Below are 57,671 nucleotides of genomic sequence, written 5' to 3'. Positions count from 1 at the left end.
CGGCATTGAAAATGTACCGAAGAGGGCTATTACCATGGGAATAGGGACCATTCTCAAAGCAAGGCGTATAGTATTGCTCGCGTGGGGGCATAAAAAGGCGGAGATTATTAAGGAGACTATAGAAGAAGAGATTACTGCCAATGTTCCCGCCACGTACCTGCAACAACATAAGAACACCACATTTATACTGGATTATGAAGCTGCTTCGGAGTTGACAAGGTTCAAAACGCCATGGCTGGTAGGACAATGTGTGTGGACGGATGAACTGAAACGCAAGGCTATGGTTTGGCTGAGTTTAAAAACCAATAAACCGATCCTGAAGCTTACGGACAGGGATTATAACGATAACGGGATGTCCGGCTTACTGGCACAGGAAGGCTCCGCTTATGAGTTGAACATACAGATGTTCAATGTGCTGCAACATACCATCACAGGATGGCCCGGAGGAAAACCCAATGCGGATGATACCAAACGTCCGGAAAGGGCGGAACCTGCCAAAAAGCGGGTTATTATATTCAGTCCGCACCCCGATGACGATGTGATCTCTATGGGAGGTACCTTCTGCCGTCTTATAGATCAGGGACACGATGTACATGTAGTATACCAGACTTCCGGCAATATTGCCGTAACCGATGCAGAAGCACTCAAATTTGCTGAGGTAGCCAAAGATATTACCGGGGATGCAACCCCTTCCGTATTTAAGGAAACTATAGATTTTCTGAACAACAAAAGGGAAGACCAGACAGACTCCCTGGATGTAAGGAAACTGAAAGGACTTATACGAAGAAGGGAATCTTACGGGGCTACACGTTACGTTGGCCTGGGAGATAAAAACATACACTTCCTGGACCTGCCCTTTTATGAGACCGGTGAGGTGAAGAAAAATCCGATCGGAGAGGAAGATATACAGATGATCGTAGATATCATAGCGCAAATAAAACCGCACCAGATATATGCTGCCGGAGATCTGGCCGATCCGCATGGTACACATAAAGTGTGTCTGGACGGTATTTTTGAAGCGTTAAAGCGATTAAAATCCGAGTCTTACATGGAAAACTGCTGGGTGTGGCTGTATCGCGGAGCATGGCACGAATGGGGACTGGACGAAATAGAAATGGCCGTGCCTATGAGTCCGGACCAGGTGATCCGCAAACGAAATGCTATCCTGTTTCACCAGTCGCAAAAAGACCGGGTGATGTTCCAGGGAGACGATTCCAGGGAATTCTGGGTCCGGGCAGAAGAGAGGAACAAGGCCACCGCAAGATTATACGATGCCCTGGGGCTTGCCGAATACGAAGCCATAGAAGCATTTAAGAGATATTATTTTTAGTGTTTTTCAATTATTAATCATTACGTTCGGATCCGCCTGTTTCTCAGCAGGCGGATTTTGAATTATAACAAACAGGGCAATCGCATTATTATGGAGTAAATCCATTTAAGCTTAAAAATTTAAGGTTCCAGGTTTCAGGTTACAAGTTTGGGCATGGCCTTCGATAAACTCAGGATGCCCGCCTGCCGGAGGCAGGAACTAAGGCCGAAGGGAAGGGTAGATTACAGGTTTATAGTTTAATTTACAGATTAGAGGTTGGAGGTGTGAACTATAAATACCGGTGACTGGAAAACCGGCAACTGACAGCTGCAACCTGTAACTTGCAACCTGAAATTTTAAACCTTGCAATTATAGTTTTTTTAATGCGTTTGCCTTGTTATAACAAGCAGCGTATTTCTGTTTTTTACAGGAATGTTGCATTTTGATATGGAGTTAAGATGGTTTTCATTTGCCTCTGATAGTGATAATAAAATTGTAGAAATTGCATTTATTGGTCGGTGAATGGCTTTTCGTGTTAAATAATACAGGATTAAAGTTAAAAGTTTTTAACGAAAACGTTAGAAATGCTCAAACATCCGCAATTAGATTTTCAAGTAAAAAATTATTAAATATCTTTGGTAGCTTTTAAAACAAAAATCATGTCAAACATTATAAAAAAGGTCGCTGTTTTAACTTCCGGAGGGGATTCTCCCGGTATGAATGCGGCAATCCGTTCTGTAGTTCGTACCTGTGCATATTATAAACTGGAATGTGTTGGTATCTACAGGGGGTATCAGGGAATGATAGAAGGCGATTTTAAAGCTATGAATGCCCGGAGTGTGAATAACATTATCACCAGGGGCGGTACCATCCTGAAATCGGCAAGATCTAATGATTTCCGAACGGTTGAGGGCAGAAAGAAAGCATATGAGCAACTCAAAGAACACGGCATAGAGGCTTTTGTGGTGATCGGAGGAGACGGGTCTTTTACTGGGGCGATGATCTTTAGTGAGGAATTCGGTTTTCCGGTAATGGGTATTCCCGGTACTATTGATAACGATATTTATGGTACGAGTTTTACACTTGGTTACGATACGGCATTGAATACGGTGGTGGAAGCCATCGATAAAATACGGGATACGGCTATTTCTCACAACAGGCTGTTCTTTGTTGAGGTTATGGGGCGCGATGCGGGGCATATAGCACTGAATACAGGTGTTGGGGCCGGTGCTGAGGAAATTCTTATCCCCGAAGAGAACCTGGGACTGGAAAGATTGCTCGAATCCCTGGAGAGAAGCCGGTTGTCGGGAAAATCTTCCAGCATTGTCGTAGTGGCCGAAGGGGATAAAATAGGTAAAAGCGTTTTTGAACTCAAAGAATACGTGGAACAGAACCACCCGGACTATGATGTCAGGGTTACGGTACTCGGGCATATTCAGCGGGGCGGAAGACCTACCTGTTTTGACCGTGTCCTGGCCAGTAGAATGGGGGTGAAAGCCGTGGAAAGCCTGCTGGAAGGTAAATCCAACTACATGGTTGGTTTCCGTGAGGACAAAATACTGCTCACGCCATTGGAGAAAGCGGTAAAAGGAAAGTCCGAAATAGACAGGGAGCTTCTGCGCGTATCGGATATTATGACCACATAACCCCTGTTTTTTCGTAACTTAGAAGGATAACAAAAAAGCAAATCAAAATAAATCACAATAAATAATAAGATCATGTCAAACTTAAAAATTGGTATTAACGGTTTCGGAAGAATAGGACGATTAGTTTTCAGGGAAACCGTAAAAAGAGATAATGTAGATGTAGTAGCTATTAATGACCTGTTAGACGTGGATCACCTGGCATACCTGCTGAAATATGATTCTGTACACGGTACATTCCAAGGTACTGTAGAAGTAAAGGACGGGAACCTTGTGGTAAACGGAAAAACCGTAAGGATTACTGCCGAAAGAGATCCTAAAAGCCTGAAATGGGATGCGGTCGGAGTTGATGTAGTGGCGGAATGTACAGGTATATTCACTACTCTCGATACCGCACAACAACACATAGAGGCCGGAGCCAAGAAAGTAGTTATCTCCGCGCCTTCAAAAGATGCTCCTATGTTTGTAATGGGAGTTAACCATAAAGAAGCCAAGTCTACCGATAATATCGTGTCCAATGCTTCTTGTACAACAAACTGTCTTGCGCCTATCTCCAAAGTACTGAACGACGCTTTCGGTATCGAGGAAGGTCTGATGACCACAGTACATGCTACTACAGCGACACAGCTTACTGTAGATGGCCCGTCCAGAAAAGATTTCCGCGGGGGAAGAAGTGCGCTGCTTAACGTTATTCCCGCTGCTACCGGTGCTGCCAAAGCAGTTACCAAAGTTATTCCCGAGCTGGAAGGTAAACTTACCGGAATGGCATTCAGGGTTCCTACTGCGGACGTGTCTGTAGTAGACCTTACCGTCAGGCTGAAAAAGGAGACTTCTTACGCAGAGATCAAAAAAGCGGTAAAAGCTGCTTCCGAAGGTGAATTAAAAGGAATCCTCGGGTATACGGAAGAACTGGTAGTGTCTCAGGACTTCGTAGGAGATACCCGTACCAGTATCTTTGATGCGGATGCAGGAATAGAGCTGAACTCCAAATTCTTTAAAGTTATAGCATGGTACGATAACGAAGCAGGGTATTCTAGCAAACTGGTAGATCTGGCACTTCACGTATCTTCATTATAATAAGATAGTAGTCAAAGAAGGCAAACAGAGAAAAGGGAAATATATACACCATCTCTGTTTGTTCTTTATTAATAAATTATTGAGAATATGATATTAATTGTTGATAGTGGAGCCACAAAATCAGATTGGATCGCCTTAGATGAGGAAGGAAACAAGTTATTTTTAACAAAGACCCTGGGGCTTAGTCCGGAAGTGCTTACCCGGGAAATTATAGACGAACGTCTTGCCAATAATTTCGAACTGAGTAATAATAAGGATAAGGTAACCCAGCTCTATTTTTACGGTGCCGGCTGTGGTACGGACAGGATGAAGACTTATCTTACGAAGATTTTTAAGAACTTCTTCGTAAATGCCAAGACATTCATCAAGGAAGATACCTATGCGGCAATACACGCCACGGCAGAACCGGGAGAGCACGCTATTGTGTGTATACTGGGAACCGGGTCCAATTGCAGTTATTACGACGGCAGCGAAGTTTTCCAGAAAGTTATATCTCTGGGGTATATACTGATGGATGATTGCAGCGGAAATTATTTCGGTCGTCAGTTGCTCCGGGATTACTATTACCACAGGATGCCCAAAAGCCTGGCGCATAAGTTTTCGGAAGCTTATGACCTGGAAGCGGACGTCATTAAAAATAACCTCTATAAACAACCCAACCCGAATACCTATCTGGCAACCTTTGCAAGGTTTGTTATTGAAAACCGGGAGCATGAATACAGTCAGAAACTCATTCGGAAAGGGATGCAGTTGTTTATAGACAATGCCATCCGCCAATACGAACAGGCGGAGTCCGTTCCCGTACATTTTATAGGTAGTATTGCATTTTACCTTCAGGAAGAACTGAATGAAGTCATGGCGCAGAACAATCTGAAAGTAGGCAAGATATTACGCCGCCCTATCGACAACCTGGTAGAATATCACAGGTCTATCGTATTCAATAAGTAAAATAAATATACAAATGTTATATGTAAAAGAGGTTGCGATGACTCGTAACCTCTTTTCTTGTTTTGTGACTTTCTCCTTTATTATCAAGTTGAAGGTTAAAACCCTACTCTGTAATGCCATTACAGCTACTTTAGTTTCTATAAACTTTCAATAGTTAATAGGTTATTGAGTTATTAAGCTATTGAGTATTGACTAAATAACCGAGTAACCTGATAACTATGGCAATTTCATAGGCGCTTTCTAACCTTTGGACTTGAAGTCCGGAGTGGTTTAATTACCCGCAATCATGGAGATCTCCACGTTTACAAACTTGGGTAAATTGGCTACTTCCACAGTTTCCCGGGCGGGGGCATTTTCTTCGCTGAAATACCTGCCGTATACTTCGTTTATTTTGCCGAAATTGTTCATGTCGCTTATAAAAATGGAAGATTTGATAACATTTTCAAAGCTCATTCCGGCGGCCTGGAGTATGGCCTCCAGGTTTTGCATTACCTGTGTGGTTTCTTCCTCTATGGAATTCAGGTTTAGTTCCCCGGTTACCGGGTCCAGGGCTATTTGTCCGGAAATGTAAAGCGTATCTCCTGCCAGGACCGCCTGGTTGTATGGCCCTATAGGTGCGGGTGCCTGCTCCGTGTGGATTATTTTTTTCATATGTTTAAAGTTTTTATACGTTTTGTTTTTTTATCAGGTGTAGCCCTGCTACAGGTTCCTGTCCGGTGCCCGTCTCTTTTCCCACTTGAGATCGCTCAGCATGGAGCTCTTTATCCCGATAAAGAAATACCAGGCGGTACGTGTGCCGAAGGGAGTCCAGCTAAAGTTCATACGCCAGCTTTCCAGGTCTCTTTCAAAACGGAGCTGGGTATAGGAGAATCCTTTGCTCTTAAAGTCGTATCCGGAAGAAACACCCATTCGCCATTTGGGCGATAATTCCACGTTTCCGGAGAACATAAGTGAGTTGTTGCTTATTTCGTTCTGCCGGTTCGAATTGGAGTATGTCATCGAATAGGCCAGTCTCAGGTCCCATGGTAAGGTAGCGCCGTAATACTTGGTGTCCTCTTCTTCTTCATCTTCCTCGTCATCACCGAACATCCTGTTGTCGCTAAAATCCTGGTTGGTACCAAAAAGGTCGTCTTCCCTTCCTCCGCTGGACGTGTTGTCTGTTTTACGGTCCACACCACTGCCCTTAAACGTTTTGCTTGAAATGGTGTAACTCGTTGTAAGGTTGGCATTGGTAAGCCGGAAAAGACTACCGCCGTTGTCTATATTGAATTTTTCTATCCTTCTCCCGCTGTTGTCTATGGCATAAGGGTCTAAAGTAGCTCCGAAATTGACCGTCATTTTGTTGTCAAATAACGGTATTCCCCCGGTTACCCTCACCGGGCTCCATGGCAGGGAATCGGCAGCGATGTTATAACTGGTGGAAAAATTAAGGTTGTTGAGCAGGATTATTTTTTTAGGTTCGGTTGCCGTTGTGTCCTTATCCGTTACCTTGGCTTCCAGGGTATTGCTTAAAGATATCCCTATATTGTTGGAATTTCCCCTGCTCGGCGTACCGTAAACACCTCCTTCGAAACGGGTGTACTCGCGTACATCTCCTTCTTCGTTGGCGATGTATTCATCGTAGTACTGGTCAAAGCCCGGCGTGTATCCATAGCTGACAGATGGGCGCATTACGTGCCGTATGGCCTGTATTTTACGACCTTCTTTAAACGTGAACATACCGTAAAGTGTTGTTCCCAGGCTGGCGCTGAAGTTGTATTGTCCGAAACGGTCAAAACCGTTTATGGTGTCAATGGGAGCTTCTTCCAGTTCCTCTTCATAATCGTGTCTCCTGATGGTTTTCAACTGCCACACCTCGTCGTAATTCACACTTGTGGATACGCTCAGGTATTTCATTATTTTAAAGTTGGTGCTTATCGGGATGCTGTGACGGAACCCGGTTTTTGCATCTTCGAACATTTCCTTTTTAAAGAACAGCGAGTCCGTAGTCTGGAAACGGTTTTCCGCTCTCAGGTTGTACTGGAAGTTGATATTCTGGAAAAATCCTTTTTTAATGCCGGATTTCGGCGCAAAAGGGTAAATACGTTCTACGCTGGCCTGCAAGGTAGGCAGGGTCATGTTAATGACCTCTGTGTTGGTGTTCTGGGAGTGTGTGGCCGTTACACTCAGGTTTACTGCCGGGTATCCCGGAAATGATTTTGAATAGGACACGGATGACGACAGGGTGTTGTTCATAAAGTTCCCTGTGTTTATCTGGTTGTAAGAGTCTTTGTAATACCGGCTGCTTCCAAGGTTTACACTTGCCGAGAATCTTGAACTGGGGTTGGATTTGGCATCCTGCGAATGCGACCACTGCAAGTTGTATGTCGTCCCCCTGCTGTAATCCGGGAACCCTTTTTGTCCCTGTACCAGGTTTTCAAACCGGAAATTAAAATTCCCCCGGAAACGGTACCTTACGGCATAGTTTGTTTCGGTGCGGAAACCATAACTGCCGTTGGTGTAATAATCTCCCAGCACCGCAAGGTCCAGGAAATCATTAATAGCAAAATAATATCCCCCGTTCTGTAAAAAGTATCCCCGGTCGTTGATCTCCCCGAAAGTAGGGAAGATGAGTCCCGATTCACTGCTTTTCTGAGACATGGGGAAATAGGCGAAAGGTACGGCTATGGGAGTGGGGACATCGGCAATATACATGTTGCTGAACCCGGCAATAACTTTTTTCTTCGGGACGAACTTTGCTTTACGTACCCGGATGTAATATTCCGGGTCGTCCAGATTTTTGGAAGTGGTAAGCTTTCCTTCGTGCAAAAAGTACACCGAATCATTTTCTTTTTTGGTCATCTCCGCGAAAACATTCATTTCACCTCCCACGGTCTGTTCGGACCTGGAATTCCAGATCAGTGCTTTTTGGGTGTCGAAATTATACCGAATGGAATCCGGTTCTACAATATTGCTTCCCTGCTTGAAGTAAGGAGCCTGGGTCAGAGTGCCGGTAGAATCTTTGATCCGTCCCGCATATACCTCCTTTTTTTCATAATTGATAACGATGATCCCCGCTTTCAGTTCGGTATCCTGGTAATAGACTTCCGCTTCGTTGTACAGGTATATTTTATTTTCGCTTCGTATGGTCTTCTGGTAATCTTTAGCCTTGTACTTGATCTGGTCGTCCAGGAATCCTTTTTTAGGAGGTACGCTATCTTTTTGTATGCTGTCTCGCTGTATACTGTCCGTGGACTGTATACTTTCTGTTAAAATATTGTCGGCAATAATGGAATCACGTACCTGTATGTGCGGTAGTAACTCATTTACAGGAATCTGTGTAGAGTCTTGTTCGGCTTCAATGTTTAAAGGCTGCTTTGCCGGGGTTTCCTGCGCTATGAGAAACGACCGCCCGAACAGCAAAATAAGCATTAAAAGTATGTAAGGGTTGTTTGCTCGCAACGCTTTAAATCCTATTTTTGTAAAAATATAGCTTGGTACTCCGTTTGTGATACAGAGGACTTTATTCCTGTCCTGGGTTTCACACAGGCAAAGATGTAAAAAAAATATGCGAATTCCTCGTAACAGGTTTTGATTTTATGTTTTTTTTGGCAGCTTCATAATATCTCCCTGGAGGAATACATCCGGAGATTTGTCTCCCTTTTCAGGGTATAAAAATAGGCGGACTACCATTGATAACGTCTAATAATGTCATCCTTTTTGACAATATTTCAGATTCGGGGCGTTTTAATTAATAATGAGGTTAAGGTAAATACAGTAACGTTGGCTGTAAAACAAAAGTACATGATAAAAAAGTTTTGGTTATTGACGGTTTTACTTACCGGGTTGTTTTGGTGGAGTTCTTTTGACAGGGGAGATGAAAAAGAAAAGACAAAAAAAGTATTTATCGTGGTTCTGGACGCGGGGCATGGAGGGCATGATCCGGGGAATATAGGTAATGGGGCCAAGGAAAAGGATGTTGCTTTGGATATTGTCCTTGCTGTCGGAAGGGAGCTGGAAAAGCATCAGGATATAAAAGTGGTGTATACACGGAAAACAGATAAATTTGTGAACCTGTATGTCCGCGGTAAAATAGCTAATGAGGCCAATGCGGATCTCTTCGTATCTATTCATTGTAATTCGCATCACTCCAATGCATACGGCACCGAAACTTTTGTGCTTGGACTGCACGCGAACAAGCAGAACTTCGAAGTGGCCAAAGCGGAGAACGAGGTGATTTATCTGGAAGAAGATCACGAATCCAATTATGCGCAATACAACATTAATTCCCCCGAATCTGTTATAGGTCTTACCATCATGCAGGAGGAATTTTTGGGGCAAAGTATTCAGCTTGCCAAGTTTTTGCAGGATAACTTTACCGTAAAGCTCAAACGGAAGAACCGCGGTGTAAAACAAGCCGGGTTTATCGTGTTGCACCAGACCTTTATGCCGAGTGTGCTGATTGAAACCGGTTTTTTGAGCAACAAGAACGAAAAGGGTTATCTGGCATCCAAAAAGGGCAAGGCGGAAATGGCAGATAATATAGCTGAGGCCATTATCCGCTATAAAAAAGAACTTACCAATAATATAGCCATTGATGAGCTGCCCGTGAACCCGACCCCGGAAAATAATGCCACCACAGGTGTAGTGTTTAAAGTACAGGTTGCTGCCGGAACCAATAAAATAGAACCGAAGCGTTACAATTTCAGGGGGCTGGACCCTATATCCATGGAGAGTGTCGGTAGTGTTTACCGTTATCTGTACGGAAATACATCGAGTTACCAGGAAGCCAAAGACCTGCAACGACAGGCCAGGGACAAAGGGTATAAAGAAGCTTATATAGTTGCATACCGCGACGGAGAGCGTATCTCGGTAGATGAGGCTTTAAAAGGGAACTAATCCTTTTATGCTGTAGCTGCTTTTTAGTGTATAACCTGTTGTTGAACAAGTGTCTCCGGACAAATCAGCTGTTTGTAATAGGATGGAAATATGGAGCGGGAAATTTGATGGATTGTCACTTCCGGAAAATCATGTCTTTAATATCCGTAATCTAAAAAGCGTCTTAAGAAAATTATTTCTAAATTTGTTCACAACGCAAAAGTGAGAACATTTGAAGATATCAAGAGAATTTAAGACAGCTATAATAGTATTAGGCGGTATATTACTGTTTATACTGGGATTTAGCTTTTTGAAATCCAATCCAATATTTAAATCATACCGGACCTATTATGCTGTGTATGACCATGTAGGTGGGTTAGCAACCGGGACTTCGGTGAGTATTAACGGTTTTCCCGTAGGAAAGATCATGGATATCCGTTTCATGGATGAAAGGGGTAAATTACTGGTGACGTTTTCCGTAGAGAACGATTTTGAATTTTCCCGAAACAGTAAAGCCGTGCTTTTCGATACGGGTATCATAGGCGGAAAAGGCATTCAGATTGTGCCGGTATTCGATGGTAGCCCGGTGTCGGTTTCCGGGGACACCCTGCCTTCTTCTATAAAACCGGGTCTTACGGAACTGGTTACACAAAAACTTACCCCCTTACAGGCCCAACTTGGAAGTATGCTGGAGCATGCGGATTCCGTTCTATCCGGTGTCAATACCATATTAGATGAAGATACCAGGGCAGATCTTAAAGCCAGTATGGCCAATTTAAAGGACATTACGGATAATTTTAAGAGCAGTTCCGTTGCCCTGAACGGGCTTTTACGGGATAATAAAGAAAAACTGAACAACTCTATGGATAATATAGAAGGGCTTACCGGTAACCTGAAAGACGTTTCCGGTACGCTTGCAGAAGCCAATCTGGGGAAGACGATGGAAGAGTTGCAGCAAACGATCAATGGTTTTAACCAGGTAATTGCAAAAATAGAACGTGGCGAAGGCTCCGTAGGAAAACTGCTGAAAGACGAAGAACTTTACGATAACCTTACCGGGGCTTCCCTGCAATTGGAACAACTCCTGGAAGATATGAAACTCAATCCCAAACGATATGTTCATTTTTCGCTTTTCGGCAAAAGACCGAAACCTTATGAAAATCAGGAGGAGGAAACAGAAAAGGAAACGGAGAACCAATAAGGAAAGGATGTAAGAGTTAACCCGAGTTATAATCCAAAATCGTACTATGGCTGTTGTACCTAATATAATTTTTGCTGTTATTCTCTTTGCCGGGATCTTTTTTTTCGTGAGGAATGTACGGAAGCTGATCCGCAATATACGAGTGGGAAAGGCTACGGACAGGTCCGATAAGAAGTCGGAACGTTTTACAAATATGGCCCGAATTGCCCTGGGGCAGCAAAAAATGGTGGTCCGGCCCGTGGCGGGGATTCTGCATATCATTGTTTATCTCGGGTTTATCATAATTAATATAGAAGTACTGGAGATTATCATTGACGGTCTCTTCGGTACCCACAGAATCTTCTCATTCCTCGGCGGTTTTTATGCTTTTCTCATAGGAGCCTTCGAAGTCCTTGCCTTGTTGGTGCTGGTATCCGTTATTGTGTTCTGGATACGAAGGAATATTATCCGCCTGCAGCGTTTCCGGAAACCGGAAATGAAAGGGTGGCCTAAGAATGACGGGAATTTCATCCTGTATTTCGAGATGGTGTTGATGGTGCTTTTCCTGGTGATGAATGCTACCGATGTTACTTTCCAGCAAATGCAGGCCGGCAATGTGGTAAGCGGACTTATAGCACCGTGGTTTGACGGTCTGTCCGCATCTACACTACATGTTATAGAGCGAAGTGCGTGGTGGTTGCATATCACAGGAATACTGATTTTTCTCAACTATTTGTATTACTCCAAGCACCTCCATATTTTGCTCGCATTTCCGAATACCTATTTTGCAAATCTGAACCCGAAAGGGCAGATGGATAACCTGGAAGCAGTGACCAAAGAGGTGAAATTGATGATGGACCCCAATGCCGATCCGTTTGCCGCACCGGCCGAGGGAGAGGAAAGTGCTCCCCCCGAAAAGTTCGGAGCATCGGACGTTGCCGATCTCAATTGGGTACAGTTACTAGGCGCTTATACCTGTACCGAATGTGGCAGGTGTACCAGCGAGTGTCCGGCCAATCAAACGGGGAAAAAGCTCTCCCCCCGAAAAATTATGATGGATACCCGCGATCGTCTGGAAGAAGTAGGGAAAAATATAGATAATAATGGTACTTTTGCGGAAGATAATAAGTCATTACTTGACGATTATATAACCCGGGAGGAACTTTGGGCCTGTACTTCCTGTAATGCATGTGTGGAAGCTTGCCCGGTAAGTATCGATCCTCTGTCCATTATCCTGGATATGCGACGTTATCTCGTCATGGAACAGTCGGCGGCACCGGCCGAACTGAACAATATGATGACGAATATAGAGAACAACGGTGCACCATGGCCTTATAACCAGATGGACAGGCTTAACTGGAAGAATGAATAAATAAGTAAATCAAAGTATAACCAATCCAAATGAGGTCCGTGAGAGGACGCACAAACTATGAAAAAGGAAGACGTAGAAAGGCTGTTGCACGACAAAGTAGAAGCCGGTGAACATGTAAGTCCGGTATTGCCCGAAGGAATAAAGAACTACCTGATCGACATTGATGGTACCGTTACCGAAGACGTGCCTAATGAAGAGCCGGAAAGAATGGCAACTTGTGAGCCGTTCCCGGATGCCCTGGTAACGCTTAACAAATGGCATGAAGAAGGGCACGTGATAACCTTTTTTACCTCCCGTACGGAAGATCACAGGGAAGTAACCGAGGAATGGCTGGATAAACACGGATTCAAATACCACGGGTTACTTATGGGAAAACCCCGGGGAGGGAATTACCATTGGATAGATAATCACCTGGTAAGAGCCACAAGATACAACGGTAAGTTTACAGACCTTATCGAAAAAGAAGTTACCATCGAAGTATTCGATGACGGAAAGCACGACTAATAAGTATTTACGATTTTAGATTTTAGAAGGTATCTGTAAATCATAAGTCGTAAATCCAAAATCGTAAATTTTATGAAAGTACCTACAATGGCCGAAATGATGGCGGAAGGGAAACAGCCCGAAGTATTGTTCTGGGTTGGCTGTGCCGGAAGTTTTGATGACCGGGCCAAGAAGATCACCAAGGCGCTGGTAAAGCTGCTTAATAAAGCCAACGTGGAATTTGCCGTACTCGGAACAGAAGAGAGCTGTACGGGAGACCCGGCGAAAAGAACGGGGAACGAGTTTCTTTTCCAGATGCAGGCGGTGACCAATATTGAGGTGCTTAATGCCTATGAAATTAAAAAGATAGTAACCGCATGCCCGCATTGCTTCAACACCCTCAAGAACGAATATCCTTCGCTTGGCGGAAATTATAAGGTCATGCACCATACCCAGTTCCTGAAATCCCTGCTGGAAGAAGGCAGGCTTTCCGTAGAGGGAGGGAAATTTAAGGGTAAACGGATAACCTATCACGACCCGTGCTACCTGGGACGTGCCAATGGTGTCTATGAAGCCCCGCGCGATCTCATACGAAAACTGGATGTGGAACTGGTGGAAATGCGCAAGTGTAAAAAAGCCGGACTTTGTTGTGGTGCCGGAGGGGCGCAGATGTTCAAAGAACCCGAAAAAGGAGATAAGGACGTCAATGTCGAAAGGACCGAACAGGCCCTGGAAACCCGGCCGGATATCATAGCAGCCGGTTGTCCCTTTTGCAATACCATGATGACGGACGGGGTGAAAAGTAAGGAAAAAGAGTCGGAAATAGCCGTTATGGATGTTGCGGAGCTGATTGCTAATGCGGATGATTTATAAGACCCGGGACATAGTATTTTTGTCTATTGTCTTAACTCGTGTAATCTTAAGTCGTAAATCAAAAATCATAAATTCACAGTTTTTTCTATATTATTTGTACCTTTATATTAATTAAGAAAAGTTGTAAGGAGATGTTGACAAAGACTAAATTACGAGAACAAATAGATAGTCTTCCCGAGGAATTTTCTATAGATGAGTTAATAGAAAGGCTTATCCTGGTAGAGAAAATCGAACGGGGGAGCAGGCAATCGGAAAACGATGAAACATTATCGGAGACTGATCTCGATAATGAAGTGGAGAAATGGTTCGGATAAACTGGACATTTCAGGCAAAAGATGATCTTAAGGATATTGCCGAATATATAGCCAAAGATTCCGTACGATATGCCCGGTTACAGGTTGTAAGGATAAGGCAGCGAACATCAATACTCAAAAAACAATTACATTCCGGAAAAGTTGTTTCGGAAATCAACAAATTTAATATTCGCGAATTAGTAGAGGGAAACTACAGGATCATTTATAAAATAGTAGATGAAAACAGGGTTGATATCTTAACCGTTCATCATGCTTCAAGAGATTTGACAAGAAGAAAAATCCGTGATCCCAAATCGTAAATCTAAAATCTAAAATCGTAAATCCATCATGTATATTCCTTTTAACGAACTTCCCGAAACATCGAGGATATGGATATACCAGGCCAACAGAAGCTTTACAGAGGAAGAGCTGACCGGGATTAAGGCCAGGACAGAAGTGTTTCTGAAAGAATGGACAGCTCACGGAGCCGCATTACAGGCAGGGTTTGAAATCAAATACAATCGTTTTATTGTTATAGGGCTAAACCAGGATGTACACACAGCATCCGGTTGCTCCATAGATGCATCCGTACATTTTATACAGCAACTGGAAAAAGACTATAATGTAGACCTGCTGGATAAGATGAACGTATCGTACAAACAAGGCGATTTTGTAGCCTATAAGCCTCTTATGGAGTTTAAGAAAATGGCTAAGGACCGGGCGGTTTCCGGGAAAACCATAGTTTTTAACAATCTCGTGGCTAACAAACAGGAATACGAAGAACACTGGGAAGTTCCTGCCGAAGAAAGCTGGCATTCCCGTTTTATAAAGTAAATGTCTGTTACTGTCTGAAGGTATCTTTAAGAAGATCTTTACGGTAAGGTATGCAAACGTTGTGTCCCTTGGTGGTTTGGATTCAGATAGAAGTTCGGGACTTTTTACGCACTAAGTGTCCCGATGGGTATCGGGATGCCCCGGGATAGTTGACTCTCTTTTTTTGTCAGATTGTGTTAAGGAGATCCGAACAACCATTCGGAGATGCTCTAACCGGCTATCTGAAGATTATTGCATAGAAAAACTTGGAACTACCGGGAAAAATCCCATAATTTTCACACTTTATCCTCTAAAAAGTGCTTGAGCACACAAATCCCGTATTGTTGATAATACTGTCAGCAATTTTGTCTTTTTAATTTACTCAGATAGCCGTATATTGCCTGTGTTTTCCAGAAAACAAGGTGATTTATGAAGAAAATTTTGGTATTGCTGTTAGTGATCCCGTTGTGGTGTTTTGCACAGGAAACCGATCCGCTGTCGGTAGGAAATGAATATTTACAGCAAAAATGGGTGGATAGTATCTATAAAAAGATGAGCCTGAAAGAGAAATTGGGGCAATTATTTATGGTAGATATCTTTCCGGAAAAAGGAGAAAAACAAGTAGAACGGGTAGAAAAACTGATCCGGGAGTACCATGTGGGCGGTATTATTTTCTTTAAAGGGAACCCCCATGAGCAGGCTTTGCTAACTAATAAATTCCAGGCGATGTCCAAAGTACCCCTAATGGTGGGAATGGATGCCGAATGGGGCCTGGCCATGCGTCTGGATTCCACATTTGCTTATCCCTGGAACATGACCCTGGGAGCGGTTAAAAATGAGAAACTGATAGAACAGGCAGGGTACCAGATAGGAAGGCATGCACGAAGACTGGGAGTCCATATCAATTTTGCCCCGGATATAGATATTAATACCAATCCGGAAAATCCGATCATAGGGAACCGGTCTTTCGGAGAAGACAAATACAATGTAGCAGAGAAAGGAGCGGCTTTTGCCCGGGGAATGCGAAATGCCGGTATACTGGCCTGTGGAAAACACTTTCCGGGGCATGGAGACACACAGACCGATTCGCACAAAACGCTTCCCATAATATCTTTTAGTAAAAGCCGGATCAGCAATGTGGAATTGTTTCCCTACAATCGTCTTATTTCGGAAAATCTCGAAAGTGTTATGGTGGCCCACCTGGATGTGCCGGCACTTGAAACCAGGTCCGGATACCCGTCTTCCATATCCAAAAATATCATTACCGGTTTGCTTAAAGAAGAACTCGGGTTCAAAGGGCTTATATTTACCGATGCTCTTAACATGAAGGGGGCTTCCGATTTTACTGCTCCCGGGGATATAGATCTGGCAGCTTTTATGGCGGGTAATGATATGCTGGTCATGTCTCTCGATGTTCCGAAAGCGACTCAGAAACTTACACAAGCTTATGAAAAAGGAGAAATTACCGAAGAGAGACTGTCCTATTCCGTAAAAAAGATACTCAAGGCAAAGTTTAAAGCAGGACTGCAGCGATATGCTCCTGTACAAACAGAAAACCTGTACCGGGACCTCAATACACGCAGGGATAGTATCCTGGAAGAAGAAATATATGCCAATGCCATTACCGTGGCAAAAAACCAGGATAGTTTACTGCCACTTACTTCCTTGGAAAACAGTAGAATAGCCTATGTTCATTTCGGAGATGACAGGGGAGGAGACTTTTTAAAAGCTTTGAACCGTTACAGCCACGTAGATTATATTACCGGTGGTAAACTCGATGAACTTCTCCGGGGCCTTAAGCCTTATAATACCGTGATTATCGGGCATCACAGGTCTAATGCCTCCCCGTGGAAACCCCATGATTTTACGGTGAAAGAGCTGACCTGGCTTTATGAAATTGCCAGGGAAAAGAAAGTGATACTCACCACTTTTGTAAAACCCTACAACCTCCTCAAATTAAGTACCCTGGAAAACATAGAGAGTATTGTTGTGGCATATCAGAACAGCCCGGTAGCACAACGAAAGGCAGCCGAAGTTATTTTCGGGGCTATCGGTGCCCGTGGGGTACTTCCCGTTACGGCAAATAAGGAACTTCTGGTAAATACGGGTACAGAAACCGCCCCGTTGGGAAGGCTGCAATACGGCATTCCCGAGAGTGTGGGAATGGATTCGGATATCCTGAAAAAAATAGATTCCATAACAAAAGATGCCATAAAAACACTGGCTATGCCGGGAGCGCAAATACTGGTGGCCAGAAAAGGAAAAGTTGTTTACAATAAAAGTTTTGGCAGGCATACCTATACCGGAACAACCCCGGTCAGAAGCGATGATATTTACGATGTGGCTTCCCTGACCAAGATACTCGCCACACTTCCCCTGATAATGAAAATGGATGACGAAGAAAAGATAGCGATAGATTCTACCCTGGGGAGTATGTTGCCGGAGTTTAAGGGGACGAATAAACAGAACCTTACCGTTAAAGATCTTTTGCTTCATTATGCCGGAGTAAAGCCCTGGATACCGTTTTACCGGTATACGCTGGATAAGGAAAGCAAAAAGCCGATGGAAAAATACTATCGCAAAAGCTTACAGGGTAATTTTAATGTAAAGGTAACCGAACATCTGTACATGCGGGAAGACTATAAAGATTCTATATTTAACGATATAAAAGAGAGTGACCTCCTGTCTAAAAAAGAATACCGGTACAGTGACCTCGGTTATTTCATATTGCAAAAATTCATCGAAAAAGCTTACGGAAGTTCATTGGATTCCCTCGGAGAAAAATTCTTTTATGCCTCGCTGGGAGCAGATCATACCATGTTTAATCCTTTGGACCGGGGAGTAGAAAAGGAAAAAATAGTTCCTTCGGAAGCTGATGATTATTTCCGCTATGAAGTTATACAGGGACATGTCCATGATATGGCTGCAGCGATGAAAGGAGGGGTGTCCGGGCATGCGGGCTTGTTTTCGGATGCCAATGACATTGCCAAGATCATGCAGATGTATCTTCAGAAAGGGTATTACGGCGGAAAACAGTATTTTAAGGAAGGAACCCTAGATAAATTTAACACTTGTTACTATTGCAATAAAGGCGTAAAACGAGGACTGGGATTTGACAAACCACGACCGGAAAGCCTGGGTAAAGAGATGTATGACAGGGTCTCTAAAAACAGTTTCTGTCACTCCGGATTTACAGGCACCTATGCCTGGGCAGACCCGGAAAACGAAATAGTATACGTATTTTTGTCTAACCGGACCTATCCGACGGCGAGTAACCGGAAACTGATCACCCAGGGAACAAGAACCGAGGTATTACGCGTTATTTACGACGCTATAAAAAATTAACAAGTTCTAAGGTCCGTAGCCGGATTTAAACAAGACACACATGAAAATAGCTATAGTATGTTACCCGACTTTCGGCGGAAGCGGGGTTGTTGCCACCGAACTGGGGATTGCCCTGGCCAACAGGGGGCACGAAGTTCATTTTATTACGTACAAACAACCTGTACGACTGGCTTTACTGAACAGTAATATTCACTTCCATGAAGTGCATGTACCCAAATACCCGCTCTTTCACTATCAGCCTTATGAGCTGGCTCTTTCCAGTAAGCTGGTGGATATGGTAAAACTGCACAAAATAGAACTTCTTCACGTGCACTATGCCATACCACATGCCTATGCCGGGTATATGGCCAAACAGATGCTCGCACAAGAAGGGATCTCCATACCTATGGTAACCACACTGCACGGTACGGATATAACCCTGGTAGGAAGCCATCCGTTTTACAAACCGGCGGTGACTTTCAGTATCAATAAATCCGATGTGGTGACTTCCGTATCTCAAAGTCTCCGGGAAGATACATTACGATTGTTTGAAGTAAAGAACGACATCCATGTGGTTCCGAACTTTATAGACATGAGCAAGTACAAAAAGAAATTCGAGGATTGCAGGCGGAGTATGATGGCCAATGAGGGCGAAAAAATAATAACCCATATCAGTAACTTCAGAAAGGTGAAACGCATTCAGGATGTAATAAAGGTATTTTACGAAATACAGAAAAAGATACCGGCCAAGTTATTGATGATAGGTGAGGGGCCGGAAAAAGAAGGCGCCGAATTACTGTGTGAGGAATTGGGAATCGCAGAAAAAGCTTTGTATCTTGGTAACAGTAACGAAATTGACCGTATTCTCTGTTTTTCCGACCTGTTCCTGCTCCCTTCCGAAACCGAAAGTTTCGGGTTGGTTGCGCTTGAAGCCATGGCCAATGGTGTTCCGGTAATATCCAGCAATACCGGAGGAATCCCGGAAGTAAACAAAAACGGGGTAACCGGTTTTCTCAGCGAAGTTGGTGATGTGGAAGATATGGCACGGAATGCCATCAAATTGCTTACCGATGAGGAAAAACTGGAAACATTTAAGAAAAATGCCAGGAAAGAAGCGGCTAAGTTCGATATAGAAAATATCGTTCCCCTCTATGAAGAGATATATCAAAAGGCCTTTACGATAGCCTGATGAAAGGAGAGTTTCAGAGGGTCTCTATAATGCCCCGGATATTATTCCGGACCCAAACCATAAGCTATGAAAAGATCCGTATCCCTGCTGTTTGTACTCGTTAGCTGGTATTGCACCGGTCAGGAAGGTAAGATTGCAGGTAAGCAGGTTTTGGATAAAGCCTTTGATACTTTCCGGGAAAAGAGTATTACGGAACGGAGATTCACACACAGTGATATTGAACCCCTGATACGTAAACGGGATGGGAACGGTCTTTTTTCCGTTCGTAAACTCGGCGCATCTGTGGAGGGGAGAAGTATCTATCAGTTACGTTGCGGAAGTGGAAAGACAAAGGTAATGCTGTGGTCGCAAATGCACGGTAACGAAAGTACGGCAACCATGGCGCTGTTCGATATTTTTAATTTTCTGGAAGGCAGCAATGACGGTTTTGACGAGCTTCGGAACCACATACTGGAAAACACCGCGCTTTATTTCATTCCGATGCTCAACCCGGACGGGGCCGAAAAATTCCGTCGAAGGAACAGCTACGATTTTGATCTTAACCGGGATGCCGTGAGAGCCGCTGCACCGGAATCTGTTATCCTGGGAGAAGCAAGGGCCGCAGTAGAACCGGATTTCGGCTTCAATCTGCATGACCAGAGTATATATTACAACGTCTCCGGAACTTCCGAACCCGCAACAATTTCTGTCCTTGCACCCGCTTATAACCGGGACAGGGAAATAAACGATGTCCGGAAACGTGCCATGCAGGTCATTGTGGGAATGAACCGGCTTTTACAGGAATACATTCCCGGAGGTGTCGGGAAATACGATGATACTTTTGAACCCCGGGCGTTTGGAGATAATTTCCAGAAGTGGGGAACCAGCACCATTCTCATAGAATCCGGGGGATACCCGGATGATCCGGAAAAACAATTTATACGGCAACTGAATTTTTCGGTTATCCTTCATGCCCTTTCGGAAATAGCATCAGGAGATTATACACAATACCATACCGAAGACTATTTCCGGATTCCGGACAACGATTCGAAACTGACGGACCTTCTTATCCGTAATGTGGAAGTGATAGGGAGGAACGGGGAGCGTTTCCTGACGGATATCAATATTCGTAAGGGAGAGACAACTCCCCGTATCACCGATCTGGGGGACCTTTCGGTATTTTACGGTTATGAGGAACTGGATGCGTCCGGTTATACCTGGATGCCCGGTAAGGTCTACGAAAAAACATATTCTTCGGCCCGTGCTATCCGTCCCGATGAAGCTATATCCCTGCTTCGAAAAGGATATGCCGCGGTTCGGACAGGCTCTTCCGAAAAAGATGAAAAAACAGATATTCCCCTGTTGCTTCTGGAAGAAAAAGAAAATCTTTCCGAAGGTCTGCTTATAGGAAGACCGGGCTATTTTTTTCTGGCTAAAGATGGTAAACCGGTTTATGCTGTGGTGGATGGGGAAGTGGTGAAGTTATAACCTTCCGGTCATTTTGTAATGGAGGTTTAAAAAACGGAGACCATAGAAATTAAGATGATGGTCTGCACGTAAAATGCCTTCACTATCTACATATACGCGTATCCATTCGTGCATGGACCGGACGAATTTCGCGTAATATCTTCCTTTTTTATCCGTGAGTGTAAAATAAAATCCGTTGTCCCCGAATTTTTTACCATTAGAAGAAAGTAGAAGAGAACCGTCCTCTTCTATTGTTTTCGTCATTATTACCGTTGCGTTACCGTTGGGCAATGGAAACACGACCTTCAGCAAAGGCAGTTTGAAGTTTGGGTTCTGACAGGTAGTGTACACACCGGAGTAAACTACATCATGAGTTTGTTTTAGAGTCCGGTACCAAACGGTCCATTTTATTTGTCTGTTACCGGGGTTATAAAGCTTTATGATCTCACTTCGAAACCCCTGCGAAGAATCCATTGGGTTCAATGGTAAATTCAATTGTTGCAATCGTTTACTGAAAAGCAGGGATAATAGTTTGCCGAAAGGACGGAAAATATATTTCCATTCCGACCAGATTTCGAAATCATAATCGGCAGTATTTTCATAAAAATGAATAATTTGTTTATTTAAGAAAGGTCTTTCAGAGAGAGAAACACCTATTTCTTCAATATTCAGAAGTAAACCTGCATGTGGATCATTCCTGGAAATTTCAAGGCCTTCCCGCTTTGCCAGTTCCTGAATGAACTGATCTTTAATGACCTTGTCTCCGCCGACAGGGCCAATAAGCCACCGGTGTGTTTCCGGGTTGATTTTTTTTCCGGCGGCTTTCACCCAGAGTTGGGTAATGATATCCTGTAATGCCATTTTTTTGAACTACGTACTAGCCGGACTAAGATAGTATTTTCAGGATAAATTCCCATTACTGCCAATCACAGATCGACTCATTTAGTCCTTATTCCTTTTCTTTCCCCCGAAAAGTCGCTTAAAGAACCCTTCTTTTTTCTTCTTTTTGTCTTCTTTTGTTTTTTTCCTGTTTTCCCGGATCTCCTTTTTGCGTACTTCATCCGGATTTCCGAAGATTTTTTCTAAGAAAGTATCTTCGCGTATATTTTCACAATTCAGTTCTTCGAGGACAGAAGCCGATGTAGGTGGGAACCGGGCGGCAGTATAGTTGTTGTAAATAGTGTCCCGGCTCATTTTTTGCATGAATTTGGCAAAAACGGGTAGTGCGGAGTTAGCTCCCTGTCCCATACTTGTACTGCGAAACCCGATCCGGTGATCGTCTGCCCCTACCCAGGTTACGGTAACGAGATTTGGGGTAATGCCCACAAACCAGCCATCCTTGTTGGATTGCGTGGTACCGGTTTTTCCGGCAATGGCATTTTGCAGTTTATAGGAATATCGTATTCTGGATGCTGTACCCTCGTTTATCGTGGCTTTCATTATTTCCAGCATGACCTGCCTGGTGTGTTCGGAAAATGCGGGTTTAGTTGTTTGTTCCGGCTCAAATTCCACCAGTACGTTACCCTCATTATCTTCTATACGGGTTATGAAAAACGGTTTTACCGGTCTGCTTTTGTTAACATATGCCGCATAGGCTCCTGCCATTTCTTCGACACTGATACCTGCTGTTCCCAGTGCCAGTGAAGGTACCTGGGGTAAAGGAGATACAATACCCATTTTTTTGGCCATAGCAATGGTATTCGGAATACCTGCATAATCCAGCACCTTTACCGCTACGGTATTTATGGAACGGCTAAGGGCGTATTGGAGAGAGTAGTTTATAAATTCTTCTCCCTCCTTATCCGTGGCATTGGACGGACTCCATCCGTCATACTCTTCATACACTACTTTCTTGGGAGAGAAATACGTACAGGGATACAGGCCGTTTTCAAGTGCCGTAGTATAAACGATCGGTTTGAAAGTAGATCCTACCTGTCTTTTGCTCTGCCTTACATGGTCGTATTTGAAATATTTGTAGTTGATACCGCCAACCCAGGAGCGTATGGCCCCCGTATGCGGGTCAATGCTAATCATCCCCGTATTGAGGAACTTCAGATAATGCAATATACTGTCTATGGTACTTCGGTCTGCAATGGTATTTTCTTCCCACTCGAAGAGCTCGATCTTTCTGGGTTTATTCAGGGAGTCCATGATTTTTTCTTCATTCCAGCCTTTCTGCTTCAGGGAAAGGTAAGGCTGCGATCTTTTTATGGCTTCCTCCGTTATTTTGGCATTTGTGATCCAGGGAGCCCTTTTGCCGTAACTTTTTTCAAATTGTTGCTGTAACCCGGAGAGGTGTTCTTTCATGGCTTCTTCGGCCAGCGACTGCATTCCGGCATCCAGGGTAGTGAATATCCGAAGGCCGTCCCGGTATATATCATACGTTTTACCTTCCGGATCCGGGTTTGCCTTGCACCAGGTTTCCACTTCTTTTTTTACCTGTTCCCGGAAATAAGGGGCAATGCCTTCGTCATGAGAATACGCAGTATAATGCAGTTCGGTCGGAATTGTTTTCAGGCTGTCATAAACATCCTCTTCCAGGTAATCATGTCTGACCATCTGGTGCAACACCGTGTTGCGGCGTTCCATGCTCTTTTCCGGAAATAACCTCGGGTTGTAGTAATAATTGGCTTTGAGCATACCTACCATGGTTGCCGCTTCATTTACGGAAAGCAACCTGGCTCTTTTTCCGAAGAATTTATAGGAAGCGCTCTCTATACCGTAAGTATTATCGCTAAAAGGTACGGTATTGAGGTATAAAGCCAGGATTTCTTTTTTGTCATATACTTTTTCTATACGCCTGGCGATGATCATTTCACGCAATTTGTTTACCGCAATGCCGAGTCTGCCGTAGTTTTTCCTTTTATAAAGATTTTTTGCCAGTTGTTGTGTAATGGTACTGCCTCCTCCCGAAGAATCGTCACGGAGCAGGATGCTTTTGAAGAACACCCGGAAAAAACTGCGGTAATCGATACCGCTGTGATCATGAAAGCGAAAATCTTCCGTGGCGATCAGGGCGTCTATCAGGTTTTCGGGAATATCCCCGTAAGGGATGGACTGCCTGTCGAACATATAGTATTTCCCGATGAGCTCATCCTCCTGTCCGTACACTTCCGATGCTTCGGTCTGTACGATTTCTTTCAGTTCCTCCCTGTTCGGAATATGTCCCCAAAGCCCGAAGTAAATACTCCAGTAAAATAGTAAAAAAGCCAGTATAAGCCCGCCAATTCCCCACAGGGCCCGTCGTAACCATTTGGATTTGATCTTTTGCATACGCTAATATATACGCAAAATGAACAATATTAGTATGTCTGTTTGAGATTTTTTTGAATCTGCTGTGGAAATTTCATCGGCATTTCCCGTAAAAGAGATAAAGTATGTATATTTCCGGTAAAAGTCTGCCCGGATTCTTATCGGGTTAAATTTTACGGGATAGAGGACAGAACCTTTTTATTTTTGTATTTTGACAGCAATTGTATGGACAGATAAAAACAGGTTATGGTAGATATAACACATAAAATAACAACACTGCGTGTAGCTACGGCACAGGCGGAAGTGCAGGTGGGGAAAAAAGAAACGATAGACGCTATCCGGAATGACCTGGTGCCTAAAGGAAATGTTTTGGAAATGGCGAAGACCGCGGGCCTTTTTGCCGTGAAAAATACCAGCCTGGTTATCCCGGATTGCCATCCCTTGCCCATTGAATACACTGCGGTGGATTACGAGATCGAAGAACTGAAAATACGTATTGTTTTTACAGTGAAGACCGTGTACAAAACCGGGGTTGAGGTAGAGGCCATGCACGGAGCATCCGTAGTGGCCCTTACGATGTACGATATGCTGAAACCCATAGATAAGGAAATAGAGATCAAACACATTAAACTGTTGCATAAAAAAGGAGGGAAATCTTCTTTTATGAATACGTTTTCCACGCCCTTACAGGCAGCTGTCGTGGTCTGTTCCGATACCATATCCGCCGGGAAAAAGGAAGACCGGGCCGGAAAAGTGATCATAGACAAACTGGACGGGTTTGGAGTGCAGGTTACGGCATACGATATTATTCCGGATGAAGCGGATATTATTGAAAACAAAGTACGTGAACACACGAAGAACAACGATTTACTCATCTTCACCGGCGGAACGGGACTTTCCGGAAGAGATGTTACCCCGGAAGCTTTGTCTTCTCTCCTGGATCGCCGGATACCCGGCGTGGAAGAGGCTATCCGCAGTTACGGGCAGCAACGCATGCCATATGCCATGTTGTCCCGCAGCGTGGCCGGAATGGCCGGAAATTGTCTTGTACTGGCATTACCGGGGTCTACCAACGGGGCGGCGGAATCCATGGATGCGGTATTTCCGCACCTGCTGCATATTTTTAAGGTAACAGGTGGGGAGCGACACGATTAAAACATCTCCTTTTATCCGGGTTGTAAGGCTTTATTTATCAGTGATAGTACTTCCGGGGATAATTTGAGTTCCAGTGCGGCCTCCTGCCCGGGCAGGGACATTTTTGTCCAGGTTTTCCGCACGATATCCACAACTTTGTCCTCGGGATGTTTTGCGGCAAAATCCTGGAAATAATACTGCAGGAAAACCAGGCATACCACATCTTCCAATACCTGGCTTTCCTCATCCTTTTTGAGTTGCTTTTTACGTATGAGCGCTGCAACCCGTTCGGTGAAGTTATCCGTAAAGTCGAGGTCTTTTAATATTTCCGTAGTTTTTTCGGCGTGAAACTTTTTCAGGGCTTCCCGCCATTTCAGATATCCTATCCTGTCCATAGCATACGCATCCCTGTTTATTTTCCATCGGCATATATGCTGTGCCCTGGCCGCTATTTGAAGTTCTCCGGAGGCATCAGGGTAATAATCCAGCAGTTTTTCGGTCATGCGCCTGGAATAAAGGAGCTCTTTAGGAAACTCCACGCCGCCGATAATCTCTGCATTAGGGTCTTTAGCATTTTCCGCATCTATTTGTGCGATAGCCATTTCAATTCTGGATACGTGTTGCATCTTATCGTTTTTTCTGGATTGTGGAATACGTTTCTAAAAGAAAAACAATATACATCTTTTTCAGATTTTTCCTTTAAACCGGGATACATTTTTACCGGATTTCCGGAATACGGAACCAAAAGTATGAAAGATTTATTTTTTATATCGGGAGATGCAGAATGATCATTCCTGTATGTTTTCTACAATCTCTTTGAGTTGTAAAAGGTCCATTTCCACAAGCTTTGCATCCTGTACATACTGTTTTTCCGTCATTCCCGGTAATTGGAATAAGGTAAACACCACTTCACAGCCGTCGGCATTAGAAAATGCCCGCATAGGGTTACATACGGTTTCTCCGGAAGGAAGGGTGACGTTGTGGTCCAGTACGCCAAGATCATTATGAGGAACAAAAGCCACCTTTACAGTACCCATAGGAGACTCTGCGATCCATGTGTCGCCTTCTTTCCGGATCGATCCGCTCAGCCCGGCGGCCCATTTTGGCAGGTTGGCAGGATCGGAAACAAAGTCATAAACCAGGTTCGCCGGTTTTTTAACCGATATGCTAATATGTCTTGAAGGTAAGGTCATGTCGGTAATTTTTCTTGATGATTACCAAAGTTAGGGACTTTTTCAGAGAATGGGAGCAGAGAAAATAATAATATACGTTTATAGTTGACAAAGTCAACTATAATTTCTAATTTGCTATTGTTTTAAACAAGGTAATATGGAACAGGCCTTAGTGGATGAAATACGGGCATTTAACCGTTTCTATACGGATATCATCGGCCTGCTGGACCGCAATTTTCTGGACAGTCCGTATTCTCTGGCGGAAATCCGGGTGGTGTATGAAATTTTCCATCAACAGGGAATACAGGCTTCGGAGATCATGGATATGATGCACATAGATAAAAGTTACCTGAGCCGTATTCTGAAAAAACTGGAAAAGCAAGAGTTGATCACCAGGGAGAAATCCGGAGAGGACGGGCGTGCTTATCTGTTATTCCTTACGAAAAAGGGGAGAACGGAATTTACCGGGTTGAACAAGGCTTCCAACAAACAGATTATAGGATTGCTGGAACCACTGACTCAAAAGGAAAAAAAACGGTTAGCAGAACATATGAGAGATATAACACGAATATTAACGCCTAAAAAGTAATACGGATCATGCAAAATCCCGTAAATCAGACAAATATTGAGATAAGGACTGACCTGCTTCCGGGAGACCTGGGCTATGTAGCCTGTCTGCACGGTAAAATATATAATAAAGAATGTGGCTACGGCCGCGGATTCGAAAGCTATGTACTGGAGGGACTGGCAGTATTTTTACGGGAATATGATTCGTCCAAGGACCGGGTGTGGATATGTGAGGACGGAAATAAGATGGTAGGTTTTCTCTCCGGGGTGTATCGCGATCATGCGGTACAACTGCGTTACTTTATTCTGTTACCGGAATACCGCGGACTAGGATTAGGAAAAAAGCTCATGCAATCTTTTATAGCGTATATGAAGGAAATCAAATGTCCGGGGGCATATCTCTGGACCACAAAAGAGCAGGAAACAGCAATAGCCCTTTACAAAAGGTTTGGTTTCCGGCTTAGCGAAGAGGTCCCTTCCGAATCTTTTGGCAAGTCTTTGGTGGAGCAACGTTACGATATGGAACTTTAAAAAAAACACAGGATCGCAGTACAACGATCCTGTGCATAAATATTAATTATATCCGGAAAGTGTCCGGTCTACCGAATATTTTCCTCCGCCAAGAATAAAGATCACGACACTTAGAAGCAGAAAAATAAAGGCGATTGCCTTTGAATCAAAGGGGTCGGCTGCGTGAGCAATAAAAAAGGCTACACACATGGTAATAAAGATCGGAATTACAGCAAATCGCGTAAATAACCCTATAGTGACCAGGATACCACAGAAGAATTCTGCAAAAATCACGAGGATCAGGGACAATTCCGAGCCAATACCTATAAAATCTTCAAACATGGGCAGCACATCATCATAAGACATCAGTTTCATACCGCCGTAACGGATAAACAATCCCCCGAAAATAAGTCGGAGGAATAATGTTGCGACATCGGTGTTCAGGGAACGATAGTCAATAAGTTTTTTCATATTTGTCTGGTTTGGTTAAAATTATGTTAGTTAAATGTAGAAATTATTTTTCTATTTTAAACAGACGAAGAAGAAGAATACATTAAAAAATAAATCGGTTTTAGCGCATACCTTTCCTTCCCGGCAATAGAATTTGTACAATAATGCCCTTTTCGGATTATAATACTCCCCGGAATAGATGTATTATTCCCCCGAATAAAGCGGGTGTGTAACGAATGTCTTATACCAATAGATATGTGCCGTATTTTTCACTCCCTTTTGAAGATACTTATCCGGCAGGCTGTTTTTTAAGTTTGGCATGAAGGCCTCCCGGAAAGTTATTTTACAAGTTTCCGCATTCGGAAAGATCCAGGGCAGATATGATGTTATTTTTCGCATTCCGGGTAAGATAAGCGGTAATGATCTGCTGAATATCCCCGTTGTACTTTTGAGGAATAATAAAGTCCCGGAAATTTTCATAATGTTCAATACGTTCTTCTTCGGGTATAAATCCGTACCCGGCATAATTTCCGTTTCGTACCTCAATCAGGGCTTTTTCATCCGGAGTCCTGCCTTTTTCCACAATGAGAAAATTTTCCTGCAGGTCTTTGATGTTTCGCATCGCCTGTTCAACACGTTCATTATAGATTTCCGGTTTTTCCTCTCCCCGGCATATACCCCTGCAATTTTTTAGTTTGTAATGGGAACAGTGCGGGACATTGGTCTGTAATTGGGTAAACTTCGGACAAAGGTCGTATTTCTCACATACCTGTTCCAGGAAAGAAAGACATTCCGTAACCGTATAAAAAACCTTGAGCGGTGCCGGGACCAGTTTAAGCTGGTTATAACCGAGATGGAGTATGCCCCGGCGGTCTGTATATGCCATAATACCGTAGCCTTTTACCGGTTTTTTCTGGGCGGTGTTGAATTTCGGGAAGTGCTGTTTGATCTGTGTGGATTCCCGGATAAGGGCGAGTAGTTCGCTTCCGGTCTCCTCACAATCGATATGCGCGGTTTCCCTGGCCAGGGCTATTTCTTTGGATGTTTTATCGTAAAAATGACCCAGGACCCTTTTTCTGATATTAATGGCCTTTCCCACATAGATAATGGTATCCCTTTCATCCATAAAATAATATATCCCGGGTGTTTCGGGCAGTTTGTCAACTACATTTTTCGGGAGTAAGGGGGGAAGTGTTATTTCTCCCGAACGCGGATTTAACTGTTTGGTAAAGATACCCTGCGTATCGTTTTGAAGCAATTTCTCAAAAAGGATCACCGTGGCATCCGTATCTCCCTTGGCGCGGTGCCTGTCCTGTATTGGTATGCTCAGATGACTGCACAATTTTCCCAGGCTGTACGATTTCAGTCCGGGGAATATTTGTCTGGACAGGCGTACGGTACACAGTTTTTTCCTTCGGAATTCCCCGCCGTTTCTTTGGAATTCCTTACGGATGACATTGTAGTCAAAACCTACATTATGCGCTACGAATATCCTGTCCTGTGTGAGTTGTAATACGGTTTCGGAAATATCCGAAAAGACAGGAGCATCCATAACCATGTCGTTGTCAATTCCCGTTAACCCGGTTACGTATGGAGAGATCGGAACTTCGGGATTGACAAGACTGTGGAATTCTTCCACCAGCGTATTGCCATCGTGTATAGCAATGGCTATTTCGGTAATCCTGTTGGCATCACCACCCAGACCGGTGGTTTCCACATCGACAATGGCATACATCTGATTGTTTTTTGGAAGCTATAAAGATACCAAAAAAACATACTTCCCGGGGTTCGAATCTCCTGTTTAACGATAGGTCTTATCTATTCCATTGGTTCTCCGCGGATGTCGTTAAAGAACTTATAGGCTTTTTCTACCTGCTTTTTGCCCGCATGTTCAAACTCTTCTTCCGTAATACCGTAAACTTTTTGCAGGGAGTCGATAGTTGTCTTTAATTGTTCCCGGATATTACGATATCTCGTGTTGTCATAGATATTTTTGTTTTCCCCCGGATCGGTTTCCAGGTCGTACATTTCCCAGGTGTCAATATCGTCATAAAAATGCATGAGCTTGTAGCGTTTTGTGCGTACACCGTAATGTTTTTTTACCATGTGAAAGTCCGGATAACCATAATAATGATAGTAAATGGCATTCCGGAAATCTTCTTGATCGGCACTGTCTTCTAGAAAAGGACGGAAAGATTTCCCCTGAAGATCCTCCGGTATGGGGGCTCCTGCAAAATCGAGCAGAGTAGAAGCAAAGTCGAGATTCTGGGTTAGGGCGCGGATATCCGTTCTTTCGGATATATGCCCTGGATATTGCATGAGCAATGGCATACGCAGGGATTCCTCATACATAAAACGTTTGTCGAACCAGCCGTGTTCCCCGAGATAGAATCCCTGGTCGGAAGTATAGATAACAATGGTATTTTCCTCCAGGTCGTTTTCCCCCAGGTAATCCAGCACACGCCCTACACTTTCGTCTACCGAGGCTATGGTAGCCATATAATCCTGTAAGTAACGTTGTGCTTTCCATTCGGCCATAGCTTTTCCGGTTAGGTTAGCCCGGTGCATGGCATCGTTTTTCGGCAGGTAAATACTGTCCCAGGTTTTACGTTGTTCGGGAGACATACGGTCAAAATCTGTGGTCCAGGGGTTACTGGCCAGTTCGGTACTTCCTTCGGCAACACTCATTTTAAGGTCATGTCCTTCGTACATGTCCTTGTAAACCGTCATTAACTGTTGCTGTGCGGCAAGTTGTCCTTCGTGTCCGGAAAAATAATTGTCCGGCAACGGAAATTTTACGGAATCGTACATAGCGGCATGGCGAAGCGCGGGCATCCAGTTGCGGTGAGGCGCCTTGTGATGCATCATTACAAAGAAAGGCCGGTCTTCTTTTGCGTTTTTTTGCAACCAGGAAATAGTTTTATCCGTGATGAGGTCTGTGGCGTAACCTGGTGTAACTACAGTATCCTGCCCGTGGATGAATTCCGGGTTGTAGTAGTTTCCCTGGTCATTGAGTATATCCCAGTAATCAAACCCGGTCGGAGCACCGTATAAATGCCATTTGCCGATCATAGCAGTTTGGTATCCTTCTTTTTTCAGGTATTTCGGAAGGGTAGGCTGGTTTCCGTCAAATTTTTCCCCGTTCTTACGGAAACCGTTTTTATGGCTGTGTTTCCCGGTAAGTATTACTGCACGACTGGGGCCACAAATGGAATTGGTACAAAAATTATTGCGGAAAATAGCCCCGTTTCGTGCGATCCGGTCAATATTGGGGGTAGGGGCTATCTGCCCTATGGGATGACCATAAGCGCTAATGGCCTGTTGCGCGTGGTCATCGGCCATGATAAAAATAATATTGGGTCTTTTGGTCTCGGGAGTCTTTTTTTCCTCCTTTTTATTCTTACAGGAAGAAAAGCTGATAATTATACAGAAAAGTAAAAATAACGTTTTGGTATGCATAGCATTTGCTTTCCGGTTAACAGGTATAAAATTAAAAATAAGGGTGGAGATATAAGGTTTGATGCGGGACAGAGTCCGTTCTATTTTGTATGTGTCATTTTAAAGGGTTTATTCTGAAGTGTTTATGTGGTTTTGGAAGAGTTGATGATGAATATGTTTTAACAAACTGATGTAGTGATGATGCATTGGTTTTTAATAAAACCCAGGAAATTCCAATAAGAAATGGATAACATACCGGTATTTTTTATATTACAAAAGCCCGTCTCCGGTGAAAAAGACGGGCTTAAAAAGGGCCTCTTTGTCAAAAAAAGGATGGTAATATCGTATTTCCGGTATTGGAATGTTTACCGATGGAAAGCTTAATCACAATCCAGGCAGGTCCATTCTACGATCCCGGACCCGGATCCGAAACGCTGCATGGCGTATTTTTCTATATCAATCAGAAAGCCAATACCATTTTGATCGGCATTGGTCGTACAACAGCCATTGCAGTCGGTATCCGAACAGAAGTCGTATACGACAGCATCTATTTGCCGGTCTCCCTGTCTTATGCGGAGGGTTTTCAACTTGTATTCATAAGCATCCCGGGAATGCAGGGCGATTATATTGTGCGACGCTACCCAGCTTTCGGGCATAACCCCCGAAACAAAGGCAAACTGGCCGGCCCATTGACAGCCGTTGTATAAAATACATTCGTCGCTTCCCGGGTCCGGGTAGGATTCGAAATTGGTGAGATTGGCCTGGCGCCATACCACTGCCGTGGACAGTTCGGCTCTCGGGTTTACCAATTCCGAATCGGTTTCCATGCCGTTCTGTGCGCAGGAAGTGACAATCAATAGCACAGCAGGAAGAATAATGGCTTTCAGCCGCATGTAAGATAAAGTTTTCATGGTTTCAAAGATTTGGGTCAATAAAACAGTTGGTTGAGTAAAAGGACCGCGAATTCAAAAATTGTTTTTCGCTTTATTAAACACTATTGAAATTAGTGTTTTTGTAAAAAAGTAAGAAATTATTTATACGTATAACATGATTTTAGCAACAGACGGCATAAATTTGAAGACGAAGGTATTTTCTCTTAACCTTAATATATTTATCCTACAAATTTTGTTTTAGTCAAAAAAAACAGGATATATCTGTGCAAAACGGATATATCCTGTAAGTCTTGTAATTATATGTTCCGGACCGGTTTAACTATTGGCCAGTTCTTTCAATTCTTTTATAGTTTGGAGGGGTGTTTCACTTTTGAATACAAAACTTCCTGCAACCAGCACGTCCGCACCGGCATCTATGAGTTGTTTTGCATTTTCGGAAGTAACGCCACCGTCTATTTCTATTTTGGTTGTTGCATTGTTTTTCCGGATGATCTCCTTCAGTTCCGAAACCTTTTTATAGGTATTTTGGATAAACGACTGTCCTCCGAATCCCGGATTGACACTCATAATACATACCATATCGATATCATTGATTATATCTTCCAGCAGGATAACAGGGGTATGCGGGTTCAGGGCTACGCCTGCCATCATACCTTCTGCTTTAATGGCCTGCAGGGTACGGTGGAGGTGGGTACAAGCTTCGTAATGTACGGTAAGATTATCGGCGCCCAGTGCGGCAAAAGTTTTGATGTACCGGTCCGGGTCTACGATCATCAGGTGCACATCTATTGTTTTTTTAGCGTGCTTTTTTATGGCTTCGAGTACAGGCATACCGAAGGATATGTTTGGCACGAATACCCCGTCCATGATATCGATATGAAACCAGTCGGCCTCACTTTTATTAACCATTTCAATATCGCGTTGCAGATTGGCAAAGTCGGCTGCCAGAACGGAAGGGGCTATGAGTTTTTGATCCATTGTTACGTGTTGTCTTTTGTCGAAGCAAAAATAGGAGAAATCTTTGACTTTGGGGAGGAATGGTTATAAAGAAAAAACTCCGGTAATCAGCCGGAGTTCATCCATCAATCAAAAAACGAACAGTTATGATAAACTGTTGTTACCTTCTCGTTGAGCCGCACAGCTGTGCGGCTCTATCGGGTTACCCCAGATAGGTTTTTAATATTTTACTGCGTGAGGTATGTTTCAACCTTCGGATAGCCTTTTCTTTGATCTGGCGAACACGTTCGCGGGTCAGGTCAAAGGTTTCTCCTATTTCTTCCAGGGTCATCGGGTGCTGATCTCCCAGTCCGAAATACAGGCGGATTACATCCGCTTCCCTTGGTGTAAGGGTTTCCAGTGCTCTTTCTATTTCTGTACGAAGCGATTCGTGCAGGAGATCTTTGTCCGGGTTAGGGGACTCTCCGCTACGCAAAACGTCATACAGGTTGGAATCTTCACCTTCTACAAGAGGGGCATCCATAGAAACGTGGCGCCCGGAATTCTTCATAGATTCCTTAACGTCATTTACGGTCATGTCCAGTTCCTTGGCAATTTCTTCGGCAGAAGGAACACGTTCGTGTGCCTGCTCGAGGAATGCATAGGTCTTATTGATCTTGTTTATAGATCCGATCTTGTTCAGGGGCAAACGCACAATACGCGACTGCTCCGCTAATGCCTGTAATATAGACTGGCGAATCCACCAAACTGCGTACGAAATAAATTTAAAACCACGCGTTTCGTCAAAACGCTGCGCGGCTTTAATGAGTCCCAGATTACCTTCGTTAATAAGATCGGGAAGGGTCAACCCCTGATTTTGGTACTGCTTTGCTACGGAAACCACGAAACGCAAGTTAGCTTTTGTCAACTTTTCCAGGGCACGTTGGTCCCCGGCTTTGATTCGCTGTGCCAGTTCTACCTCTTCATCTGCAGTAATTAAGTCAACTTTCCCTATCTCCTGAAGATACTTATCCAGGGAAGCAGTTTCCCTGTTGGTTACCTGCTTCGTAATTTTAAGCTGTCTCATCTAATCTTCTCCTTGATTTTTTTATGTGTATAATTGCTTATGCAGTTGGTTATACGTATTATTGACGTTAAATGTTACAAAAGGTTTAATTTAATTTCCATTATTTTCCGGATTTCATACCTGTTTTAAGTTACAGTTCAGATTTTCAGGCTGTTTCTAACCGCATTGTCCGTTTCCGGAAAATGTAGTTATTAATTATATAGACTAAACATGGGGCGACGTGTTACACCATATTTCCTTTTTTTTATTTGTTTCCTTACGGGTGTCCGGCTTTTTTACGCGCAGCAGGCTGTTCTGCCGGTAAGTAATTTTTCCGTGAATGATTATTATGCGGCTAACCAGAACTGGGATATAACTACCGATGACAACGGCCTCACTTTTGTGGCAAATCACCAGGGATTGCTCGTTTTTAACGGACAATACTGGAAGTTATACACATTGCCTAATAATACCATTATACGATCGGTATACCAGGACGGAGACAGAGTGTATACCGGATCGTATGAAGAGTTCGGATACTGGGAGAAAAACGAACTCGGAGAGTTTGAATATGTTTCGTTAACCTCGCAGGTAGATGTGGCCCATGAATTCCGGAACGAAGAATTCTGGGAAATTACCAGGTGGGGAGAAAATATTGTATTCCGTTCCTTTGCTACGGTGTATATCTATAACGGGGAAAAGATAACCGTACTGAATCCCGGTTTTATAATAACGAAGGTAATGCCATACGGGGAATCCCTCATATTGGGGGAGAATACCGGCAGGGTACATCGCTATACGGAAAAAGACGGACTGATACCACTGCCTGAAACCGAAAACATAGGTAATCCCGTAGCCGATATTGTTGCAGACGGGGATAAACTTATAATTGGAACGAAATCTGCCGGGTGCTTCAGTTATGATTTCGAGTATCATAAACTCCAGCGATGGGACCAGGCCATAAATGAGATGCTTTCCGCATATGAACTCAATAAGATCTGCATTGTGGGGGAAAACCGCATTGCTTTCGGTACCATAAAGAACGGTGTTATTATTTATAACAGGACTACCCGGACGAGCCAGTACATCAACAGGCACCTGGGACTGCAGAATAATACGGTGCTGGGGGTTGATGTCCGCGGAGATAAACTCTGGCTGGCGCTGGACAATGGGGTAGACGTAGTCAAAGTAAATTCGGAATTTTCCTTTTTTAAAGATGATACCGGGGAACTGGGTACCGTCTACGATATTGCTTTCTATAACAACACTGTTTATATGGGAAGCAATACCGGGGTATATTATTTCAAAGGAGATAAAATGGTTTTCCTGGAAAACTCCCAGGGGCATGTATGGGACCTGGAAGTGGTTAACGGCAGATTGCTTTGCGGCCATAATTCGGGCACTTATGATATAAGCAATAATACATTTGACCGGATCTCTGATTTTTCCGGGGGCTACGCTATACGCAGCGTGCCAGGCAAGGAGAATACTTTCATACAATGCACTTATGTGGGGCTGGTGGTATATGTCTATGGCAAGGAAGGTTGGGAAGTGAGCCGGGTAGAAGATATAAATTTTCCGATAGACAATATTGTTTTTGAAAATCGACATACCGTATGGGCATCGCATCCGTACAAAGGTTTTTTTCGTATCCGGTTTGGTGATGACTACAAGAAGGTAATAGCTGTCCGTGAGTTTGACCAGGGTGAATTAAAGAGCCTGAGAACGCAGGTGTTCCGGGTGGGGAACGATATAGCTTTGTATAATGCAGGAGAATGGTACTCCTATAATCCGGTTAAAAAAACTCTGGAAGCATTTATTCCTTTTGAAAAATACAAGGACAAAAAATTGCTCTACCAGGACGGAGGGCATTTCTGGTTTACGGATACCGGAAAGAACGGGGTGATCTATACCGACCTGGTGAAAGATACGGTTATTGTACAGCGGGAACTGGGGAGGAGGCTGACCCCTCTGTTTGAAAAAGTGGTGAAGCGGAACGACTCCCTTTATTATTTTACCCTGAACGACGGTTTTGCCGAATTCAATTTTCACAAATACAGGCAATGGCACAATCAGCCACTAACCGTAACGGACAAGGTGCGGATAGACCATGTGGAAACAGGAGATTCTCTCTATGCTTTTTCCCGGAATCCGGGAATAGCTTTTCGCAATGCCGGAAACATTCGCTTTTCCGTATATTATCCCAACCATTTCGGCCAGGATTTTCAATATCGTTTAACCGGACCTCTTACCCAGGAAGGCAGGGTAGGGAACGGGGCGATAACATTACAAAACCTGGCATACGGAGATTACAGGCTAGATGTTTCGCCCGTGTCTTTTGATATGAACAGCCCGGTTACACTCCATTATAATTTTCGCATACATCCTCCCTGGTATTTGTCCCCGGCCATGAAGGTTATATATCTTCTGTTGTTTTTTGCCATAATATACCTGTTTTTCCTGTGGAACAAAAGGCTTATTAAAGATCATCAGCGTAAACTCACCAGGCGGATGTACCGGGAAAGCCAGAGAAAAATGGAACTTCTGGAACGGCAAAACCTGGAAAAGGAAGTGAAATTGAAAAGGAAAGAACTGATGAACTCTACCCTGATGATCAGTAAAAAAAATGAGCTTCTTCTGGAGATCCAGAACGAATTGCGGCGTATACGAAAAGATAATGTCAACGAATACCGGGTGAAAAGCCTTATTGCCAGAACTACAGAAGCCATACACAACCAGGAAGACTGGCAGGTTTTCGAAACGAATTTTAACGAACTGCACGACGACTTTTTTAAGAGACTGGTACAGCGCTATCCGAAATTAACTTCCAAAGACATGAAACTGTGCGGTTACCTGAAAATGAATCTCACATCCAAAGAAATAGCACCCTTAATGGGGATTACTTCCAGGGGAGTGGAGATACACCGGTATCGCCTTCGTAAAAAACTCGAACTGGAAAAAGATCAGGATTTGGTAAAATTTCTGTTTGTTGTTTAGTTTTTTAATAATAAACAACCCTTAAATTTGATATAAAACAACTCATCATCCCTACATCAATATGTTAAAATTTTAGGAATCAGGTAATTTTGGTGTGCTTGTAATGTGTTGGTTATTAGTATTTTGTATTGGATTCTATTATTTAGTCATTTGATGTAGCCCTACTACTACAATTAAAAACTCCGGGAGTCTCTAATTTTATCTTCGACTAAATCAAATCTTTTATTATGAAGGTAAAATTGTTTTGGCTTATATGTTTTATAGCCATATTTCCTGCAGGAGTTTATGCGCAGGAAACGATAAGCGGTAAAGTTATCGATGCCGATAATCAACCGTTGCCAGGTGCCAATATTTTAGTGGAAGGCACCAACAGGTATGCGGTATCCGATTTCGACGGGAATTTTAGTGTCGAAGCTTCTTCCGGGGAGGTGTTACAGGTAACCTATGTAGGGTTTCAGTCCCGGCAAATAACCGTTGGAGATGACGATACACTTACCATTACACTACAGGAAGATACTTCCGAACTGGACGAAGTAATAGTTGTGGGATATGGTACGCAGAAAAAAGGGGATATCACCGGAGCGGTAGCATCCATAAAAGCTGAAGATATTGTTAAACAGCCTGCACTTACCGCCGTACAATCCATACAGGGTAAGGTAGCGGGGGTGAACATAATATCGAGTGATGCCCCGGGTTCTACACCTACGGTAATGGTTCGTGGTCTCGGAACGGCAGAAGGAGGGAGAGCACCTTTTTATGTGGTAGACGGACAACCTACACAGGATATACGAAGTATTAACCCGTCAGACATAGAATCCATTGATTTTCTTAAAGGAGCTTCCTATGCAAATATTTATGGTATCCGTGCAGCTAACGGAGTTATTCTGATAACCACTAAAAAAGGTAAAAAAGGAAAAACGGTCATTAATGCGGATTCCTTTTACGGTATCAAGAGTACATTGAACAGGGTAGACATGGCTGATGCCGATCAGTACGTAACTTATTTCAATGAAGAAAGTACGTCGCTGGATGGATTTTTATTACAGGATAATCAGCGATTCAATACGGATTGGTATGACGAATTATTACAATTAGGTAGCATCAACAGTAATAGTTTTTCCATTTCCGGAGCAGGAGAAGCGATAGATTATTTTTTCAGTTATAATTTTTACCAGGAAGAGGGTATATTGAAAGACAATAAATACAACAGGGGAACAATAAGAAATAATAACACTTACCATCTGTTTGACGATAAATTCAGAGTTACCCAGAATATCAATATAACCTATACCAATGAATCACCCAAACCCTTTGGAGCCTTTAATAATGCGTATCGCCAATCCCCGTTGGTGCCTGTATATTACGACAATGGGAGGTTCGGGCAGTCTTATGTAAACCAAACTACCGGAATGGTCACTTATGAGTCCGGTCCGGGAGAATCCGTAGGAAGACTGTATCCGCATGGTAATCCGGTGGCGGATGTGTATTATCAGGATCAGGACATTAACACCACCACGTTGCAGGGACAAATTACAGCGGAATTGGACATCACAGAAGACCTGACCGCAACAGGACGATTCGGAGCAACAAAATTCTATTCTAAGAATAATGCATATAACCCGATAAGAGAGCGATGGCTCAATGCAGATCCCAGAAGGACGGTAGAGCAGTTTGAGGCCGGAAGAGACCCGGACCTGCATGATGAACAGATATCCACTGAATATGCAAATAACTCGTACCGGGTTATCGATGAAGAATATTACAGATGGAATATAGAAGGGTTTCTGACCTATACCAAAGCTTTTGACGACCATAGTTTGTCTGCTACAGCAGGATTGAGCAGGGAAAATTATGGGGGAAGAGAGAAATTAAATGCCCTGGCATATGACGTGTTTGAAGAAAAAAGATTAAGGAGCATCGGAAGAAAAACATCTTCTCTTTTTGATAATACCATTGACCAGGAATTCAATCAATCCACTAATTTACAATCGTATTTTGCACGGGTAGAATATGATTATGCTAAAAAATATTTTGTAAGGGCGGTATTACGAAGAGATGGGACCAGTGATTTCGTTACCGGCGATAATTTCTTTGAAAACTTTCCTGCCGTAAGTTTGGGGTGGACTATTTCCAAAGAAAATTTTTTAAAAGAAAGCACATTTCTCAATCACTTAAAACTTTTCGCGGGCTGGGGTAAACTGGGTAACGCAAGTGTACCTATTAATATCCAGCAAGTAGAAACTAACTCCGGTAGTGGAAATCAGAACTATGTTTTCGGGCCTACACAAAGCCTGATACTCGGAGCTTCTTTCGGTAGTCCGGTGGTTCCCCTGCAATGGGAGATTACCGAAGAATGGGAAGCCGGTTTTGATTTTGAGCTTTTTGACAGAAAGTTATCCGGTACACTGGATTATTACAACAGGAAAAACACCAATGCCATAGTCAATGTACAAAACACATTAAATTCTCAGGCAGAAGGTAATTTCCTGGCTCATGCCGCTGAAGTTTCCAATGCAGGGATCGAAGCATTGATTAACTGGCGGGATGCTATAAATGAGAACTTCAGTTATAATGTGAGTGTTAACTTTTCTACCAACCGGAACCGGGTAGAAAACGTAACTACCGGATATGATGGTGCCACAGGCGGGAGTCTGGGGAACGGACAAATCACCAAAAGGCTGAAGGAAGGAGAATCCTTATTTGCCTGGTGGATGTATGAAGCCGATGGTGTATGGCAGAACCAGGAAGAAATTGATAATAATCCTTCAATAGGAGGTGCTGCTCCCGGACATTTGAGATATAAAGATCAAAACGGAGATGGCGTAATTGACGACAGAGATAAAAAATACTTTGGCTCTTATATGCCTACATTCAATTATGGTGTAAGTATAGGAGTGCAGTATAAGAAGTTTGATATTAGTATTGACGGTTTTGGTTTAGGAGGTAATAAAGTATATAACGGACTGGCAAATACCAGGCTGGGCGGAGAGAATATAACCGTCGAAACATTTGAAAACCGGTGGACAGGAGAAGGGTCAACCAATACACATCCCGGCGCTTACAGGGATGCCATTGCTTCTTCGTACTGGCTGGAGGACGGTGATTTTTTCAGGATTAATAATATTACTTTGGGATATTCCTTTGAAGATCTGACCTTCTTTAGCCGGGTGAGGTTTTATGTAACTGCTCAAAACCCGTTCATGTTTACCAATTATTCCGGATTTACCCCGGAACTTAACCGAAGTGCGGATAATGAATACGGAGATCCTACGGGGACTACAGGAGTAGAACTGTCTGCCTACCCAACGACCCGGACTTTTATTTTCGGAGTAAATCTACAGTTGTAACAAAGCATTAAAAATATATACTATGAATCTCAAAGATAAATATTTGTCAGGTTGTTATTTGATGATTCTTCTTCTGTTCGTCGGTTGTGACGACTTTGTTGAAGAAGTGGAAGTAGTTGATCCCACTGCAGAAGAAAGCGGGGAAATATTTGAACCGGTACAGTTTGTCACCGGTGTATACGGAATGCATACCGACTGGGATTATGCATTTTCCTATCTGGGAATTACGGAGATCATTTCGGATAATGCCGACAAAGGGAGCTCTCCTACGGATACAGGAACAGATAAGCATCTTTTGGACGGATTGGAGCATACAGCTTCGACCCCTTCTATAAGAAGTATGTGGACAAAGTGGTATAAAACTATCGGAAGAGCAAGCCTGGCCATTGAATATACCGAAGAATTCGAAATGACAAACGAGAATCTGAGAGCACGTCTTATCGGCGAATGTAAGTTTTTAAGAGCCCTTAATTATTTTTGGCTGGTACGTTCTTTCGGAGATATACCATTACAACATATTGACCTCATAGAAAGGGTGCCGGTAGAAGAAGCTTACGCTTTTATAGAGCAGGATTTACTGGAGGCTATTGAAGTTTTACCTCTGAAAAGCGAATATTCATCTTCGGATTTGGGAAGAGCAACACAGGGTGCTGCCCAATCTTTGCTTGCTAAAGTATATCTATATCAGGAGAAATGGCAGGAATCCGCAGATATGGCACAAAATGTTATTAATTCCGGAGAATATGGCTTGGAAGAAGATTATGCCACTGTATGGAGAGCCTCGACGGAAAATGGCAGAGAATCCGTTTTTGAAATACAGGCCAGAGGAGATATAATAGCACATGGTGTACAGCAGTATTCTCAAACGCAGGGAGCATCCGGTCCCAGTGGCTGGGGCTGGGGATTTAATACACCGTCCGAAGATTTGTTGAATGCTTTTAATGAAGAAGGGGATGCCATCCGGAGAGATGCCACGATTATATTTCCCGGAGAAACATTGTGGGACGGCAGAGAAGTAGACGAGGCTGTACAAAATCCCAGGTATAATGAAAAAGCTTACTCCAGTGCAAATGCAGGTAATAATGATACGGATAAAAATATACGGGTCATCAGATTTGCAGAAGTTCTTCTTATCCGTGCCGAAGCTTTAAACGAACTCGGACAGTCTTCCGATGCCCTGACACCACTTAACGAGGTTCGTCAGAGGGTTGCATTGGGAGAAATATCTGCAACAGACCAGGCAGAATTAAGAGAACTTATCTGGAAAGAAAGACGCCTGGAACTGGCCATGGAGCACGATCGCTGGTTTGACCTGATCCGTACGGGGCAGGCAGGGGAAGTAATGAGGGCGCACGGAAAACCTTTTGAGGATGGAAAACATGAATTGTTTCCGATACCCAATGACCAGCTTATTCAGACTCCTGAGATGGTACAAAATCCCGGATGGTAAAGGATTAACCCCGTATTTTCAATGAAAATAATTTTGAAGGCAGTCAAAAACGAAATTTTATTTAAAACTTAAACCGGATAAACCGTTAACAATGCGAATTTTAATATTTATTTTAAGTATATTTTTTTTTACGAATTGTAATACTAAACATCCGTCTTCGGACAAAGAATCCCATGAAGTAACGGAAGGAGGACAAAGCAAGGAAGAAGACACAAAAGAGCCGGAAGATGAGGAGATACTGGATATTGTCCAAAAACAAACCCTCAAATATTTCTGGGAGTATGCGGAACCCAATTCCGGCATGGCCCGTGAGCGCTATCATCCGGATGGAGATTATCCCAAAAACGATGCACACATTGTCACTACAGGAGGTTCCGGTTTTGGACTAATGGCTATTGTAACCGGTATGGAGAGAGGTTTTATTCCACGGGAAGAAGGGGTTAAGCGTTTGCGTAAAATTGCCGGTTTTCTGGCGGCAACCAAGCGTTATCACGGCGCCTGGCCGCATTGGATAAATGGAGAAACAGGGGAAACACAATCTTTTAGCAATAAAGATGACGGAGGAGATATTGTGGAAACCTCATTTCTGGCACAAGGTTTTATAGTGGTCAGCGAATATCTTAAAAACGGAAATGAAGAGGAAAAAGCGGTAGCTCAAAAATACGATGAACTTTGGAAAGGGATCGACTGGAATTGGTATACCAACGGCAAAGACGGTATTTTCTGGCATTGGTCGCCCGAATATGAATTTGAGAAAAATTTCAAGATCCAAGGCTACAACGAGTGTTTGATCACTTATATCATGGCCGCTTCTTCGCCTGATCATGCCATTGATCCGGAAGTTTATCACAAAGGCTGGGCAAGGAACGGAAATATTACCACCGATGAAAAAGCCTACGATTTACCACTTATCCTGAAACACAATACCGTTGGTGATAAAGGTGGACCACTTTTCTGGGCACATTATTCCTATTTGGGATTAAACCCGAAAAACCTTCAGGATAAATATGCCAACTACTGGGATCTGAATGTAAACCATGCAAAGATCAATTATAATTACTGTGTGGAAAACCCGGATCATTCCCAAACATATAGCCGGGAATCCTGGGGATTAACAGCCAGTTATTCCAGAAATGAAGACAATAGTATCGGGTATACGGCGCATTCCCCCGATCATGATAAAGGAGTGGTTTCTCCCACAGCAGCGGTGAGTTCCATACCGTATACCCCGGAAGAATCCCTGCGGGCCATTCGCTATTTTTATACGGATCTGACCGATCTCGTCTGGGGTCCGGCCGGTTTTTACGACGCCTTTAGCCTGGATGGAGAACCCTGGGTAGCGGATAAATACCTGGCCATAGACCAGGGTCCGATAATCGTTATGATAGAAAATTACCGCAGCGGTTTGATATGGAACCTGTTCATGCGGAACGAAGATGTACAAAACGGGCTGAAGAAACTAGGCTTTACAAGTCCGCATATACCATGAAAATAATCACTAAATACTGGTTTTTCAGCATACTCATACTTCATATGATGTCCTGCAATTCCGAAAGTCAGAAAGTGCGTGTTGTATTATTGCCCGATACCCAGACCTATGCGGAAAAATACCCTGAGATACTCCGTACACAATTAGAGTGGATAGCCAATAATGCCGGGAAAACAGACCTGGTCATACAACAGGGAGACCTTACCCAGAACAACAGCAAAGAAGAATGGGAGACTGTCCAGCAGGCATTCCGTATGCTGGACGGCAAAGTTCCCTATGTACTTGCGGTAGGCAATCACGATATGGGCAGCGCCCCGGGAAAATTTGCCGATGTGAGGAATACTACATTGTTCAACGAGTATTTCTCTTATTCCCGAATGTCAAAACTTCCGGGTTTCGGGGGCAGTTTTAAACCGGATACTATGGATAATACCTGGTACACGCTCCAAACCGGAAAAGTGAAATGGCTGGTACTCTCCCTGGAATTCGGTCCGAGGAACAAGGTGCTGGAATGGGCGGGAAGGGTCATTGAAGAACACTCCGATCATCTGGTTATCATCAATACCCATAGCTATATGTATGCTGACAATACCCGGCAGGGAGAAGGGGACGATTGGCGTCCGCAGGCATATGGCGTAGGAGAGGATACGGGAGAAGATGCGGTAAATGACGGGGAAGATATCTGGCAGAAACTGGTAAAACGATATCCAAATGTGAGGTTTGTCTTTTCCGGGCATGTCCTTCATGCCGGGGTAGGTACATTGGTCAGTATCAATGACGAGGGCTACCCGGTCTACCAGATGCTGGCCAATTACCAGGAAGGCGTTCAGGGTTCGGAAAAAGGAGGGAGCGGCTGGTTGCGTATCCTGGATATGGATTTAAAGGAAGGCACCATCGAAGTAAACACCTATTCTCCTTATCTCGAAAAGTATATGGAAGACCCGGCACATCACTTCAGGATAAAAAATGTGCTTTTCGCTCTGGAAGGGCAATAACCTTTGCATACGGACGAATTTGTTTTACTAACTTGAAAAACAAAAAAACAATCATGAATAATCGAACGGTCTTTCCGGTTTTGTGTTTTATGTTATATACGCTCCTGTCCTTTGCACAGACGGACAGTTTATACCAGAAAAAACAATTCATTTCTGAAAACGATACCCTTTTATACCGCATTTCATACCCGGAGAATTATACGGTAACCAAAAAGTACCCTGTAGTACTATTTCTCCACGGGGCAGGAGAACGTGGTAATGATAATGAAGCACAACTTATACATGGAAGTTCCCTTTTTCGGAAAGATACGGTAAGGCAACAGTTTCCCGCTATTGTGATCTTTCCGCAATGTCCTGCGGAAGATTACTGGGCCAATACCAAAGTAAAACGAAACAGAACCCCATTGAAGATCAGGTTTCGTTACGGGCGTAAACCCACAAAGGCGCTCAGCCTGGTCATGAAACTGATGGATAGTGTTACTGCAACACCCTATGTAAAAAAGGACCAGGTGTACGTCATGGGATTATCCATGGGAGGAATGGGAACCTTTGAGCTCCTGTACCGCGAACCGGAGATGTTTGCCGCGGCTATACCCATCTGCGGTGGAGGCAGACCCGCATCGGTAAAAAAATACGCTGCGGAAATCCCGCTATGGATTTTTCACGGGGCAAAAGACAATGTCGTAAATCCCATACTTTCTGTAAAAATGGTCGGGCGATTACTCCGGGAAGGTGGCAATCCGAAATTTACACTTTACGAAAATGCCAACCACAATAGCTGGGATCCCGCTTTTGCAGAACCGGAGTTGCTGCCATGGCTTTTTTCCAAGACTTTAACAAAATAAAAGGACAGTATGATAACTATAAGCAGACGAATCGGTATACTCTCCCTTTTATTACCGGTTTTAATGTCCTGTACGGATAGCCCTGAGCAGGATAAAAAAACAGAAAATCCATATGCAGCGAAGGTTGATTCCGTTCTCGGACTCATGACCCTGGAAGAAAAAATAGGACAGACCGTCTTATTTACCAGCGGATGGGATGTTACGGGACCTTCAATGGATGATAACTATAAAGAATACCTGGAAAATGGTAATGTAGGAGCGGTTTTTAATGCTTTTACCACCAAATACAACCGGGAATTACAAAAAATAGCAGTAGAGCATACCCGGTTGGGGATTCCTTTACTGTTCGGTTATGATGTAATACATGGGCACCGGACGATTTTTCCCATTCCCCTGGGAGAATCCGCCAGCTGGGACCTGGAACTCATGGAAAAAACGGCGAGGATAGCGGCCATTGAAGCTTCGGCAGAGGGAATAAACTGGACATTCGCACCAATGGTAGACATAGCCAGGGATGCCCGGTGGGGCCGTATAGCGGAAGGGGCCGGAGAAGATACTTATCTCGGTTCACTTATTGCCAGGGCGCGGGTAAAAGGTTTTCAGGGCGATGACCTGTCCGCCGGTAACACCATACTCGCATGTGCCAAGCATTACGCGGCCTACGGAGCAGCCCTTTCGGGAAGAGATTACAATACTGTGGATATGTCCGAAAACGAATTTCGTACCATCTACCTGCCACCTTTTAAAGCTGCGCTCGATGCGGGAGTGGCAACATTTATGAATTCCTTTAACGACCTGAACGGCGTACCGGCAACAGGAAATAATTTCCTGTTGAGGGATATACTTAAGGGCGACTGGGAATTTGACGGTTTTGTAGTTACCGATTATACCTCCATAAACGAAATGGTAGCACACGGTTATGCAAGGGATGATAAGCATGCCGGGGAAATTGCCATGAATGCAGGCGTGGATATGGATATGCAGGGCGGGATTTATATGAAGTACCTTAAAGAGTCCATAGAGGAAGGGAAAGTAAGTGAGACTGACCTGGACGATGCGGTACGCAGGATACTGGAAATGAAATTCCGGTTAGGGTTGTTTGACGATCCTTATCGCTATATGGATGAAACCCGGGAAAAAGAAGATATTCTCAATAAAGAACACCTGGACGTGGCCAGGGATGCCGCAAGAAAATCCATGGTATTGCTAAAGAATGACAATGAGGCGCTTCCTTTGCGTAAGGATAGTAAAGTGGCATTGATAGGCCCTTTGGTGAAAGATGAAAAAAATATTATAGGTAACTGGGCAGCAGCAGGCGACCGGGAAGGTACGGCCGTAAGTGTTTTTGAGGCATTTGAAGAAAGACTGGGGGCGGGTAATTTTTTGTATGCGGAAGGATGTAAGGTGCTCGGAGAAGACACCTCGGGTTTTGATGAAGCGGTTTCCGTGGCACGGAAAGCAGATGTGGTGGTTATGGTTGTCGGAGAACTGGAAGGGATGACCGGGGAAGCGGCCAGCCGTACCGATATTAATATCCCCGGCAAGCAAAAGGAGTTGATAGAAGCAGTAAAGAAGACCGGGAAACCGGTGGTCCTGGTATTGATGAACGGCAGGCCCCTTACCCTGGAATGGGAAAACGAAACCGTAGATGCCATACTGGAAGCATGGTGGCCCGGAACGATGGGAGGCTATGCTGTGGCAGACGTGCTTTACGGAGACTATAATCCTTCCGGTAAATTAACTGTGAGTTTTCCGAGGGCGGTAGGCCAACTGCCGTTGTTCTACAATCATAAGAATACCGGCAGGCCCATAAAACCGGAAGATCCGGATCAAAAATATGTCTCCAGGTATCTTTATACACCCAATACACCCTTGTATCCTTTCGGGTACGGATTGAGTTACACCACGTTCGCCTATGAGGTTTCTGCGGATAAAAACAGGTTGACACCTGGTGATACATTGACCATAACGGCTAAAGTAACCAATACCGGGAAAAGAGATGGGGAAGAAGTGGTGCAGTTGTACCTGCATGATAAAGTGGCTTCCATAACCCCGCCTGTTAAGGAATTGAAGAGGTTCAGAAAAATATCCCTGCAGAAAGGGGAGAGCAAAAATGTGGTTTTTTCTTTATCCGCGGAGGATCTGAAGTTTTATAATCAGGACCTGGAATGGGTATATGAGCCGGGAGAATTCGAGTTTTTTGTAGGAGGAAGTTCAGACATGCAGTTTACGCATACATTTGAACTGGTGGAGGAGTGATTAAGAAGGAATAAGAAAACTATAGCAAAAAAAAACACCCCGGTTATGCCAGGGTGTTTTTTTAAAATTGAAAAAAATATATAACGCTTGATTAAGATCTGTGTTTAGTTTCTCTTCGTTCCGGCCTTTCAGATCTTTCGGATCTTTCCGGTTTTGGCAGTAATGCTTTTCTGGATACTTTTGGTTTTTTTGTCCTCGGGTCGAGACCAAAGTATTTTACTTCGAAAACATCTCCCATGTTAACTACATCAGATACATTTTCCGTACGTTCCCAGGCAAGTTCAGACACGTGCAGCAGTACTTCGTTTCCGGGAGCTGTAGTAAACTCTACAACCGCACCGAAATCGAGCATTTTGATCACTTTTACTTCATAAACCTTGCCGACTTCCGGTTTGAATAACAAAGAATCGATTTTTGCTAAAACCGCATCGATACCATCCTGGTTGGTTCCCAGGATCTCAACAATACCTTGCTCATCCACTTCGTTGATAACGATGGTCGTATCCGTAGCTTTCTGTAATTCCTGTATCACTTTTCCACCAGGGCCGATCAGGGCACCGATAAAGTCTCCCGGAATGGTTCTGGTAACAATTTTCGGAGCGTGAGGTTTTACTTCTGCATTAGGCTGAGCGATGGTATCCGTAAGTTTTTCCAGAATATGCAAACGGCCTTCACGGGCTTGCTTTAAGGCCTGTACCAAAATTTCATAAGGCAGACCTTTGATTTTAATGTCCATCTGGCAGGCGGTAATTCCATCTGCGGTTCCGGTCACTTTAAAGTCCATATCTCCCAGGTGATCTTCATCTCCCAGTATATCGGACAATACCGCATGGCGTTCACCGTCTGAAATAAGTCCCATAGCAATACCGGATACCGGCTTTGTCATCTGGATACCTGCATCCATAAGCGCCATAGTTCCGGCACATACGGTTGCCATAGAAGAGGAGCCGTTAGATTCGAGTACTTCAGATACTATCCGAACAGTGTAAGGGTTCTCTTCCGGGATCATACCTTTTAATGCGCGTTGCGCCAGGTTTCCGTGGCCGATCTCACGACGGGAAGTACCCCTTATCGGGTAGGCCTCACCGGTACAGAACGGGGGGAAATTATAATGCAAATAAAAGTTTTCTTCTCCCTGGTGTGTCGGCAGATCGATAATATTTGACTCCCTGGAAGTTCCGAGTGTTACCGTTGCAAGCGCTTGTGTTTCTCCCCGGGTAAAGATCGCCGAGCCGTGAACGGAAGGCAGATAATTTACTTCACACCAGATAGGGCGGATCTCATTGGTCTTTCTCCCGTCTAAACGAATGCCTTCGGAAAGCGTAAGTTCTCTTACCGCTTCTTTTTCGGTTTTTTTGAAATAGCCTTTGATCAAGCCTTCGTTCTCTTCCAGTTCCTCTTCACTGAAGAGGGCTAATACTTCGTCTTTTACTGCAGAAAATGCTTCGCTACGTTCTTTTTTGCCATAGCCGCTTTTTGCAATATCATATATTTTCTGGTATGCCGCTTCGTGAACTTTTTCAGCGATTGCATCGTCAGTCTTTTGAAGATTGTATTCCCGGACCGGTTTTTTACCGAAAGCTTCTGCCAGTCGTAACTGGGCTTCACACTGAACTTTGATGGCCTCGTGAGCAAACTGAATGGCTTCTGCCATTTCTTCTTCGGATATCTCTTTCATCTCGCCTTCTACCATCATCACAGAATCCGCAGAGGCACCGATGATCATGTCAATATCAGACTCTAATAACTGACTACGGCTCGGGTTAAGGATAAACTCGCCGTTTATCCTGCCCACACGTGCTTCAGAAATGGCACATTCAAAAGGGATATCGGACAATTGAATAGCAGCAGACGCTGCCAAACCGACTAAGGCGTCCGGCATAACTTCTTCGTCATGTGACATCAACTGGATCATCACCTGGGTTTCCGTTCTGTAATCGGAAGGGAATAACGGACGTAATACACGATCCACAATCCGCATCGTCAGGATTTCCCTGTCGCTGGGTCTCGCTTCTCTTTTAAAGAAACCACCCGGATAACGGCCTGCGGCTGCAAATTTTTCTCTGTAGTCAACGGTTAACGGAAAGAAATCCATTGTACTTTCATTGTAAGACGATACTACGGTACAAAGTAACATTGCATCGCCCATTTGTACAACAACAGACCCATGGGCTTGTTTTGCCAGCTTTCCTGTTTCTATGGAAATGGTCCTGCCATCTCCTAAATCAATAACTTCTTTTTTTACTTCAGGAATCATAAATTCTTTTTAATTAATTATACAAAGGGTTCCCGTTTGTGACGGGGTAGTTGTGTTGTTGTAGTTAACCCAATGAAAATTACTTTGCCCTGAGAAATGTCCCGGATAAAACCGGGTATAATAAAACAAAAAAGAGGCACTAAGGCCTCTCTCGGAATTATTTTCTAAGTCCTAATTCTTTTACAATTGCACGATATCTTTCGATATCTTTTTTCTTGAGGTAATCGAGCAGACTTCTTCTTTTACCTACCAGGCTAACCAGTGCTCTTTCGGTGTTAAAGTCTTTACGGTTTCTTTTCAGGTGTTCCGTAAGGTGAGATATCCTGAAAGTAAACAGGGCTATCTGACCTTCTGCCGAACCGGTGTTATTTCCGGAACCTCCGTGTTTTTTAAAAATGTCTTCTTTTACTTCTTTGGTTAAATACATGCCAATATTGTTTAAATGATTCTTATGTATTGAGATAGCTCGTCTATCAGGGCGCAAATATATGGTAAATAGTTGTAATATTTATGTTTTACGGTAAAAAAATAGAGACACAATACATTGTGTCTCTATTTCGTATTTTTCACCTGTATAACGATAGTAATTACGACCGTACTTCCTGGTTAAGAATAAGGTCCAGGTAGAGGTTGATGTTTTTCTTCAGGTCTTTACGATGCGTTATAAAGTCGAGGAAACCGTGTTCCTGAAGGAATTCGGATGTCTGGAATCCCTGGGGCAGATCCTGGCCGGTAGCTTCTTTTACCACTCTGGGACCTGCAAAACCGATAAGCGCTCCCGGTTCGGCGATATTGATATCCCCCAGCATGGCGTACGATGCTGTTGTTCCCCCGGTAGTCGGATCCGTACAAAGCGAAATGTATGGGATCCGGGCTTCGGCAAGTTGTGCCAGTTTAGCGGATGTTTTGGCCAGTTGCATCAGTGACAGGGCTGCTTCCATCATCCGTGCTCCCCCCGATTTGGAGATCATCAGGAAAGGCACATTGTTTTTAATGGAATAGTCTATAGCCCTTGCAATCTTTTCTCCGACCACACTACCCATAGACCCTCCTATAAAAGCAAAGTCCATACAGGCAATAACAAGATCTTTGCCCATAGACTTTCCGACCGCGGTACGAACGGCGTCTTTCAGATTTGTCTTTTCCTGGGCTTCCTTAAGGCGGTCCGTATATTTTTTGGTATCGACAAATTTCAACGGGTCCTTGGAAGTCAGGTTGGGGTCCAGTTCTTCGAATTTATTACCGTCAAAAAGAATAGAAAAGTACTCCTTGCTTCCTATTCTTACGTGATAATCGTCTTCCGGGCTGACGTAAAAGTTTTTCTCCAGTTCCTCGGCTCCGACAATTTTTCCGGTGGGGGACTTATACCAAAGTCCTTTCGGAGTGTCTTTTTTTTCTTCCGTAGTGGTCTGGATACCTTTTTCTTTTCGTTTGAACCAAGCCATGTTTCTATTTTTCGTTATAATAAAATGTTGTTGAGTTATCCGTTTACCGGGTTTTCTGTGGCGCAAGTTATAAAATCTGCACGACAATACATTAAACCCGGTAAGCGGTTGTACTCGTTAGCTTGTTTAGAGCATGTTTAAAAAGAATTCAATTGGCTAAAAAAATGCCCTTTTTGCCCCATATTTTGTCTTTTTCTCGCCCCATAGCTACGGCTATGCAGCTCAAAAAAGCCTTCATATGGAACAGGGCGGAGCGTATAAAATAACCCTGTGGGTTATTTTAGCGAACGAGCCAGCCGACGCAAGGGTGTTTTTCGCTACAATCAATCCTTTTTAAACATGCTCTTATAAGGTATTTACGTTATTCAGGTCTTCGAATGCCTTTTTCAACCTGGCAATAAAGGTTTTTTCTCCTTCACGTAACCATACCCTCGGATCGTAGAATTTTTTGTTGGGCTGATCGTCTCCTTCCGGGTTTCCTATCTGGGTCTGCAGATACCCTTTTTTGTCCTGGACGTAATCTCTTACACCTTCCAGGAATGCATACTGAAGGTCGGTATCAATATTCATTTTAATAACGCCATAACCGATAGCTTCGCGGATCTCTTCCAGGGTAGACCCGGAACCACCATGGAATACAAAGTCTATGCTGTTTGCAGGTACATTGTATTTTTCGGATACGAACTCCTGAGAATTTTTCAGTATTTTGGGAGTAAGTTTTACATTCCCCGGTTTGTAAACACCGTGAACATTACCAAAAGCAGCAGCTATGGTAAATTTAGGGCTTACTTTCATCAGTTCTTCATAAGCGTAGGCCACTTCTTCGGGTTGTGTGTAAAGTTTGGAAGAATCCACATCCGTGTTGTCCACACCGTCTTCTTCACCACCGGTAACACCGAGTTCGATCTCCAGAGTCATACCCATTTTGCTCATGCGCTCCAGGTATTTTTTACAGGTTTCAATATTCTCTTCGATAGGTTCTTCCGAAAGGTCTATCATGTGAGAACTGAAAAGTGGTTTTCCTGTTTCTGCGTAGTGTTTTTCACTGGCATCCAGCAGCCCGTCAATCCACGGCAACAGTTTTTTTGCACAGTGGTCCGTATGTAGTATAACGGTAGCTCCGTAAGCTTCCGCAAGTTCGTGTACATGCTTGGCCCCGGCAACAGCCCCGAGTATCGCGGCTTTTTGCCCGTCATTGGAAAGTCCTTTTCCGGCATTGAACTGGGCACCTCCGTTCGAAAATTGCAGAATAACCGGAGAGTTCAGCGTTGCTGCGGTTTCCAGTACGCCGTTTATACTGCCCGAACCTATTACGTTTACAGCAGGTAAAGCGAACCCTTTGCTTTTTGCATAGGCAAATATCTCCTGTACCTCATCTCCGGTGGCTACCCCGGGCTTAATGTTATGACTCATAGTTTTTAAGTTTTCCAGAATTTGAAAATTAGTAAAAGGCAAAAATAATAAATTTCAACGGCTAAACCCCAAAATAGGATTCTAAATTAGCAGCTGGAAGGTCTATAGGACATATAAAGAAGAAATATACCGGTCAGAAAGGATAGTTGATACCTATGTTATACACCGCATTACCAAAGTTGTAGTCCCTGAACCAGCGCCTGGACATCTGTTCGGCCGGATTATAGGTCTTGAACCCGGTATCGAGACGAATAACGAAGAAACCGAAATCGTATCGCAGACCGAAGCCGGTTCCGAGGGCGATATCTTTTAAAGAAGAGATGCCGGAAAAAATGGCTTGTTCATCCGCAACATCATCCAGGGCATTCCATATATTTCCCGCATCGGCAAACAGGGCGCCGTTAAGGCTTCCCATAATATTAAAGCGGTATTCCAGGTTCATGGCTATCTTGAGGTTAGCTTCGTTGAAATCGTTCCGGGTATTGGTTCTTCCGGGACCGAGAGAGTAAGCCTGCCATGCCCGGTTGTCGTTGGTTCCCCCCGCGAAATAACTCCTGGAAAAGGGAATGTTGGTAGCATTGCCGTAGGGAATGGCAAAGCCAAAGAAACTCCGGAATGCGAGGCTACCTTCCCTGGATATCTGCATGTGTTTTATAAAATCGAGTTCTGTTTTTACGTATTGGGAGTACTGCACATCAAACACAAGTTTCTTGCCGTTTTCATTTTTGTTGAACGCAATGAGTTGAGAAACGGCGGACAAGAAGTTACCGGCAGTCTCCAGCTTGACTTTAAACTGGGAAAAAGTATTATCGCTGGCTCCTCGCCGTGTGTTTTTGGAATAGGTGAAGTTGGAAGCAAAAATAAGGTTATTGGCACTAAGCCTCCTTCGGCGTTCATCTATACTGGATATGGTACGATAATCGTCTGAGTTGGGCGTCAACCCATTGATATTTCCGGAGAGGGCATCCATGGTAAACTGGCTCGTCCCGGACGGAATAAGAAGGTCACCGCTATCGTCAAAATAAGCCGGGTCTGTCGTATACCGGTCTGCTATAGTATTCAGCCTTTCGTAGCTGTTCTGGTATACCCTGAAATAACGGTCGATATTCAGGTTCCGGATAAACTCTATGTTCATCAGCTCGAAAGTGTGTTTTTTCTGGAAGGATGGCGTCCAGTTATACCGCAATATGGTATTGAAACTCTGTTTATCCAGTCCGATATTTTTCTGAAAAGAGCTACCTACGGACATACGTGTTGCGGGCAGCATATATTTGGGTATGAACTTCCGGGTATCGAACAGAAAGAATATCCTGGGAAAATTGAGCCGGATGTCCCCTCCGAATTCGGAAATATTGAAAAACCTGTCATTGGGATTGCTGGCTTCTCTGGACGATCCCACGGTACCCCTTGCGGATACCTCCAGGGTCTCCGCTCCCCGGAAAATATTCCGGCTTATGAGTGACGTACTGAAGGAAATACCGACATCCTGGATATTGGAATGCGATATGTCCGTATTGAGACCAAGTGAGAATTTAGGACGGTGTGTCAGGTATATATTGGTGTTTAACTGATCATCTGTTTCGGGAAGATACAGGTATTCTATATTAGGATATTTAAAAGTATTTAAATTGCTTATTTGTCTGTAAGTACGCGTACGGTCTATTTCGCGGTACACATTTCCGGGGGTTATGCCAATAGCGTCAGCCAGTGCTTTCGGTTTATACCGGAGTTTATCCCGGAAGTAAATGGTAAATTTATCATAAGAAATGGAGTCCAGGGAATCCTGCTCCATGCCGAAGGTATAGTCTGCGTAAATATTTACATTCTTAATGCGGTGTACCTTATACGGGATCTCCTTCAGGGAATCTCCGACTCTTTCACGACGGTTATCAATCTGTATTTCCACCGGCATTTTGTAATCTTCATTGGTTACCAGCGTATCTCGCAGAACGTTAAACCGGATGGATGAATTGGGTTGAAACTGGTATATCCCGGAATTGATAAGAATAGAGTTAATACGCTCCCTTTCCGCTTCAAAATGTGTCAGGTCAAACTGTTCCCCTTTTTTTATCAGCCTTCGGGCATCGTACCGGGTATAAATGGAATCTACATCTTTTGATTCTATTTTCTTGGTTATACTGTCGACAAAATACGGTTTTCCGGTAGTAATGTGATAGTTTACTTCCCCTCTTTTTTTCTTTTTCGGAACGGAGTCTACGGAATAAGTTACCTTGTTGTTAAAATATCCCTTGCTATTGTAATACAGATTGAGCCGTTCTCTGGACTTGATTGCCTTGGCTTCGTTGATGATCACGGGGGCTTCGCCGGTTTCTATCAGCCACTTGTTAAACCCGGCTACGGACCTCCCGAGTTCCAGGACCTGCTTTTCGGACAATAAACGGGTCAGGCGTTTTTCTCTTTTTTCCTTTCGATGGAGCCATGCCAGGTACGCCGAATCGGATTTTGGAGTGGCCAGGTTGTAAATGTGGAGTTTCAGGTTAAAACCAAGCAGGGAGCTGTTGGGGTGCTGGAAAATAAGAGTGCGCAAGGTTTCGTCTGTTTCCTTTTCTCCGTTTATATAGATATTGTTTTTGGCCAGAAGCAATTGATCGTCATTCACCCTTTTTACCGCATTACAGGATACGATAGACAGTATTAAAAAGATTACCGCTATTTTTGTGATCAGAGTTTTCAATGGAAAAAAGAAAGGTTTAACAGATTATCGATCTAAAACACATAAAATTTATGTCCCTGCAATTAAGCAAAAACAAAGATGGAAAAATTTTGTGTGAATTCCTCCCGGAAAATAAGGGTACAACCTGATTTTTACCATAACCTGAGGTCGGTTTCGGCTTTGCAGGGAAAAAATACACGATAACGGATGGTTAGCAAGAGCGAAATTAAACTAATAACGGGTTTACACCAAAAAAAGTACCGCAGTATAAACGGAATGTTCGTTGCGGAAGGAGTGAAAGTCATTACGGAACTATATGAGGCCGGAATGACAATGAGGGAGTTGTATACGACAGATGCAGATCGTTTTGCCTTTGCGGGAGATCTTGTCCGGGAGATTTCGGACCAGGAACTGAAAAAGATAAGCGAGCTGAAAACCCCGAATAAAGCACTGGCTCTTTTCGAAATACCCCGGGCAAGAGAGACGGAGAATTCCGGTCTTGTACTGGCTTTAGACGATATACGTGACCCCGGTAACCTGGGGACTATTATCCGCCTGTGCGACTGGTTCGGGATTGAAGACCTGGTATGTAGTATGACTACCGTAGATTGCTATAATGCCAAGGTGGTACAGGCAACTATGGGATCACTGGCCAGGGTGAATATTGTTTATACGGAACTGGAAACCTATATTGGAGAATCCGGACTACCGGTTTTTATTGCCGATATGAACGGGGAAAATGTCTTTGAGACATCCTTGCCACAAAAAGGTATCCTGGTCATGGGAAATGAAGCTAACGGGATATCCGGAGAGATCCGGTCTCTGGCAGATCGTATGATCTCCATTCCCCGTTTTGGTCGTATACAGGAGACGGAAAGTCTTAACGTAGCTACAGCCACGGCTATACTTTTAAGTGAATTCCGGAGACGAGGGAGCAGGAGTTGATGCGTTTTGTGGTGTAGTTTTACGACACATTTTTTGGGTTTTCCGAATGTTTAAGCGCCTGTTATAAAAGTTGATTAACTAACAACTCCCACTAATGTCCGCTAAAAATGAATACGCGGTCTTTGCATTCCTTGCACCCCATAGCTTTCCACACTTTTTTATGACGTGACGATCTGAATGGTATGAATGGCACTCCCCCTGCTACCCCGGCAGGTACGGACAGGTTTTCAAAACTCTGCCTATCTTCGGAAGACCGGGGTACTCATCCTAAGCGCATTTCTTTTCCATACCCTCCTGTGTCAGTACCCACAGAAAAACACTCCGTTTCTTTCCGCTTTAAAGGCCGGAAAACGGTCATTTAAGGGATTGTGTATATGCCGAACCGGGTCCGGTATGCGGTTTACCTGTTCCCTTTTGCCGCTTACCGGCTTGCTTATGAAATCACATACAACTGCTTAAGCGGCTTACCGGGTTATATTTACGGCTTAAGGGAACGGGTGTGAAATCCTAAGAGATCCGGTTTGCGGCATACACAGTTCCGTTGACTGTTTACCGGGTTGCCTGTGAAATCATACGCAATTGCTCAGGCGGCTAACCGGGTTTCGTTTGCGGCTAAAGGAAATGGGTACGCGGCCTAAGGGATTTCGTTTGCGGCATACACAGTTGCGTCGACCGTTTACCCCCTAGCTTGTGAAATCACACGCAATTGCTTAAGCAACTAACCGGGTTGTGTTTACGGCTTAGGGTAATGGATATGAAATCGTAGGGGATCCTGTTTACAACAAACGCAGTTCCGTTGACCGCTTACCGGGTTGCTTGTGATATCATAAGCAATTGCTTAAGCAGTTTACCAGGTTACCTTTACCGCTTAAGGGGATGGGGACGAAATCATAAGGGATCCTGTTTGCTGCATACGTAATTATTTATGCCGCAAACGTAACCTGGTTCAGTGTATACACAATCCCTTAAATGGCAAAAACCGGCCCCGGATTATCCGGTCGGGGATACGATATGCCGGTCCCGTGACAGAGGCAGGCCCTTCTTTACAGGGAGGTTACCCGTCCTGAACTTGCCGGGAAGCCGGCAGTGATACCGTCTGTTTGACAGTTATGTTCCTACCGGTATCGCACTGGCAGAAATGCTTTTGGTTGTAACCCCGGGGTTTTACCGAACGCGGACTGCGAAGCCAGAGATATTCGCAATACCAGAAGGAGCGCACACCGTATCCGGATTTTCACAGTGATAATAGCCTGTTGCTCAACAGTAATAATACATGATAACCGGAGAGTGGATCGTTTAACTTACGAAACAGTACTAACTCCGGATACCT

The 57,671-nt window shown here is 43.9% G+C and carries 43 protein-coding genes (1 of these 43 running past the window's edge); 26 read left to right on the top strand and 17 right to left on the bottom strand.

Annotation, left to right across the window (positions count from 1 at the left end; genetic code table 11):
• From nagB to ACVBDU_RS06915, 4 genes are all read left to right on the top strand, one after another.
• Positions 1 to 1,330, top strand: partial view of a glucosamine-6-phosphate deaminase gene (gene nagB, locus ACVBDU_RS06930; protein WP_447179037.1) — the 3' portion only. Its footprint begins 605 nt before the window's first position; 1,330 of the gene's 1,935 nt are visible here — the last part of the coding sequence; its start codon lies beyond the left edge, outside the window; the stop codon is at positions 1,328 to 1,330.
• A gap of 638 nt (positions 1,331 to 1,968) precedes the next feature.
• Positions 1,969 to 2,955, top strand: coding sequence for a 6-phosphofructokinase (pfkA, locus tag ACVBDU_RS06925; protein WP_447179036.1), 987 nt, complete (start codon positions 1,969 to 1,971; stop codon positions 2,953 to 2,955).
• A gap of 72 nt (positions 2,956 to 3,027) precedes the next feature.
• Positions 3,028 to 4,029, top strand: coding sequence for a type I glyceraldehyde-3-phosphate dehydrogenase (gene gap / locus ACVBDU_RS06920; RefSeq protein ID WP_447179035.1), 1,002 nt, complete (start codon positions 3,028 to 3,030; stop codon positions 4,027 to 4,029).
• Positions 4,030 to 4,116: 87 nt separating this feature from the next.
• Entirely contained in the window at positions 4,117 to 4,977 is an 861-nt protein-coding gene (locus ACVBDU_RS06915) for an N-acetylglucosamine kinase (RefSeq protein ID WP_447179034.1), read from the top strand.
• A gap of 270 nt (positions 4,978 to 5,247) precedes the next feature.
• Here the strand turns inward: ACVBDU_RS06915 and ACVBDU_RS06910 are convergent, their stop codons facing one another.
• Both ACVBDU_RS06910 and ACVBDU_RS06905 read right to left on the bottom strand, forming a co-directional pair.
• Entirely contained in the window at positions 5,248 to 5,628 is a 381-nt protein-coding gene (locus tag ACVBDU_RS06910) for a RidA family protein (RefSeq protein ID WP_447179033.1), read from the bottom strand.
• A gap of 48 nt (positions 5,629 to 5,676) precedes the next feature.
• Positions 5,677 to 8,388, bottom strand: coding sequence for a putative LPS assembly protein LptD (locus ACVBDU_RS06905; RefSeq protein ID WP_447179032.1), 2,712 nt, complete (start codon positions 8,386 to 8,388; stop codon positions 5,677 to 5,679).
• Between the two features lie 372 nt (positions 8,389 to 8,760).
• Between ACVBDU_RS06905 and ACVBDU_RS06900 the strand changes: the two genes are divergently transcribed.
• The 11 genes from ACVBDU_RS06900 (at position 8,761) to ACVBDU_RS06850 (ending at position 20,828) form a co-directional block, all read left to right on the top strand.
• On the top strand, positions 8,761 to 9,855 hold the full coding sequence (locus tag ACVBDU_RS06900) for an N-acetylmuramoyl-L-alanine amidase (RefSeq protein WP_447179031.1): 1,095 nt from the start codon (positions 8,761 to 8,763) through the stop codon (positions 9,853 to 9,855).
• 211 nt (positions 9,856 to 10,066) lie between these two features.
• Positions 10,067 to 11,035, top strand: a complete 969-nt coding sequence (locus tag ACVBDU_RS06895) for an MlaD family protein (RefSeq protein ID WP_447179030.1) — start codon at positions 10,067 to 10,069, stop codon at positions 11,033 to 11,035.
• 46 nt (positions 11,036 to 11,081) lie between these two features.
• Positions 11,082 to 12,386 carry a 4Fe-4S dicluster domain-containing protein gene (locus tag ACVBDU_RS06890; RefSeq protein WP_447179029.1) on the top strand — a complete coding sequence of 435 codons (1,305 nt, stop codon included), beginning with the start codon at positions 11,082 to 11,084 and terminating at the stop codon, positions 12,384 to 12,386.
• 57 nt (positions 12,387 to 12,443) lie between these two features.
• Complete coding sequence (locus tag ACVBDU_RS06885) at positions 12,444 to 12,890, top strand: LNS2 domain-containing protein (protein ID WP_447179028.1); 447 nt, start codon at positions 12,444 to 12,446, stop codon at positions 12,888 to 12,890.
• Positions 12,891 to 12,962: 72 nt separating this feature from the next.
• On the top strand, positions 12,963 to 13,742 hold the full coding sequence (locus ACVBDU_RS06880) for a (Fe-S)-binding protein (RefSeq protein ID WP_447179027.1): 780 nt from the start codon (positions 12,963 to 12,965) through the stop codon (positions 13,740 to 13,742).
• A 131-nt stretch (positions 13,743 to 13,873) separates the two neighbouring features.
• Positions 13,874 to 14,056: a hypothetical protein gene (locus ACVBDU_RS06875; RefSeq protein WP_447179026.1), complete on the top strand. Its 183-nt coding sequence runs from the start codon at positions 13,874 to 13,876 to the stop codon at positions 14,054 to 14,056.
• Complete coding sequence (locus tag ACVBDU_RS06870) at positions 14,044 to 14,355, top strand: type II toxin-antitoxin system RelE/ParE family toxin (protein ID WP_447179025.1); 312 nt, start codon at positions 14,044 to 14,046, stop codon at positions 14,353 to 14,355. Before ACVBDU_RS06875 ends, ACVBDU_RS06870 begins: the two co-directional genes overlap by 13 nt.
• Before the next feature lie 28 nt (positions 14,356 to 14,383).
• Positions 14,384 to 14,869, top strand: coding sequence for an ABC transporter ATPase (locus tag ACVBDU_RS06865; RefSeq protein ID WP_447179024.1), 486 nt, complete (start codon positions 14,384 to 14,386; stop codon positions 14,867 to 14,869).
• Positions 14,870 to 15,277: 408 nt separating this feature from the next.
• Positions 15,278 to 18,193, top strand: coding sequence for a serine hydrolase domain-containing protein (locus ACVBDU_RS06860; protein WP_447179023.1), 2,916 nt, complete (start codon positions 15,278 to 15,280; stop codon positions 18,191 to 18,193).
• A gap of 40 nt (positions 18,194 to 18,233) precedes the next feature.
• The gene (bshA, locus tag ACVBDU_RS06855; RefSeq protein ID WP_447179022.1) at positions 18,234 to 19,361 is read left to right on the top strand and encodes an N-acetyl-alpha-D-glucosaminyl L-malate synthase BshA; all 1,128 of its coding nucleotides are present in this window, start codon (positions 18,234 to 18,236) and stop codon (positions 19,359 to 19,361) included.
• Positions 19,362 to 19,427: 66 nt separating this feature from the next.
• The gene (locus ACVBDU_RS06850; protein ID WP_447179021.1) at positions 19,428 to 20,828 is read left to right on the top strand and encodes a M14 family zinc carboxypeptidase; all 1,401 of its coding nucleotides are present in this window, start codon (positions 19,428 to 19,430) and stop codon (positions 20,826 to 20,828) included.
• Here ACVBDU_RS06850 and ACVBDU_RS06845 read toward each other — a convergent pair.
• Together ACVBDU_RS06845 and ACVBDU_RS06840 are read right to left on the bottom strand one after the other, a co-directional pair.
• A complete protein-coding gene (locus ACVBDU_RS06845) occupies positions 20,823 to 21,668 on the bottom strand; it encodes a hypothetical protein (protein WP_447179020.1) in 846 nt (281 codons plus the stop codon). The genes ACVBDU_RS06850 and ACVBDU_RS06845 overlap by 6 nt on opposite strands.
• Positions 21,669 to 21,749: 81 nt before the next feature.
• Positions 21,750 to 24,080: a transglycosylase domain-containing protein gene (locus ACVBDU_RS06840; RefSeq protein WP_447179019.1), complete on the bottom strand. Its 2,331-nt coding sequence runs from the start codon at positions 24,078 to 24,080 to the stop codon at positions 21,750 to 21,752.
• A 225-nt stretch (positions 24,081 to 24,305) separates the two neighbouring features.
• On the opposite strand from ACVBDU_RS06840, the gene moaCB reads away from it, so the two are divergent.
• Positions 24,306 to 25,214, top strand: coding sequence for a bifunctional molybdenum cofactor biosynthesis protein MoaC/MoaB (gene moaCB / locus ACVBDU_RS06835; RefSeq protein ID WP_447179018.1), 909 nt, complete (start codon positions 24,306 to 24,308; stop codon positions 25,212 to 25,214).
• Between the two features lie 11 nt (positions 25,215 to 25,225).
• Here the strand turns inward: moaCB and ACVBDU_RS06830 are convergent, their stop codons facing one another.
• The gene (locus tag ACVBDU_RS06830) at positions 25,226 to 25,819 is read right to left on the bottom strand and encodes a DUF4202 domain-containing protein (RefSeq protein ID WP_447179017.1); all 594 of its coding nucleotides are present in this window, start codon (positions 25,817 to 25,819) and stop codon (positions 25,226 to 25,228) included.
• 162 nt (positions 25,820 to 25,981) lie between these two features.
• The gene (locus ACVBDU_RS06825) at positions 25,982 to 26,386 is read right to left on the bottom strand and encodes a hypothetical protein (RefSeq protein ID WP_447179016.1); all 405 of its coding nucleotides are present in this window, start codon (positions 26,384 to 26,386) and stop codon (positions 25,982 to 25,984) included.
• A 136-nt stretch (positions 26,387 to 26,522) separates the two neighbouring features.
• Between ACVBDU_RS06825 and ACVBDU_RS06820 the strand changes: the two genes are divergently transcribed.
• Positions 26,523 to 26,954, top strand: a complete 432-nt coding sequence (locus ACVBDU_RS06820; protein WP_447179015.1) for a MarR family winged helix-turn-helix transcriptional regulator — start codon at positions 26,523 to 26,525, stop codon at positions 26,952 to 26,954.
• 8 nt (positions 26,955 to 26,962) lie between these two features.
• On the top strand, positions 26,963 to 27,463 hold the full coding sequence (locus tag ACVBDU_RS06815) for a GNAT family N-acetyltransferase (protein ID WP_447179014.1): 501 nt from the start codon (positions 26,963 to 26,965) through the stop codon (positions 27,461 to 27,463).
• A gap of 42 nt (positions 27,464 to 27,505) precedes the next feature.
• Here the strand turns inward: ACVBDU_RS06815 and ACVBDU_RS06810 are convergent, their stop codons facing one another.
• The 6 genes from ACVBDU_RS06810 to ACVBDU_RS06785 all read right to left on the bottom strand — a co-directional run bounded on the left by ACVBDU_RS06810 (position 27,506) and on the right by ACVBDU_RS06785 (position 34,246).
• A complete protein-coding gene (locus tag ACVBDU_RS06810) occupies positions 27,506 to 27,913 on the bottom strand; it encodes a DoxX family protein (RefSeq protein ID WP_447179013.1) in 408 nt (135 codons plus the stop codon).
• 322 nt (positions 27,914 to 28,235) lie between these two features.
• Positions 28,236 to 29,627, bottom strand: a complete 1,392-nt coding sequence (locus ACVBDU_RS06805; RefSeq protein WP_447179012.1) for an exonuclease domain-containing protein — start codon at positions 29,625 to 29,627, stop codon at positions 28,236 to 28,238.
• 83 nt (positions 29,628 to 29,710) lie between these two features.
• On the bottom strand, positions 29,711 to 31,351 hold the full coding sequence (locus ACVBDU_RS06800) for a sulfatase family protein (RefSeq protein ID WP_447179011.1): 1,641 nt from the start codon (positions 31,349 to 31,351) through the stop codon (positions 29,711 to 29,713).
• Positions 31,352 to 31,710: 359 nt separating this feature from the next.
• Entirely contained in the window at positions 31,711 to 32,241 is a 531-nt protein-coding gene (locus ACVBDU_RS06795) for a hypothetical protein (protein WP_447179010.1), read from the bottom strand.
• Positions 32,242 to 32,538: 297 nt separating this feature from the next.
• Positions 32,539 to 33,201 (bottom strand): ribulose-phosphate 3-epimerase, encoded by a 663-nt coding sequence (rpe, locus tag ACVBDU_RS06790; RefSeq protein WP_447179009.1) that lies wholly within the window; start codon positions 33,199 to 33,201, stop codon positions 32,539 to 32,541.
• A 181-nt stretch (positions 33,202 to 33,382) separates the two neighbouring features.
• Complete coding sequence (locus ACVBDU_RS06785; RefSeq protein ID WP_072317189.1) at positions 33,383 to 34,246, bottom strand: sigma-70 family RNA polymerase sigma factor; 864 nt, start codon at positions 34,244 to 34,246, stop codon at positions 33,383 to 33,385.
• Between the two features lie 210 nt (positions 34,247 to 34,456).
• Between ACVBDU_RS06785 and ACVBDU_RS06780 the strand changes: the two genes are divergently transcribed.
• The 7 genes from ACVBDU_RS06780 (at position 34,457) to ACVBDU_RS06750 (ending at position 47,607) form a co-directional block, all read left to right on the top strand.
• The gene (locus ACVBDU_RS06780; protein WP_447179008.1) at positions 34,457 to 37,222 is read left to right on the top strand and encodes a helix-turn-helix and ligand-binding sensor domain-containing protein; all 2,766 of its coding nucleotides are present in this window, start codon (positions 34,457 to 34,459) and stop codon (positions 37,220 to 37,222) included.
• A 227-nt stretch (positions 37,223 to 37,449) separates the two neighbouring features.
• Positions 37,450 to 40,569, top strand: coding sequence for a SusC/RagA family TonB-linked outer membrane protein (locus tag ACVBDU_RS06775; RefSeq protein ID WP_447179007.1), 3,120 nt, complete (start codon positions 37,450 to 37,452; stop codon positions 40,567 to 40,569).
• Between the two features lie 22 nt (positions 40,570 to 40,591).
• Positions 40,592 to 42,019: a RagB/SusD family nutrient uptake outer membrane protein gene (locus ACVBDU_RS06770; protein WP_447179006.1), complete on the top strand. Its 1,428-nt coding sequence runs from the start codon at positions 40,592 to 40,594 to the stop codon at positions 42,017 to 42,019.
• Positions 42,020 to 42,110: 91 nt separating this feature from the next.
• Positions 42,111 to 43,508, top strand: coding sequence for a glucoamylase family protein (locus ACVBDU_RS06765; RefSeq protein ID WP_447179005.1), 1,398 nt, complete (start codon positions 42,111 to 42,113; stop codon positions 43,506 to 43,508).
• Complete coding sequence (locus ACVBDU_RS06760) at positions 43,505 to 44,503, top strand: metallophosphoesterase (RefSeq protein WP_447179004.1); 999 nt, start codon at positions 43,505 to 43,507, stop codon at positions 44,501 to 44,503. Before ACVBDU_RS06765 ends, ACVBDU_RS06760 begins: the two co-directional genes overlap by 4 nt.
• 53 nt (positions 44,504 to 44,556) lie before the next feature.
• Positions 44,557 to 45,348 carry a carboxylesterase family protein gene (locus ACVBDU_RS06755; protein ID WP_447179003.1) on the top strand — a complete coding sequence of 264 codons (792 nt, stop codon included), beginning with the start codon at positions 44,557 to 44,559 and terminating at the stop codon, positions 45,346 to 45,348.
• Between the two features lie 9 nt (positions 45,349 to 45,357).
• Positions 45,358 to 47,607 (top strand): glycoside hydrolase family 3 N-terminal domain-containing protein, encoded by a 2,250-nt coding sequence (locus ACVBDU_RS06750; protein ID WP_447179002.1) that lies wholly within the window; start codon positions 45,358 to 45,360, stop codon positions 47,605 to 47,607.
• A gap of 91 nt (positions 47,608 to 47,698) precedes the next feature.
• Here ACVBDU_RS06750 and ACVBDU_RS06745 read toward each other — a convergent pair whose 3' ends face one another.
• The 5 genes from ACVBDU_RS06745 to tamL form a co-directional block, all read right to left on the bottom strand.
• A complete protein-coding gene (locus ACVBDU_RS06745; RefSeq protein WP_447179001.1) occupies positions 47,699 to 49,864 on the bottom strand; it encodes a polyribonucleotide nucleotidyltransferase in 2,166 nt (721 codons plus the stop codon).
• Positions 49,865 to 50,021: 157 nt separating this feature from the next.
• A complete protein-coding gene (gene rpsO, locus ACVBDU_RS06740; RefSeq protein ID WP_447179000.1) occupies positions 50,022 to 50,291 on the bottom strand; it encodes a 30S ribosomal protein S15 in 270 nt (89 codons plus the stop codon).
• A gap of 160 nt (positions 50,292 to 50,451) precedes the next feature.
• Positions 50,452 to 51,309: an acetyl-CoA carboxylase, carboxyltransferase subunit beta gene (accD, locus tag ACVBDU_RS06735; RefSeq protein ID WP_447175787.1), complete on the bottom strand. Its 858-nt coding sequence runs from the start codon at positions 51,307 to 51,309 to the stop codon at positions 50,452 to 50,454.
• A gap of 345 nt (positions 51,310 to 51,654) precedes the next feature.
• Entirely contained in the window at positions 51,655 to 52,722 is a 1,068-nt protein-coding gene (fbaA, locus tag ACVBDU_RS06730; RefSeq protein WP_447178999.1) for a class II fructose-bisphosphate aldolase, read from the bottom strand.
• Between the two features lie 133 nt (positions 52,723 to 52,855).
• Positions 52,856 to 55,417 (bottom strand): translocation and assembly module lipoprotein TamL, encoded by a 2,562-nt coding sequence (gene tamL, locus ACVBDU_RS06725; RefSeq protein WP_447178998.1) that lies wholly within the window; start codon positions 55,415 to 55,417, stop codon positions 52,856 to 52,858.
• 186 nt (positions 55,418 to 55,603) lie between these two features.
• Between tamL and ACVBDU_RS06720 the strand changes: the two genes are divergently transcribed.
• Positions 55,604 to 56,341: a TrmH family RNA methyltransferase gene (locus tag ACVBDU_RS06720; protein ID WP_447178997.1), complete on the top strand. Its 738-nt coding sequence runs from the start codon at positions 55,604 to 55,606 to the stop codon at positions 56,339 to 56,341.
• Positions 56,342 to 57,671: the final 1,330 nt, after the last annotated feature.

It is taken from the genome of Sinomicrobium endophyticum (genome assembly GCF_052983315.1).
The sequence above is the reverse complement of the archived record's forward strand: the minus strand, read 5'-3'. Positions and strand labels throughout refer to the sequence as shown.

Coding starts and splice junctions, on each gene's coding strand:
- pfkA (WP_447179036.1), top strand. CDS start 1,969: ATGTCAAACATTATAAAAAAGGTCGCTGTTTTAACTTCCGGAGGGGAT.
- gap (WP_447179035.1), top strand. CDS start 3,028: ATGTCAAACTTAAAAATTGGTATTAACGGTTTCGGAAGAATAGGACGA.
- ACVBDU_RS06915 (WP_447179034.1), top strand. CDS start 4,117: ATGATATTAATTGTTGATAGTGGAGCCACAAAATCAGATTGGATCGCC.
- ACVBDU_RS06910 (WP_447179033.1), bottom strand. CDS start 5,628: ATGAAAAAAATAATCCACACGGAGCAGGCACCCGCACCTATAGGGCCA.
- ACVBDU_RS06905 (WP_447179032.1), bottom strand. CDS start 8,388: ATGCTTATTTTGCTGTTCGGGCGGTCGTTTCTCATAGCGCAGGAAACC.
- ACVBDU_RS06900 (WP_447179031.1), top strand. CDS start 8,761: ATGATAAAAAAGTTTTGGTTATTGACGGTTTTACTTACCGGGTTGTTT.
- ACVBDU_RS06890 (WP_447179029.1), top strand. CDS start 11,082: ATGGCTGTTGTACCTAATATAATTTTTGCTGTTATTCTCTTTGCCGGG.
- ACVBDU_RS06885 (WP_447179028.1), top strand. CDS start 12,444: ATGAAAAAGGAAGACGTAGAAAGGCTGTTGCACGACAAAGTAGAAGCC.
- ACVBDU_RS06880 (WP_447179027.1), top strand. CDS start 12,963: ATGAAAGTACCTACAATGGCCGAAATGATGGCGGAAGGGAAACAGCCC.
- ACVBDU_RS06875 (WP_447179026.1), top strand. CDS start 13,874: ATGTTGACAAAGACTAAATTACGAGAACAAATAGATAGTCTTCCCGAG.
- ACVBDU_RS06870 (WP_447179025.1), top strand. CDS start 14,044: ATGGTTCGGATAAACTGGACATTTCAGGCAAAAGATGATCTTAAGGAT.
- ACVBDU_RS06865 (WP_447179024.1), top strand. CDS start 14,384: ATGTATATTCCTTTTAACGAACTTCCCGAAACATCGAGGATATGGATA.
- ACVBDU_RS06860 (WP_447179023.1), top strand. CDS start 15,278: ATGAAGAAAATTTTGGTATTGCTGTTAGTGATCCCGTTGTGGTGTTTT.
- bshA (WP_447179022.1), top strand. CDS start 18,234: ATGAAAATAGCTATAGTATGTTACCCGACTTTCGGCGGAAGCGGGGTT.
- ACVBDU_RS06850 (WP_447179021.1), top strand. CDS start 19,428: ATGAAAAGATCCGTATCCCTGCTGTTTGTACTCGTTAGCTGGTATTGC.
- ACVBDU_RS06845 (WP_447179020.1), bottom strand. CDS start 21,668: ATGGCATTACAGGATATCATTACCCAACTCTGGGTGAAAGCCGCCGGA.
- ACVBDU_RS06840 (WP_447179019.1), bottom strand. CDS start 24,080: ATGCAAAAGATCAAATCCAAATGGTTACGACGGGCCCTGTGGGGAATT.
- moaCB (WP_447179018.1), top strand. CDS start 24,306: ATGGTAGATATAACACATAAAATAACAACACTGCGTGTAGCTACGGCA.
- ACVBDU_RS06830 (WP_447179017.1), bottom strand. CDS start 25,819: ATGCAACACGTATCCAGAATTGAAATGGCTATCGCACAAATAGATGCG.
- ACVBDU_RS06825 (WP_447179016.1), bottom strand. CDS start 26,386: ATGACCTTACCTTCAAGACATATTAGCATATCGGTTAAAAAACCGGCG.
- ACVBDU_RS06820 (WP_447179015.1), top strand. CDS start 26,523: ATGGAACAGGCCTTAGTGGATGAAATACGGGCATTTAACCGTTTCTAT.
- ACVBDU_RS06815 (WP_447179014.1), top strand. CDS start 26,963: ATGCAAAATCCCGTAAATCAGACAAATATTGAGATAAGGACTGACCTG.
- ACVBDU_RS06810 (WP_447179013.1), bottom strand. CDS start 27,913: ATGAAAAAACTTATTGACTATCGTTCCCTGAACACCGATGTCGCAACA.
- ACVBDU_RS06805 (WP_447179012.1), bottom strand. CDS start 29,627: ATGTATGCCATTGTCGATGTGGAAACCACCGGTCTGGGTGGTGATGCC.
- ACVBDU_RS06800 (WP_447179011.1), bottom strand. CDS start 31,351: ATGCATACCAAAACGTTATTTTTACTTTTCTGTATAATTATCAGCTTT.
- ACVBDU_RS06795 (WP_447179010.1), bottom strand. CDS start 32,241: ATGAAAACTTTATCTTACATGCGGCTGAAAGCCATTATTCTTCCTGCT.
- rpe (WP_447179009.1), bottom strand. CDS start 33,201: ATGGATCAAAAACTCATAGCCCCTTCCGTTCTGGCAGCCGACTTTGCC.
- ACVBDU_RS06785 (WP_072317189.1), bottom strand. CDS start 34,246: ATGAGACAGCTTAAAATTACGAAGCAGGTAACCAACAGGGAAACTGCT.
- ACVBDU_RS06780 (WP_447179008.1), top strand. CDS start 34,457: ATGGGGCGACGTGTTACACCATATTTCCTTTTTTTTATTTGTTTCCTT.
- ACVBDU_RS06775 (WP_447179007.1), top strand. CDS start 37,450: ATGAAGGTAAAATTGTTTTGGCTTATATGTTTTATAGCCATATTTCCT.
- ACVBDU_RS06770 (WP_447179006.1), top strand. CDS start 40,592: ATGAATCTCAAAGATAAATATTTGTCAGGTTGTTATTTGATGATTCTT.
- ACVBDU_RS06765 (WP_447179005.1), top strand. CDS start 42,111: ATGCGAATTTTAATATTTATTTTAAGTATATTTTTTTTTACGAATTGT.
- ACVBDU_RS06760 (WP_447179004.1), top strand. CDS start 43,505: ATGAAAATAATCACTAAATACTGGTTTTTCAGCATACTCATACTTCAT.
- ACVBDU_RS06755 (WP_447179003.1), top strand. CDS start 44,557: ATGAATAATCGAACGGTCTTTCCGGTTTTGTGTTTTATGTTATATACG.
- ACVBDU_RS06750 (WP_447179002.1), top strand. CDS start 45,358: ATGATAACTATAAGCAGACGAATCGGTATACTCTCCCTTTTATTACCG.
- ACVBDU_RS06745 (WP_447179001.1), bottom strand. CDS start 49,864: ATGATTCCTGAAGTAAAAAAAGAAGTTATTGATTTAGGAGATGGCAGG.
- rpsO (WP_447179000.1), bottom strand. CDS start 50,291: ATGTATTTAACCAAAGAAGTAAAAGAAGACATTTTTAAAAAACACGGA.
- accD (WP_447175787.1), bottom strand. CDS start 51,309: ATGGCTTGGTTCAAACGAAAAGAAAAAGGTATCCAGACCACTACGGAA.
- fbaA (WP_447178999.1), bottom strand. CDS start 52,722: ATGAGTCATAACATTAAGCCCGGGGTAGCCACCGGAGATGAGGTACAG.
- ACVBDU_RS06720 (WP_447178997.1), top strand. CDS start 55,604: ATGGTTAGCAAGAGCGAAATTAAACTAATAACGGGTTTACACCAAAAA.